Here is a 54,423-nt window from a genome sequence, read left to right on the forward strand (position 1 = left end):
CAAAGTTACCTCGACACATCCTGCCTCATCCAAGGTTGACACAGAGGGTTGCCGGACTTCGCCGCAAGCAGCGAATCATAGTCGCGGAGTTTTCCATCGCTGTCGAACATGTAGTCGTAGGTCGGTCCGTGGGTCAAGGTGCCGTTGGCCTCGAGCACCCGCGCGAACTGGTAGTTCTGCCGCCCGAACTCGATCTCCTTGGCGGGGTGGAAGTTCGCATCGGGGCTCATCTGTTCGGTCATCCACACCAGGCCGTCCTTGCCCGCGGTGTTGTAGAACGAGTGCAGGTAGGCGAACTGGGCCTCGGTGAGCCGCACATCCTTGCCGGAGTTGATGTCGGCAATATCCTCGGCGGTGAGTCCGGCTTCCCTGAGCCGGTCGGCGATGAGCCGCATCTGTTCCGGGGTGGCCTTGCCGTCGGCGATCAGCAGACCGTCTTGTACGCCTTCGTTACCCGAGTCGGCGGTAGCGAGCTGCTCGCTGGTCATCGGGACGGACAGGCCCGAAACGATTCCGGGAAAGACGGCTTTCATGCCTGGCGGGGCGGTGACCGTGCCGTCGTCGGCGACGTCGAAGCCCTGACGCAGATACTCGTCGGCGGCATTCACCGCGGCGGTGCAGTACCCGTCCATGGCCGAGCCGAACTTGCGATACGCCTCGGCGATATCATCGAGTTCGCCGATCAGGGTGTTCCCGGCCAAACGCTCGCCGAGGGCGCGCTGGTTAGCGGCCCGCGAAGCCGCTCCCTTCCAATGGTCCTGACTGGCATCGACTTTCACATACATGGCGTTCATGTGGTTGTTGAACTCGGTTACCAGCGCATCGATCGCCATTGCTATCGCGCTGGTGGTCGCCCCGGGATGGAAGCCACGCATGGCCGAAAGGCCCACCGTCATGAGTACACCCCTTCCCCGAGGCCGGCGAGCAGCTCCGCGAAGGCGTCGTCGGCTGCCTCGTAGTTCATACAGCAGCGGATCGCGGCGCCGCCCATCGCGTCGATTCGCGAGGCCACCGATGCCAACGCGGTCCGCACTTGATCACCGGCCGCCGCCGAAACCGCAGCCGTCGCCGTCCCATTTCAGGTCATCGATTCCCAGGTGGAATGGCGCGTGCGCGTCCAATGCCTTCACGGCGGCCCCGATACGGCACAACTCCGTTCCGAGACCGACCAGCAATTCCTTGTCGACATCCATATCTGTCATCGTCCTCGGGCTCTCGCGATATGGCGCCACTGTCATATGGTTGGACGCGTGCGGATGGCACACGGTTCCCACCGACTCCCGAATCGCCTTGCGCCGGCTGCTTTCGCTCCGACGGCGCCTTCGTTCCGACGATGAACCGAAGCTCAGGCGGGGCGGGTCGCGCTGACGTACTGGAGCACCCGGTGCACTCGCTGTTCGATGTCGACCAGTCCGAGGGCGGCGAAAAGTTCCGGGAAGGTGTCGTCGTCGAAGACCCGCAGGCCACTCCAGCCGCCCACGATGCGGCTGGCGTGACCGAAGGGCGAATCGGTGCCGTGACTTGTCGTGATCGCGATGCGTCCGCCCGGTGCGAGCACCCGCACCATCTCCCTGGTAGCGGTGAGCGGGTCCGGGATGAGGTAGAGCGCGCCGAAACAGCAGACGGCGTCGAAAGTTCCGTCGGCGAACGGCAGCTGCCGGGCGTCACCGCGCAGATAGCCGACCCGCGGGCCCGCGTTGTCGGCCACGGCGCGGGCCAGCATGGGTTCGGAGTAGTCGATGCCGACGACATATCCGTGCCCGGACAGCTGATCGCTCAGGTAACGGGTGAAATTGCCCGGCCCGCAGGCGATGTCGAGTACCTTCTGTGATCCGTTCAGCCGCAGCGCGCGCACCGCGTCGCGCCGGTCGCTGGACATGGTGCGACCGCTGGCCAGATAGAACAGCGTTGGTCGCCAAGCCTTTTCGTAGACCGCGGCCAGCGCCGGGGTGTTCATGGTGCGTCGCGCCAGATTCATCGACTAACCCTGCACGCGCTCGACGTCGATCGTCATCCCGGCGGTCCGCAGTCGGTCGGTGAGCGCGTCGCCCATCGCGGCGGCGGGGGTGAGCACGCCCGCCAGTTCCGGCAGATCGTCGAAGGCCAGCGCCAAGCCGCTCTCGCCGAGCATTATCGCGGTGGCCTGATAGCCCGGATCGCCCTGACCGGCGAAGGTCGCCACATAGCGCACGCCGGAGGTGGTGAGGGTGTAGGTCTTCATGGCGAACCACCCGCTCGCGCGGGTCTGCTCGCTCGGGCCGGTGCCCGGCTTCGGCAGCACCCGGTCGAGCAGTTTGCGTCCGGCCGAGGCCCGGGAGAGCACCGCGCCGACGGCCATCGTGGCCACCAGGCCGCCCGCGACGCCCGCGGCGACCAGCGGGGCCACCGCCGAGCGGCCCGCGCTCATGACCTCGCGGTAGCGGAAGTTCTTGCCGTACACCCAGCCGAGCAGGCCGTTGCTGCGCCGCACGATCTTGGTGTTGTGCGCGGCCATCACGAAGGTGCTCACCCAGCCGTCCAGTGACGGATCGATGCTGCTCGCCCGCTGCAACGCCTGATCGCTCTGGCGGCCGACATCCGGGTCCATGGACTTGTCCGGGCTCAGCGAATACGGATGCGAGAGCACCGAGGCCTTGGCGGAATCGGCGGCGATGGCCTCCATCATGGCCCGGCCGGAATCGATGGTGCCGCCGCTGACCCCGCCCTTGAAACTGGCGATCAGGGTGGTGTCGGTGAGTTCGCCGGTATTGTCCTCGACCGTGCGGCGGTAGAGCCGGTACACGCTCAGGTCGGACGGAACCGAGTCGAAGCCACAGGAATTCACGATCTTCGCGCCGGTGGTGACGGCCTGGTCGTGATAGCCGTCGATGGCGTCGCGGATGAACAGCGGCTCACCGGTGAGATCGGCGTAGTGCGTGCCCGCCTTGGCGCACGCGGCCACCAGCGGCATGCCGTAGCGCAGGTAGGGCCCGACGGTGGTCACGACGACCTTGGTACGCGCGGCCAATTCGTCTAGCGTGCCTTGATCGGTCGAATCCGCCACTACCAGTTCCCATTTCGCGGCGGGGGCGCCGAGTTCGGCGCGGACGGCGCGCAATTTGGCCTCTGAGCGCCCGGCGAGGGCGATACGCGCGTCCGGCGGCGCGGCCCGCAGCAGGTATTCCGCGGTGAGTTTGCCGACGAATCCGGTCGCGCCGAATAGGATCAGGTCGAATTCTCGCTTGTCTGCCATGATGTGCTGCTTCCGTTCGTGGTCGAATTACGCAGTCGGCGTTAGGATTCGGTACGGGCACGGCGTGTGCGGGCCGCGGGCCGCGGTTGCGGGGACGCCTTCTTCGCCGTCCCTGACCCGCGTCCGCGCGGCGGGCGGCGGGTCTCGGCGAGCCAACGGTGGTGCTGCTCGCCCAATTCGGTGACGGGCGCCTCCTCGTAGAGCCATTCGCGGGCGATGCGATGCCAATTGGCCGAGGCCCGCAGCTGGCCGAGCATGCCGAAGGTGAGGAAATCTGCGCGGCGGGAGAACAGGTGCTCCGGCGGCAGATTCTGCTGCTTCATACCGGCGAAGTCACTGGCCCGTGGGTCGACCGCGAGTAGGAACGCGCCGCTGGCGAGCTCGGGGGTGATGGTCAATTCCTCGTCGACCAGACACCATTCCGAGGCCGCGAGCACATATTCCAGGCATTCCTCCGCGCCGATCTCCTCGGGCGAATCGATCACCCCGCGCTGAACCATCAGATCGCGCAGATCCTCGGCCCGGTCCTCTGCGGCGGCGCGCAGGCAGATCAGCTCGAAGCGGACATGTTCGGGGTTCATGCGGTTGAACAGTCCGAAATCCAGGAAGCCGACCCGGCCGTCCTCGCCGAGCAGCACATTGCCCGGATGCGGGTCGCCGCAGAATTCGTTGAAGGTGAACAGCGAACCCACGTAGAACCGGTAGATGATCTCCCCGACCCGATCGCGTTCGGTCTGCGACAGGTCACGGATGTCCTCGAAGCCACGGCCGGGCAGGAATTCACTGACCAGGACCCGGGTGGTGCTCAGCTCGGGCAGCGAGCGCGGTACGGCGATGAACGGATGACCGGCGTAGAGGTCGGCGATCTGCAACTGGGTGGCGGCCTCGGCCTGATAGTCGAGTTCGCTCTCCATGTTCAGCCGCAATTCGTCGAGCACGGCGGGTGTGACCCACGGCATCGCCGAATGCAGCACCTTGCGGAACATGGTGAGGTTCTTCAGATCCGCGCGCACCGCGATATCGATTCCCGGATATTGCACCTTCACCGCGACCACGCGGCCGTCGCGCAATTTCGCCCGGTACACCTGCCCGATGGAGGCCGCCGCGATGGGCTCGGGCTCGAATTCGGCGAAGATCCGCTCCAGCGATTCGCCGAAATCCTCCTCGATCACCTGCCGCATGGATTCGAAGGACACCGTGGGCGCGGCATCGCGCAGCACGGCCAGCCGCTTCTGGAATCGCTCGCGGTGCGCCTCGGGTACCAGGTCCAGGTCGAGCACCGACATCATCTGGCCCAGCTTCATCGCGACGCCCTTCATGGTGCCCAGCACCATCACCACCTGTTCGGTGGTGCGGATCATCGACTCCTCGGCCATCTTGGCGCGCACGGCCTCGGACCTGCCCCGCATGGATAACCTCGTGCGTTGCGTCCGCAGTACCGAACTCGCCGCCACGGCACCCAGCTTGGTGCCACGAGCAAGCCGGGATGTCGGCACTTGCTTCGCCATCGAGGTACCTCCGTTGGTGCCGCGGTCGGAGCGACGCGGCATGCCCGACGACCGTCTCGCACCGCGTAGCGTCCCGCGCGAACGCCAGCGGCGCCGCGCGGGGCGGTGACATTCCCCACTGTGGCGCACCGCCCGCGTTCAGACTAGCCAACGGTCCGACAAAGTCCGAGTCGCATATCACAGTGCCACCCGGCCGACCGCTCAGCTCGGTGCGTCCGTATTGTGCGCGTCCGGCAGCACGTGCGTTTGCGAGTGGAAGAGTTCGCGGGAGCCGCCCGCGCGCATCATGCCCTCGATCGCGCTCCAGACCATCATGGTCAGATAGTCGATGACCTCCTCGCGCGACATGGACTTGTCGGTGGTCCACCAGTGCGTAGCCAATTGGATGCCGCCGACCAGCACATACGACCACAGCATGGCGCCATCGGTCTCCGCGCCGCGCTCGCGGCCGCGCGCGACGATGACGGTCGAGACCACCTCGGCGAACAGCTTCTCGAATTCGGCCAGCGAGGACTGATCCGAGCCGTTGCCCATGATGAAGCGGTAGACATCGGGATCCTCGTCGACCGTGCCGACGTAGGCGGCAAGCGCCGAGCGCACGAGTTGGTACTCGGCCGCGTCGAGGCTGATGGCCTCGTACACCCGCGGCATCAACGTCGTCTCGATGAACCGCTGCATGGTCGCCCGGACGAGATCGCTCTTATCGGAGAAATACCGGTAGAGCACGGTCTTGGAGACGCCGATCTCGGCGGCGATCTCATCCATGCCCGCATTCGAGCCGCGTGCGCGGACCGCAGCCAAGGTGCCGTCGACCAATTCCTCGCGACGGTCGATCTTGTGCTGGCGCCACCGGCGCTTGCGGCCATCCATCCCGCCGTTGCGAACCGCCGCCGGTCGCTCGGCGCGCTCACCGACGTCGACAAGGTCTTCGGTGGACAGCGTGGACTCCCTAGGTCGTATGTTCGGTACGGGGATCGGTCGTGCGTGAAGCTGGCTCAACTGTATCTCCGGCGGCGGCTCCGGTGCTGCGGGTTGGGCTCGAGGAGGTGCCGATCGGCCCCTGCCAGCAGAATGGGGGCATGGAGATAGCTTCCGGCAACACAGTGCTGCTCGACGAGCCGGCGGGGCCATCCGGCTTCTTCGTCGACGAGGCGGCCAAGCGGCGCGATCTGTTCCGGATGAAGGCGGTCGCCACGGGTCTGCTCGCCTTCGCCAGCGTGGTCTACCTGTTCTGCCGCTGGCTGGAGTCGCGTGGTGAGGGCGGCGACTGGGTCGGTTATGTGCGCGCGGCCTCGGAGGCGGGCATGGTCGGCGCGCTCGCGGACTGGTTCGCGGTGACCGCGCTGTTCCGGCATCCGCTCGGACTTCCCATCCCGCACACCGCGATCATCCGCAAGAAGAAGGATCAGCTCGGCGCGAGCCTCGGCAGTTTCGTCGGCACCAACTTCCTGTCCCCGGAGGTGGTGTCGGAGAAGGTCGCATCGGCGCGGATTTCCTTCCGGGTCGGTCGCTGGATGGCCGATCCCGGGCACGCGGCCCGGGTGGCCGAGGAGAGTTCCACGTTGCTGCGGGCGGTGGTCGGAGTGCTGCGCGACGAGGATGTCGAGCAGGTGATCGACAACACCATCGTCAAGCGCATCGCCGATCCGCTGTGGGGTCCGCCGATCGGGCGGGTGCTGACCGAGCTGCTGGCCGACAATCGTCAGCTGGCCCTGCTCGATCTGCTGGCCGAGCGGGCGCATCAGTGGGCGCTCGGCAGTCAGGAGACGATCGACCGGATCGTGCTGCGCGAAGCGCCGCAGTGGTCGCCGAAGTTCGTCAACATCATGCTGTCGGAGCGGATCTACCGCGAACTCGTCGAGTTCACCTGGAAGGTGCGGTCGAATTCCGAACACGAGGTGCGCCTGGCGGCCAATCGTTTCCTGGAGGAGTTCGCTCACGACCTGCAATTCGATGACGCCATGATCAAGAAGGCCGAGCGGATCAAGACACAGGTCATGGGCCGCGAGGAGATCACCGGTATGGCCTCGGCGACGTGGCGCGCGGCCAAGCGGCTGATCCTCGAGTCGGCCGACGATCCGAACAGTACGTTGCGGCGCAAAGTGGCCGAGAACGTGCAGCAGCTCGGTGAGCGGTTGCGCGACGACGGCGACATGCGCGCCAAGGTCGACGGCTGGATAGATCGCGGCGCGCGATACGTGGTGGGGAACTACGCCGCGGAGATCACCACGCTTGTCACCGATACGGTAGCCAAGTGGGATGCCGAGGAGGCGAGCAAGAAGATCGAGTTGCAGGTCGGGCGGGATCTGCAATTCATTCGCATCAACGGAACGGTGGTCGGATCGCTCGCCGGTCTGGTGATCTACTCGATCTCGCAGTTGCTGTTCTAATTGGCGGCGACTTCGTCGCCGCGGGATTCGCGGCCCCTTTTGTCTCGCGTCCGAGCGGTCGATACTTGCTCCTTCGTCGCATTGTCTCGACCGCTCGGACGCGAGACGGCCGCGAATCGTTGGGCTCGCTCCCGGATGGTTGGGTGTGGGGTGGGTGGCATGGCATGTGTGGCATGGCACATTGGGTTGTTGCGCTTCACAGCGCTAGCAGAACGCTTGCAAGAGTTAGCACGCTGACCTAGAATCGAACCGTACAACCGCCAGAAGGTGAGTGATGGCAGACCAGCCCGAGGTTTCCGCCGAGTACACCGAGAACTCGTCCGCACTGCCGGACGGTAACGGGGATCGAGGGGGGCGTGTCGCCACCGCGGCGCACGACATCGGTGGTTTCATCAGGTCGCAGCGAGAGGCAGCGCAGGTCTCGCTACGTCAGCTCGCCGCGCTGGCGGGGGTGAGCAATCCGTATCTCAGCCAGATCGAGCGCGGATTGCGCAATCCCTCCGCCGAAGTACTCGCGCAGATCGCCAAGGCGCTGCGGGTGTCCTCGGAGGTGTTGTACGTACGGGCCGGCTTCCTCGAACAGCGGCCGCACGGCCCGGTCAGGGACGCACTGCTTGCCGACACCTCGATCAGCGAGCGTCAGAAGCAGGTGCTCCTGGAGATCTACGAGTCGTTCCGCCGGGAGAACGGCGGCGGCGACCCGGGGACGCCGACCGACCGGTCCCCGAGCGGGCAGCAGGACCGAGCCCCGGGGGGGCAGTGGGACAGCGACGTTCCGCGCACGACAACCGACACTCCGCCACGCGAGGAGAACGAAGAATGACCGAGAAGACCGCCACTGTCACCAAGCCCTTGTTCGCCGCGGTCGGTGCGGGCGATGCCGTCTACACCGCCGCTGTCGATGTCGTCACCCAGGTGCGCGAGCGCGCGACCTCCGCCGACGTCTCCAGCCGGGTCGAGGGAGCGCGTGAGCGCTTCGCCAACGTGCCCGCCGATGTGCAGTCCCAGTTCGAGTCGCTGCGCGAGCGGCTGACGGGTCTGCCCTCCGAACTGCCCGAGGATCTGGCCGAACTGCGCGAGAAGTTCACCCCCGAGGAACTGCGGAGCCTGGCCGAGAAGTACTACCGCCAACTGCTCGACGCCTACGCCGACCTGGCCGCGCGCGGTGAGGAGACCTACGACCGGGTGCGCACCAGCCACTTGGTCGAGGAGCAGATCGGGCGCGTCGAGGGTCTGTACAAGGACGCGACCGGTCGCGCCGAGGAGGCCATCGGCCGCGTGAACGGCCTGCTCGGCCGCACCGCCAAGGAAGAGGCCGAGCCGGTCGCGGAGCCCGCGGTGGAGGCCGAGGTCGTCGCGGTGTCCACCGAGACCGCGCCGCCCGCCGAGGAAGAGCCGAAGGCTCCGGCTCCGGCCGCGAAGAAGGCGCCCGTCAAGAAGGCGCCCGCCAAGAAGGCCGCGCCGCGGCAGATCTGACTCCGGTAGCATTCACGGCCCCCGCATGCCCTCGGGCGCGGGGGCCGCGCTCGTATGATGGGTGGGGTGAACTTCGTGAATGGGTTGACCGGAATGATCATGCTCGTGCTGTGGCTGGCGGCGCTCGGCGCGACGATCTTCGCGCTGATTCACGCCATTCGCCAACGGCCCGACGCGTTCACCGCGGTCGACAAGCAGACCAAGCCGATCTGGCTCGCCATTCTCGGCGTCGCCCTGGTGCTGTTGCTGCTCTCGCCCGCTGGTCTGGGGATGCTCGCCTTCATCGCGATCATCGCCACCGGCGTCTACCTGGCCGATGTGCGGCCCAAGGTCGACGAGATCCAGCGCGGACCGCGCTGGTAACTGCCTTTTCGCCCACCGGACTTCTCGTGTGCGCGCTCGCCTTTTCGGCGTGCTCGCACTAGCTAGCGGCGCCCTTTCGGGTTACTGTGTCATTTAGTAACACAAAGGAGTGTCCGATGCGTGCACTGCCGCCCGCGTTGGCGGACCTGCCGGAAAAGATCCGGCGGCTGCTCGACCTACACCGCGCCGACCTGCGGTCTCGTATCTACGCGACCGCGGCGCTCAATCCACCCGCCGTGCCGCACGAGGTCGTCGCGGTCACCACGGTCGACGGCGCCCGACTGCGGGTGCACGCCTACGGACCCGCGCACGCGCCGGTCGTCGTGCTGGTGCACGGCTGGACCTGCGCCATCGAATATTGGAACGCCCAGATCAACGCTTTCGCCGGTGAGTACCGCGTCATCGCCTACGACCAGCGCGGACACGGCGAGAGCGACCGCGGCTCGGCCCCGCTGACCACCGACCTGCTGGCCGACGACCTCGTCGCCGTACTCGACGCGACCCTGCCCGCGGGCGAGCGCGCGGTCCTCGTCGGCCACAGCCTCGGCGGCATGACCGTGCAGGCGTGGGCGGGCCGCCATCCCGAACAGGTCGCCCGGCGCGCGCACGCGGTGCTGCTCACCAATACCGCCTCGGACGGGCTCATCGCCGCGACCACCGTCGTCCCGTTCTGCAACCGTCCGCCGCGGTTCGGACTGCGGCTCGTGCTGCCCTATCTCATCGGCCGCCACGGACTCGGCGCGCGCATCCTGTTCCCGCCGATTCGGTTGGTGAAATGGGCATTCGCCCGTCAGATCATGTCGCCGGCGGCATCACGCGACCTGGTCGACTTCAGCATGGCCGTGGTGCGCTCGTGTCCGGCGGCGGTGCGCGCCGCGTTCGGATCGCTGCTCGCGGACCTGGATCTGGGCGAGTCCGCGCGGAATCTGGTGGTGCCGACCACGATTCTGGCCGGTTCCGCCGACTTCATGACTCCGCCGGTGCATTCCCGGAAATTGGCCGACATGCTGGCCGAGACCGGGTCGCTGGTGCGTTACGAGGTGCTGGCCACCGGTCATCTCGGCAATGTCGAGATGTACGAGCGCTTCAACGAGGAACTCGCGCGCGTACTCGACGCGGTGTCCGCGACCGACGCGGTCGCGGCCGTCTGCTGATCCGCGCGGCCCGCTCAGGAGAACACGACGGTGCGCCGCCCGTGCACGAGGACGCGGCCCTCGAGATGCCAGCGCAGGCCGCGGGCCAGCACGACGCGCTCGATGTCACGGCCCTGGCGGACCATATCGGGCACGTCGTCGGCGTGGTCGATGCGGATGACGTCCTGTTCGATGATGGGGCCCGCGTCCAGTTCCGGGGTCACGTAGTGGCAGGTCGCGCCGATCAGCTTGACGCCGCGGGCGAACGCCTGGTGGTAGGGGCGCGCGCCGACGAACGACGGCAGGAAGCTGTGGTGGATATTGATGGCCCGCCCGGCCCAGTGCTCGCACAGTCGCGCGGGCAGCACCTGCATGAAGCGGGCCAGCACCACCGCGTCCGGGTCGTGCGCGTCGACCAGGGCGCGCACCTGCTCGAAGGCCGGGCCGCGTTCGGCCGGGTCCTTGGGGAACGGCACGTGATGGAATTTCACGCCGTGCGCCGCCGCCATTTCGCCCAGGTCGGGATGGTTGCCGATGACGGCTTCGATGGTGGCGGGCAGTTCCCCGCTCGCGGCCCGGCCGAGTAGGTCGTGCAGGCAGTGGCCGTCACGGCTGACCAGTAGCACCGCGCGTCGTCGCCGCGCCGAGTCGAGCACCTGCCATTCGGTATCCGAGCCGAGTTCGTCTGCCACCGCGGCGAAACGGTCGTGCAGTTCGGTCGGGCCGAACGGCACGGTCGCGGCCGCGATGGCCTGGCGGGTGAAGAACCAGCCGGTCTCGGCGTCGGAATGGTAGCCGGCCTCCACGATCGAGCCGCCGAATTCGGCGATGAACGAGCTGATCCTGGCGATGATGCCGGGTCGGTCCGGGCAGCCGAGGGTCAGCACGTAGCGGCGGTCACGGGGGTCACTCATCCGACCATTGTCCCAGGCGGGTTGCGGGGGATATGCCGGGGTCGGGGGCGGGCAGGCTAGCGGCGGTAGAAGGGTTCGGCGTAGTGGAATTCACCGGTGATCTGCGTCTCGTAGGCCGTGAGCGGTCGCACCTGGAAATGGGTGACCCATCCAGGATTGTCGGGGACGATGCCGAGCCGGGCCGCGGGCACGAAGCCGAAGCGCGGGTAGTAGTCGAGGCTGCCGAGCACGCCGACCAGCGGTTCGTCCAACGCGTCGGCGGCGCCGAGCGCGGCGTGCATGAGCGCCGAACCGAAGCCCTCGCCTTGGTGGTCGGCCATTACGCCGATCGGACCGAGCGCGAGCACCGGGAAGGGGCCGACGGTGGCGCGGGTAAGGCAGACGTGGCCGACCACGGTGTCGAATTCGATGGCGACCAGTGACAGGGTGGGTATCCAGCCCGCGTCGCCGCGCAGCCGCTCGACCAGGTCGACCTCGGCCGGATCGACCGCCGCGCCCGGCCGCCCGCCGGCGAGGCGCGGGGCGAACGCACTGCGGTGCACCTCGGCGACGGCGGGCGCGTCGTCGGCGCGTTCGCGGCGGATCAGCACGGTGTGGTCTCCTCCCGACGGCCGGACATCACGGTGTCCGGTCATCCACCGGCGTGTCCGAGTCTGGTCGAAGAGGCGGAGGCGCGCAATGGAATTCGCCGCGGGTATGCCAGACTCTCACCTCATGGCAGACTTCGCGCCACCGACCCGTTCCGACGTGGCCGCGCTCATCGACCACACCCTGCTCGCGCCCGAGGCGACCCGCGCCGATGTGGACGCGTTGGTGGCCGAGGCGCGCGATCTCGGTGTCTACGCGATCTGCGTCTCGCCGTCCATGCTGCCGGTGCGCGCGCCCGGCCTGGTGGTCGCCACGGTGGCGGGATTCCCCTCCGGTAAACATCATTCGTTGGTCAAGGGCGCCGAGGCCCGGCTGGCGGTGGATCAGGGCGCGGCCGAGGTCGATATGGTCATCGACGTCGGGGCGGCACTGGCGGGCGACTACACCGCGGTGCTCGCAGATATCGTCACCGTGCGCGAGGCGGTCGCCGATCGCGCGGTGCTGAAGGTGATCATCGAATCGGCGGCGCTGCCCGACGCCGCGATCGTCGAGGCGTGCCGCGCCGCCGAACGCGCGGGCGCGGATTTCGTCAAGACCTCCACCGGATTCCATCCCGCGGGCGGGGCGAGCGCGCACGCGGTGCGCTTGATGGCCGACACCGTTGGCGGTCGGCTCGGGGTGAAGGCCAGCGGCGGAATCCGTACCGCGGAGGCCGCCGCGCAGATGATCGCGGCGGGTGCGACCCGGCTCGGCCTGTCGAAGTCGCGCGCGGTACTGGCGGGCTTCCCGGACGCCTAGGCGACCTCAGCAGCTCAGTTGCTTGTCGGGTTCGGCCGCGGGCAGTTCGGTGTACCCGCCCGCCAATTTCACGTCGATACCCGAATCGGTCACCTTGATCTCGGTCGGCTTCAGACCCATCGGATAGCTCTGCAAACTCTGCGAGAAGATGTCGACGATGCCCTGCACCAGATCGGTCGGCAGGCCCATTCCCAGCAGTTGCGCGGACTTGGTTTCCACGGTGACCGCGCCATTGCGCACCATCGGCTGCACCTGCAACTGGGCCAGTCCGCCGAGCACGTCCAGGGTCAGCATGCCGCTGGAGGCGGTGGACTTCACCCCGGTGACCAGGCCGCCGAGCGTTTCCCGGATGCCGTCGTTGCTCCAGGTGACATCCGCCGACGAACTGCCGACCGTGCCGCCGCCGTCGTCGTTCATCATCAGGTCGTTGAACTCGGCGTGGACGACCATGCCCACCGCGGGCCCGAACTTGTCGCCTTCGCTTTGCACCGTGACCGAGGACAGTTTGCCGTCGATCCAGGTCACCAACAGCGGCTTGGCGCCGAAGCCGACGTCGATGGTCGATCCCATCTCCTGTTCGAACTGCTTGCTGATGCAGTCGGCCATCCGATTTCTCGCGTATGCCTCCCCGCCGATCAACGCTCCGGCGAGCAGGGTCGCGACCACGGCGAGCGCGATCACCAGTGTGCGTCGGCTTACCCGCGCGGTGACGGGGGGCTTCGTAGTCATGCGGCCGATTCTTCCGCATGATTCTGTGCCCGTTCTGTGGTGTCGGTGAGGGCCGCATTTGTGACATGCCGCACAGGGCACGGGTAGCCTGGGAACATGGCTGGCGACGCGGCGGGCCGCGCGTACGACACCGTTGACCACGGTTGGCGTGTGCTGCGGCGGCTGGCCGGGCGACACGCCGGATTCTTCACCACTCGCCAGGTACTGCGCACCGGATGCGAGACCCGCGTGCGCGCCGGGCTCGGCGAGGGCACGGTCACCAGGGCGGGCGTCGGATTGCTGCGCCTGGCCGAATGGCCCGCCGGACCGCTCGACGAATACGCCATGTGGGCCGCCTGGTTCGACGGCGCGGCCGCGGTCTCGCACCAGAGCGCCGCCGAACTGCACGGCATCGGACGCCTGCGCCCGCACTTCCTGCACATATCGGTCAGCAAGGGCCGACCGCCGGTCACCCCGCGACTCGTGGTCCTGCGCCGGTCGCTGGCGGGTATCGACGTGGAATCGGCCGGCCCCTTCCTGGTCACGACCCCCGTGCGGACCGTGCTCGACCTCGCCGAATCCGAGATCGGACAGAACGCGCTCGACGAGGTGGTCGCCGACGCGGTCGCCATCGACCGCTGCGCGGGCGAGGAGATCCGCAGCGCAGGCAGCCGGTCAGACGCGCGCGCCGCCGCCCGGATCGAACGCGCCCTCACCGCGCTCTGACAGCGGACCCGACGCGGGCGCGACGCACGACCACGGCACCGAAAGCACGCAATCGCGCATCCGCCTGCGGTACACACGCACCGGGAATCCCTCGCCCCGCAAGTGGTCGAGCGCCGACCGCCACCGCACCCGCGGCCCGAAGGCAGCCAACGGCGCGGCGCGCGCCCACGCGCGATCCGCGGCGACCAGCAGTTCGTGCACCGGTTCGCCCGTCACATTGCGGTGGATCAGCGCCTTCGGCAGGCGTTCGGCCACATCCGAGGGACGCTCCACGGTGAACGGGTCCCACGCAAGGGTCAGCGACCGCGGCCCCGACCGGTCGAGCAGCACCCACGCGCACCGGCGGCCCAACTCGTCGCACGTGCCGTCGACCATCAGGCCGCGTTCGGCCACGCCCGACAGCACCGTCGCCCAGGCATCCGGTACCGCCGCCTCCGGGTATTGGCGTAGGACATTGAAGGCGCGCACGAGCACCGGGCGCAGTCCCGCCAACTCGAAACCGCCGCGTGCGAAACCCACCCCGTCGCGATCCGCGACCACCCGTTCGGGATCGATCTCGAGGCCGACCACCCGCACATCGGGTCGCACCGACCGCAACCGCGACGCCAACTCGAACGTCGTCCACGGACTCGCCCCGTACCCGAGATCGACCACCAGCGGATCGGTCGCCTCCAGTAACCGTTCCCGCACCAGGTCTTCGTGCATCAGCCTGCGATCGCTGCGCCGTAACCGGTTCACACCGGTCGTGCCGCGCGTGATGACGCCGACCGGACGATTCAGGCGGTCGGATTTCGCTCTTCCAGCCACCGCACCGTCTCTTCTGCCTCGGCACGGAACAGGTCGACCAGATTCACCAACATCAACTGCTCGAGGCGAGGCCCGACCATTGGGATGTAGACCTTCGCCTCCGAGGAGAAACGCGTGGTGCAGCCGGTCTCGGTCGGGAACAGCCGGATCGAACCGCCGAGACTGCCCGGACCCGCCGGAATCGAGGCCGAGAACTTGCCGAGTGTCTCGGCCTCGTCGAATGGGCCCCAGCTCTCCTTGCGGGTGATCACCATGTCCTTGCGCATCACCGTCTGCGCGATCTCGGGCAGCATCTCCCGCGGCAGGATGTGGTGCAGCACGACCTCGATGCCCGCATCGCTCGCCTCGACGCTGACGACCTCGTTACCCGGGGTGTATTTGCCCATCTCGGCGATCCGGGCCTCCCAGTAACCGGGGGTCGACAACGCCTCGTACAGCTCCTTGGTGCTGTGGAGCGGATAGCGTGCGGAATAGTCGAGTCGGCGCATGGGGTGTCATTTTGCCGTGCCCGCGGGCACGGCAGCAGGTCGCCCCCTATGACTTGTTGTCGGTGAGCCAGGTATTGGTGAACTCTTCCTCGTTGCCGAGCAGTTCGGTGAGGCGTTCCCGAATGGCCGCCTCGATCTTGCCGCCGAAGAGTGGGACCTTGACTTCGATGGTTCCCGCGACCGTCGCGGTGGCCGAGGTGGCGTCGCCGGTGAGCTCGACCGTGCCGCGGATCTCGGCGGGGGCTCCTTCGACGCGGGCGACGAAGGTGGCGGTGGTGACGGTCCAGGACTCGGACCGGGGAATGATCAGATCACCGGGGCGGACCGCGGTGATGGCGGAGGGCAGCAGCTCGGCCGAGATGGCCTGCACCATGTCGATATGCACACGGTCGCCGTCGACGGCGACCTTCTCCAGTCGCGCACCGGGTCCGCCGACCTCGGCGATGCGGTCCTGCCAATATTGTTCGTCGGCGATCGCCGCGCGTACCGCCTCGACCGAATGGATGTAGCGGGCCGTGAACGCCAAGGGTGTTGCCATGATCGGACACGCTACCGTCTGATTGTGCGAACTTCTCGGGTGGTGTCGTCGGACATGGTGCGCGATCTGCTGGTCGAAACGGGGGCGGTGCTGCGCCCTGACGTGCCGCTCGCGGAGTTGACGACGCTGCGGGTCGGCGGGCCCGCGACGGTGGCCGAATGCGATTCGACCGCCGCGCTGGTCGCGACGGTGCGTGCCCTCGACGCGGCCGAGGTCCCCACGCTGATCCTCGCGGGCGGGTCCAATCTGCTGATCGGCGACGACGGGTTCGACGGCGTGGTGGTGCGGGTCGCCACCTCGCGGGTGCGGATCGACGCGGATGGTGTGCTCGCGGAGGCGGGCGCGGTGTGGGACACGGTGGTCGCGGAAACGGTCGCTGCGGGCTTCGGCGGGCTCGAATGTCTGTCGGGTATCCCGGGATCGGCGGGCGCGACCCCGGTGCAGAACGTCGGCGCCTACGGCGTCGAGGTGGCGGCGCTGCTGCGCCGGGTGCGGCTGCTCGATCGCGTCGAGGGGACCGTCCGCTGGGCCGAACCGGGTGAGCTCGGTTTCGGCTACCGCACGAGCGTGCTCAAACACCGCGACGACGCTCTCGTGCTCGAGGTGGAATTCGCCCTCGACCCGTCGGGGCGCAGTGCGCCGCTGCGCTACCGCGAACTCGCGGGCGGCCTTGGCGCGCGCGACGGTGACACCCGTCCCGCCGCGGATGTGCGCGCCGAAGTGCTGCGGCTGCGGGCGGGCAAGGGCATGGTGCTCGATCCCGCCGATCACGACACCTGGAGCGCGGGCTCGTTCTTCACCAATCCGGTGGTGTCGGCCGAGCGGGCCGAGGAGGTCCGCGCGGCCGTGCTCGCCCATGTGGGAGAGGTCACGATCCCGACATATCCCGACCCGAACGGGGTGAAGTTCTCGGCCGGCTGGCTCATCGAGCGCGCCGGATTCGCCAAGGGTTATCCCGGACCGCCCGCGCGGGCCACGCTGTCGACGAAACACACACTGGCACTGACGAATCGGGGTGAGGCCCGGGCGGAAGACCTCGTGTCGCTGGCCCGCACGGTGCGCGCGGGCGTGGCCGAGAGATTCGGCATCGTCCTGGAACCGGAGCCGGTGTTGGTCGGAATCACCCTCTGACCGCCGAGCCCGGCGAAAGGGACGACACGATCTCGCCTTATCCGCAAGGTCGTTCGCCGCGCGTAGATTCGTAAGATGTGAGCAACGGTGATGGGATTCGAAGACCGGCCCTGTTGACCGCCCTGGTTTTCGCGGTGGTCGCGCTGGTCGCCGGATGCACGATCGATCGCGGCGGCGCGGAATCGAAGCCGCGCGAAGCCGCGCCGGTCGCCGAGGTCGCGTTGACGCCGGGCGCGGGCGCGGTCGGCGTGAGTCCGGTGACTCCGGTCTCGGTGCGGGTGAGCAATGGGACCATCGACCAGGTCGCGCTGACCAACGCCGCGGGCAAACAGGTCGCGGGCGAGTTCGGCGCGGACCGCAGCACCTACCGGATCACCGAACCGCTCGGCTACAACGCCACGTACACCTGGTCGGGCACGGCGATCGGCACCGATCGCAAACCGGTACCCATCGAAGGCGGCTTCACCACGCTCGCGCCGAAGAGCACCGTCCCGGCGACGGTGAACATCGGCGACGGGCAGGAGGTCGGCATCGCTGCGCCGATCATCCTCCAGTTCAAGGCGTCGGTCGTGAACAAGGCCGCGGTGGAGAAGGCGCTCACCGTCACCACCGATCCGCCGACCGAGGGCGCGTGGGCCTGGTTCCCCGACGACAACGGCGGTTCTCGGCTGCATTGGCGACCCAAGGACTACTGGACACCGGGCACCACCGTGCACGTCGGCGCCAAGCTCTACGGTCTCGACCTCGGCGGCGGGAACTACGGCGACTCGGATCTGACCACCGATTTCCGTATCGGCCGCAGCCAGATCGTGAAGGCCGTCGCGACGAGTCACCGAATGCAGGTGGTCCGCGACGGGCAGACCGTCTTCGATTTCGCGGTCAGTTACGGCGAGGGCAACGAAGCGCGCAATGTGACCCGTTCCGGTGTGCACGTGGTGACCGAGAAGTACGAGGACTTCCTCATGTCGAATCCGCCCTTCTACACCAACGTTCGTGAGCGCTGGGCGGTACGCATCTCCAACAACGGCGAATTCATCCACGCCAATCCTGAATCGCTGTCGGCGCAGGGTTCGGCGAATGTCACCAACGGCTGTATCAACCTCTCGCCCTCCGACGCGCAGGCGTATTTCCCGACCGCGCTCTACGGCGATCCGGTCGAGGTCACCGGCACCTCGATCGCCCTGTCGGCGGCCGACGGCGACCTATACGACTGGACGATCGACTGGAACACCTGGCAGTCGATGTCGGCGGCCGAGAGCGGAGCCTCCGCCCCGGTCGTCTCGGCGACCCCGGTGCCGCCCCGCGCGCCGGGCGCGCGCTGATCGGCCGGTCGCCCTAGGACCGCGAACGCGCGGGCACATCGGCCCCGCGCCGCGCCGAGGTGTCCGCGATATCGGCGTCGTCGCCGCTCGCGCGTCCGGTGTCGGGGGCGGGCTCCGCGTCGCCTGTGACGAGATCGCCTCGGGCGCTTGCCCGGCTCACCTCCGAATCGCTCTGTCCCTCGACCTGTTTCGCCAGTAGATTGCGGATCTCGATGAGCAGTTCGGTCTCGGTCGGCTCGGCCGCCTTGGTGGTGCCGAAGCGGTTGGTGAGCGTGCGCATCGGCAGGATCAACACGAAATAGAGCACCGCGGCAATCATGCAGAAGTTCAGCAGCGCGGTGATGATCGGGCCGACCTCGACGAAGGTCGCGGATTTGCTCGGCACCAAATGGAACCCGAGCCCCAGTTCACCGCTGGTGCCGAGAACGGCAAGCAGCGGGTTGATGATGCCTTTGGTCACCGAGGTCACCACCGAGGTGAAGGCGGTGCCCATCACCACCGCCACCGCGAGGTCGATGACGTTGCCCCGCATGAGGAAATCTTTGAAACCTTTGAACACCGAGGAAACTCCCGTCTGGTCCGACCGCACCGTTCGTCCGGCCCACTATCAGGATCGCCGAGCGAAGCGGCCGGGGTCGGCCTGATCGCGAGGTTTGACGATGATCTGGTCGAGATTGACGTGCGCGGGCCTGCTCACCACGAACCCAACGACCTCGGCGACATCCTGCGCGAGCAGGGGATCGATGCCCTCGTAGACTTTCGCGGCCCGCTCGGCATCACCGTCGAAACGCACCAGCGAGAACTCGGTCTCCACCGCCCCTGGCGCGATCTCGGTGAGCCGCACCGGTTGTCCGAGCAGTTCGCCGCGCAGCGTGCGATGCAGTACGGCCTGCGCGTGTTTGGCGGAGGTGTAGCCGGAACCGTTGTCGTAGGCGTGGAAGGCGGCCACCGAGGTGATGGTGACGACGAGTCCGTCCCCGGAGGCGATCAGTTTCGGCAGCAGTTCCTTGGTGACCCGCAGGGTGCCGAGCACATTGGTCTCCCACATCCAGCGCCAGTCGTCGAGGTCGGCCTCGGCGACGGTGGCCAGTCCCTTGGCGCCGCCCGCGTTGTTGACCAGCACGTCGACCGATTCGATCGCGTCGGTGAAGGCGCGCACCGATTCGTCCGAGGTGACGTCGAGTTCGAGTGCGGTGCCGCCGATCTCGTCGGCGATCCGCTCGAGCCTGTCGAGTCTGCGCGCACCGAGGTAGACGTGATAACCCTGGCCGGCGAGTTGCCGGGCGGTAGCCTCACCGATGCCCGAACTGGCTCCCGTGACGACCGCTGTGCGTTTGCCCATGGCGGCGATCCTAGGGGGCGAGGTGGGCGAACGCTGTTGCCCCCGTCACCGCGGATCATGCCGGACCTGCGCTCTAATCTCGCTGACATGGCACTGCGGGAAGCTCTGAGCGCGGACGGGACCAGCATCGTCTATCGGGTCGAGGGGCGGGCGGACGGGCGTCCGCTGGTGCTCGTGCACGGCTGGTCGGCCGATCTGCGCTGTTGGGGCGAGGCCGCCGCGGAATTGGCGCGGAACTACCGGGTGATCGCGCTGGACCTGCGCGGACACGGCTATTCCGGTGCGCCCGAGTTCGGATACGACGATCCGGCGAACTGGGCCGCCGATATCGCCGCGGTGCTCGCCGCCGAGTGCGTCGCCGCCGACGCGGTATTGGTGGGCTGGTCCTACGGCGGCATCGTGATCTCGGACTATCTGACCGCGCGCGGTACCGGTGCGGTCGCGGGTGTGATCTTCACCGGGGCGATGGCCAATATCGGCCGGGACGTCCCGGGCGCGCGCACCGGCGAGGCGCTGAAGCGGGCCATGCCGGGTGTGTTCGAGACGAGCGCCGGTCGGGCGGTGCGGGCCTTCGCGTCGTTCGGCGATGTCGATACCGATCCGGGGGACAACGGCGTCGACGTCCAGCGGCTGTTCGGCGCGAGTCTGGCGACCCCGCCGCGAGTGCGAAGGGCGCTGTTCTACCGGACCGTCGACAACACCGCCGTACTGCGCGGACTCGACGTGCCGGTGCTGGTACTGCACGGCACCGCCGACCCCGTCGTACCGGTCGACAACGGCCGATACATCCTCGAATCGGTGCCCGACGGTCGCGGCTCGTTCTGGGAGGGTGCGCGGCACGACCTGTTCATCGAGGATCGCCACCGGTTCGTCACCGAGGTGTCCGAATTCGTGGACGGGCTGTAACCGCAGGTCGAACACGCATTCGAAGTGCGACGCCGATCGGCGCGGGCCCGGTCGTCGGCCGGGTGTGATGGCTGTCACTTGGTCGGTCGTGATTGTCGGGGCCGTGGATACACCGTGCACTATGGATATGTGAGTCAACGCCCGGATTTACGGCCCCATCGGATTGCCGTGCTATCGGTGCACACCTCACCACTGGCTCAACCGGGCACCGGCGACGCGGGCGGCATGAACGTGTACGTGCTGCAAACCGCCGTACAGCTGGCCCGGCGCGGCGTCGAAGTCGAGATATTCACCCGCGCGACATCCTCGAACCTGCCGCCCGTCCAGGAGGCGGCGCCCGGGGTGCTGGTGCGCAATGTGGTCGCGGGTCCATTCGAGGGCCTGGACAAACAGGATCTGCCGACCCAGCTGTGCTCCTTCGCCGCCGAGGTGCTGCGTCAGGAGGCGCGTCACCAACCCGGCCACTACGATCTCGTGCACTCGCACTACTGGCTGTCCGGCCAGGTCGGCTGGCTGGCCAGGGACCGCTGGCGGGTGCCGCTGGTGCACACCGCGCACACCCTGGCCGCGGTCAAGAACGCCGCGCTGGCCGAGGGCGATTCGCCGGAACCGGTCACCCGCGAGATCGGGGAGAAGCAGGTCATCGCCGAATCCGACCGGATGATCGCCAATACCGCCGAGGAGGCGCGCCAACTCGTCGAGTTGTACGGCGCGCAGCCCGAACGCATCGAGGTGGTGCCGCCGGGCGCCGACCTGTCGCGCTACCAGCCCGGCGACAAGGTCGTGGCGCGTTCCTTGTTCGGCCTGGACCCCGCCGAGCGCATCGTCGCCTTCGTCGGGCGCATCCAGCCGCTCAAGGCCCCTGACGTGCTGGTGCGCGCCGCCGCGGAACTGCTGCGCGACCCCGACGCCGACCGCGCGGGCCGACTGCGGGTGCTGATCGTTGGCGGCCCGTCCGGCACCGGACTCGAACGCCCCGACGCGCTCATCGAACTCGCCGCCGAACTCGGCATCGCCGAGCGCGTCACCTTCCTGCCGCCCCAGCCGCCGCAACGCCTGGTGCAGATCTACCGAGCCGCCGATCTCGTCGCGGTGCCGAGCTACAACGAATCCTTCGGTCTGGTCGCCATCGAGGCGCAGGCCAGCGGCACCCCCGTACTGGCCGCCGACGTGGGCGGACTCGGCACCGCGGTGCGTGACGGCGAATCCGGCCTGCTCGTCAGCGGTCACCGCATCGCGGACTGGGCCGCGGCGCTCGGGTCGCTGCTCGGTGACCGGGAACGGCTGCACCACATGGGCGTTCGCGCGGTGGAACACGCCGCGCACTTCTCCTGGGAGCACACCGCCGACGGTCTGCTTGCCTGCTACACCGACGCCATGACCGAATTCGCCGCGCGGGCCGCGGTGTTCGACGGACCGTATGGTGTGCCGCGTGGCCTGGGCGGCCAGGCCAGACCGCGGGCGCTGTGGCGGCGCCGGATGGGAGTGCCACGATGACATCGACCGCCGAGACCGCGCGGATCATCGACGAGACGCTGCGCGACCGCGAGATCGAGTACACCCGCCCGAGCGAGGACGTCTTCGTCGTCGTCCTGCCTGGTGAGCGCAAACTGAAGACCAACCTCATGCTCACCGTCGGCACGCACGGCGTGCGCACGGAATCGTTCGTCTGCCGCAAACCCGACGAGAACTTCGAGGGCGTCTACAAATTCCTGCTGCGCCGCAATCGCAGGCTCTACGGTGTGGCCTACACCCTCGACCGCGTCGGCGACATCTATCTGGTCGGCCGCATCGCCACCCACGCGGTCACACCCGACGAACTCGACCGCGTCTTCGGCCAGGTGCTGGAGGCAGTCGACGCCGACTTCAACACCCTGCTCGAACTGGGTTTCGCGGAATCCATTCGCAAGGAATGGAAGTGGCGGGTATCGCGCGGTGAATCCCTGAAGAACCTGCGCGCCTTCGAACATCTGGTGGACGCCGAGGACAAGCCCTGACCAGTCCGGTCACCCCCGCATCACCCGTAATCGGCTAGCGTTCTCCCCTGTCGATATCCCGGGGGAAGGCCGCGCACCGTTTTCTGTTCGCGGCCGTCTCGCGTCCGAGGGGCCGCGACAATGCGACGCGGTCGCGAGTCGCGGCCCCTCGGACGCGAGACACAAGGGGCCGCGAACCCGCCGCGCCGAAGGCGCGGCCATAGACACAGCAGGGGTGAGAATGACGGCGCTCGCGCTGGACATCGGGGCGACCAAGATGGCGGTCGGGCTGGTCGGCCCGGATGGTGTGACACACGAGGTCGGGCGTATCCAGGTGCCCGCGACGGGGGTGTGGGACGCGTGCGGCGGTCTGCTGCTCGCGGCCGCGAACGGGTCCGAGGTGCACGTGGTCGGCATCGGCGCGTGCGGTCCGGTGGACGCGCCCGCGGGCCTGATGCAGCCGATAAATATTCCCGAGTGGGCCGAGGGTTTCCCGATCGTGTCCGCGGTGCAGGAGTTGTTTCCCGGCGCTTCGGTGCGTTTCGCGATCGACGGCGTCTGTCTCGCGCTGGCCGAACGCCATTTCGGTGCGGCGCGCGAGACCCCGGACGCGCTGGCGATAACGGTGTCCTCGGGGATCGGCGGCGGCGTGATCGTGGGCGGGATGGTCGCGGTGGGGCATACCGGCAACGCGGGACATATCGGTCACGTGGTGGTGCCGGGGTCCACCGATCCGTGCGCCTGCGGCGGCGTCGGCTGTGTCGAGGCCATCGCCAGCGGACCGTCCTCGGTGCGCTGGGCGCGCGAGCGCGGCTGGACGGGGGACACCGGCAAGGAATTGGCGGAGGCGGCCCACGAGGGCGACCGGATCGCCAAGGCGGCATTGCGCCGTGCCGGAATCGCGCTCGGACAGGCGATCTCCTCGGCCGCGGCGCTGCTCGACGTGGATCTGGTGGTGGTCGGCGGCGGATTCGCCCAAGCGGGCGAGCCGCTGTGGCGGCCCATGCAGGAGGCGCTCGGAGCGCACGCGCGCATCGGCTTTCTGCGTGACCTGCGAGTGGTCCCTTCCGAACTGGGCGAGCACGCGACACTGGTCGGCGCGGGATTGCTCACCGCGCTGTCGGCTCCGGTCTGACGGCGCGGGCGGGCGGGCTCGCCGTGGCGTGCCAGAATGGCCCATATGACGTACACCCTCGTGCTGCTGCGCCACGGCGAGAGCGAATGGAACGCCCTCAATCTGTTCACCGGCTGGGTCGATGTGCATCTGACCGACAAGGGCATCGCCGAGGGCAAGCGGGCGGGCGAACTGCTCGCCGAACACGGCATCCTGCCCGATATCGTGTACACCTCGCTGTTGCGCCGCGCGATCAGCACCGCCAATATCGCGCTGGATGCCGCCGACCGGCACTGGATTCCAGTGGTCCGCGACTGGCGTCTCAACGAGCGCCACTACGGCGCGCTCCAGGGCAAGAACAAGGCCCAGATCCGCGACGAGTACGGCGACGAGCAGTTCATGTTGTGGCGGCGCAGTTACGACACCCCGCCGCCGCTCATCGATCCCGCCGATGAGTACAGCCAGGAGGGTGACGCGCGCTACGCCGATATCGAGGTGCCGCGCACGGAATGTCTGTTGGACGTGGTGAATCGGATGGTCCCGTACTGGGAGTCGACCATCTCCAAGGATCTGCGGGCGGGCAAGACGGTGCTGGTGGCCGCGCACGGTAATTCGCTGCGCGCGCTGGTCAAGCATCTGGATCGGATCTCCGACGACGATATCGCCGGACTCAACATCCCCACCGGCATTCCGCTGCGCTACGAGTTGGACGAGAATCTGCGTCCGGTCGGCCTGCGCGAATACCTCGATCCCGAGGCCGCCGCCGCGGGCGCCGCGGCGGTCGCCGGCCAGGGTGGTAATAAGTAGTCCTTCCGCGCCTTTCCGACGCGCCGCAGTCCCCATCGGACCGCGGCGCGTCGCCGTTTCGGTGCCGTGATCCGTTTGCGCCGGTGTCGCCACCCGGCAAGTATGTGAACGTCTATTCAGCCGACTCGCGGGTAACCTCCCGTTCCTACCAGGCAGTAGGTTGGATATGCTTCCGGGCGTTGGACAGTCCGAGAGGTGGATCACATCCGATGAAGTACGCGTTGCGGGCCACAGTGGCCGCGGTTGCCACCGCGCTGCTCGTCCCCTTCCTCAGCACCGGCGCCGCGGCCGCGCCCGAATCGACCGGTCCCGACGGCGGCGCGGCGGGCGCGGCCTGGACGGCGACCCAGGACGCCGATCAGCAGTACCCCAACGTCTACATCGAATGGGACGTCCCGATCACCATGAGTGACGGAACAGTGCTGAAGGGCAACGTCTATCGGCCCGCGGACGCCTACGGCCGTCCCGTCGACACCGCGACGCCGACCGTGGTTAACCTGACCCCGTACACCAAACTGGTCTCCAATCTCGCCGATCACGCGCAGTCCATTCCCGGACTGTCCGACGCGCTGATCGGCCTGCTGCGCGGGCTGGACCTCGGCGGCACACCGCTGTCCGGGGTCACCGACCTGACCAAGGCGTTCGGTGGTGGCGAACTGCGCAACTTCACCGTCGACCGGCAGTTGATCAAGAGCGGCTATACCCAGGTCGTGGTCGACGTGCGCGGCACCGGATTCTCCCAGGGCGAATGGGATATGTTGCGCGCCCGCGAGCAGCAGGACACCCTCGAGGTGATCGACTGGGCCGCGCACCAGCCGTGGTCCAACGGGCGCATCGGCATGAACGGCATCTCCTACTCGGGCATCAACCAGGTGCAGGCCGCGGCGCAACAGCCGCCCGCGCTGAAGGCGATCTTCCCCGTCGTCCCCGGCAGCGACCTGGTCAACGACGTACTCGCGCCCGGCGGCGGCTTCGGCTTCAACTTCATTCCGCTGTGGCTCACCGCGATCAACACCCTCAAGTGGGTGCCCGACGTGCAGTCCATCGTGACCGGCGACTTCGACTGGCAGTGGCTGGCCGACCGCAATGCCTCGCCGCTGACCTTCATGGACGTGTTCCTCAACGCCTACACCTCGACCCGATTCCAGGACGCCGACCCGCGCCTGCTCGAACTGCTCACCGCTTCCAGCGCCTCGCGCGAGCAATACCTCAGCGATCCGAGCGCGATCCGGGTGCCGACCTTCGTGGTCGGTGGTTGGCACGATCTGTTCACCTACTCCGAATCCAAGATCTACAACGAGATTCCGCTGCCCGGGGGCCAGAAGCAGTTGCTCATGGGCAACACCTACCACCTCAACTCCGGCAACGAGTACGGGAAGCCGGGCCTGCCGCCACGGCTGGACGTGCTGCAACGCGCCTGGTTCGACAAGTGGCTCAAGGGAATCGACAACGGGATCGACGGCTACGGCCCGGTGACCTTGCGTCAGCAGGGCGGCGGCTGGGTCACCGCGGGCGGCTTCGGACCCTCGGCGACCGGCGCGGAGACCGCCACGCACCGCCGCATGTACCTCTCGGCCGCCCCGAGCGGCACCGCGGCCAGTGTGTACGACGGATCACTCTCGGCCACGCCGGTTTCCGACGACGCCCGGCTGACCGTCGCCCCCGGACTGACGACACTGTGCTCCAACGACGCGGCGCAGGGCAGCGCGGGCGTGCTGTCCATCATCGACGGCTGCGCCAAGGACTCCCGCGTCGCCGAGACCAACGCGCTCACCTTCACCAGTGCGCCGGTGGCCGCCGAGACCGCCGTCTCCGGCCCGATCGCGGTGCGGCTCAACACCGTTCAGGACGCCGCCGACGGCTACTGGACGGTGACCGTCAACGATGTCGCCCCCGACGGACAGTCCACCGTGTTGTCCTCAGGACAACTGATGGCCTCGCTGCGCGAGGTCGACGAGGCCAACAGCAGCCGATCGGCAAATGGCGACTACACCGACCCGCGCCCGTTCACCTCGCTGGACACACGGCAGCCGACGGTGCCGGGGGAACCGACCACCCTCGACATCACCCTCACCGCCACCGAAGCCGTGCTCGCACCGGGCCACCGTCTGCGCGTCGACGTCTTCGCGGGCAACTTCCCCAAGGGCCTGCCGGTCCTGCCGATGCTGATCGACACCGGCCTGCGGCCCCAGCACCTCCAACTGGACCCGAACAACCCCAGCTTCGTGAACATCCCCGTGCGCGGCAACCCGGACTGGTGAGCCCGGCGGCGGGGGCGGGCGCGGGTATGGTCTCGGCGCGGGGATGCACCGGGGTGAAGCGGTGCGGAACTCGGCCCGCCGCGGCATGCCAAACAGTTCGTAAACGACCGGCTAACAAGCCGCGAAGGCCCTGTGACCTGCGCGAAACTTCCTGCACCCACCGTTGGGTAGTCGGTAGGCGACCGTACGATTCAGGAGTGAGTGTTCCGCAGGCCGTGATGTTGGCAGTCCTCGCGGCTGTCGTCGGCCTGGCAGTCGGCGGGCTACTGATCCCGTATGTCAATGCCCGTCAGGCCGCCCGTCGACAGGCCGAGTCCGGTCTCACCATGTCCCAGGTTCTCGACCTCATCGTGCTCGCCTCCGAGAGCGGCATCGCGGTCGTCGACGAATACCGCGATGTCCTGCTCGTCAATCCCCGCGCCGAGGAGTTGGGCCTGGTCCGCAATCGGCTGCTCGACGAGCGGGCGTGGGCCGCGGTGGAGAAGGTGCTCGCGACCGCCGAGTCGGCCGAATTCGACCTCACGGCGAAGAACCCGCTACCGGGTCGAAGTCGGATCGCGGTGCGCGGTGTGGCCCGCCCGCTGTCGCCGGAGGAGACCACTTTCACGGTGCTGTTCGCCGACGACGATTCCGAACAGGCGCGCATGGAGGCCACCCGCCGGGATTTCGTCGCCAATGTCAGCCACGAACTCAAGACGCCCGTCGGCGCCATGAGTCTGTTGGCGGAAGCGCTGCTGGAATCGGCCGAGGATCCCGACGCCGTGCGCCACTTCGGCAACCGGGTGCTCGACGAATCCCGCAGGCTCGGCAAGATGGTCACCGAGTTGATCGCGCTGTCGCGATTGCAGGGCGCGGAGAAACTGCCCGAACTCGAGGTGGTCGACGTGGACACCGTCGTGATGCAGGCCGTCGACCGGTCCCGCACCGCGGCGGAGGCGGCGGGCATCACCGTCAGCACCGACCGGCCCAGCGGACTCGAGGTGCTCGGTGACGAGACCCTGCTGGTCACCGCCCTGTCGAACCTGGTGGAGAACGCGATCGCGTACTCGCCCGCCGGATCGCACGTCTCGGTGAGCCGGTCGCTGCGTGGGGATCACGTGGCGATGGCGGTCACCGACCGTGGCATCGGTATCGCCAAGGAGGATCAGGAGCGGGTGTTCGAACGTTTCTTCCGTTCGGACAAGGCTCGTTCGCGCTCCACCGGTGGTACCGGGCTCGGGCTGGCTATCGTCAAACATGTCGCGGCCAACCACAACGGTGAGATCACCCTGTGGAGCAAGCTCGGCACCGGATCGACGTTCACCCTGCGAATACCCGCGCACCGCGAGACCGACGGAGAAGAGGAATCCGACGGCGTCGTGGTGAGCATGAGAGAAATCAGCCCGCGTCCTTCGGGCGTGGGCAGACCAAACGGTGTGGAGGCACGCAGATGACGAGTGTTCTGATCGTCGAGGATGAGGAGTCGCTGGCCGATCCGCTCGCGTTCCTGCTGCGCAAGGAAGGCTTCGAGGTCACCGTCGTCGGCGACGGCCCCTCCGCGCTGGCCGAATTCGACCGCTCCGGCGCGGATATCGTGCTGCTCGATCTCATGCTGCCCGGTATGAGCGGCACCGACGTGTGCAAGCAGCTGCGCACCCGCAGCGGCGTGCCGGTCATCATGGTGACCGCGCGCGATAGCGAGATCGACAAGGTGGTCGGCCTGGAACTGGGCGCTGACGACTATGTCACCAAGCCGTATTCGGCGCGCGAGCTCATCGCCCGCATCCGCGCCGTGCTGCGCCGCGGCGCGGGCGACGAGATCGACGGCACCAGCGAGAGCGGTGTCCTAGAGGCGGGTCCGGTGCGCATGGACGTCGACCGGCACACCGTGCTGGTCAACGGCAAGCCGGTGACCCTGCCGCTCAAGGAATTCGACCTGCTCGAATACCTGCTGCGCAATTCGGGTCGGGTGCTGACCCGCGGTCAGCTCATCGACCGGGTCTGGGGCGCGGACTACGTCGGCGACACCAAGACCCTCGACGTCCACGTCAAGCGGCTGCGCTCGAAGATCGAGGCCGATCCCGCCAAGCCGGAGCATCTGGTCACGGTGCGTGGCCTCGGGTACAAGCTGGAGGCCTGAGCGAGTGCACGAAAAGGGCCGCGTCCGTTGATCGGTACGCGGCCCTCGGTGGTCTGCGGCGGGTCGCCTTACGGCAGGTAGGTCCAGGTCGGGCCGACGCCGGGGACGTCGATGACGCGCAGGCTGATCCATCCCAGGTCGTCCTCTTGCATGCAGTCGTAGATCGGCACGTCGGCGCCGTTGCCACGGCAGGCGATGGTGCGGCCGACGCCGTAGGGGCTCATGATCACGTTCTTGCCCTCCGCCTTGGCGTTGACGGCGCCCGGGTCGGTGGCGGGTACGAAGGTCGAGGTCCAGTCCGCGAACTTGGCGGGATCGCCGTTCGGCTCGGCGTGCGCGACACCGGTCAGGGCAAAGGTGGAACCGAGAACAATAGCTGCGATCGTCAAAGCTTTCTTCATGGTGGTGCATCCAACCCGAAGTGAGTGAAGTTCGCATGGCGGGCAGGTGACCAGCCGGATTCGCTCGGAGTTGGCCGAGCCGGCCACCTGCCCGGCGACCGGCGGGTCAGCTGCCGGTGAGCACGCCGCCGAAGAGTTGTCCGAGCAGCTTGCCGAGCACCGCCGCGAGCACGGTCGCCGCGCTCCCGGTGCTCACGCTGCCGGAGTTCGCGCTGCCGCTGCCCGCGCTGCCGGAACTCGCGCTGCCGGAGCCGGTCTGACCCGGTTTCGTGACGTCGACCACGGTTGTCTTGGTGCTGCCGCCCTGTTCGACGGTGATGATGTGCTGACCTGCCGTACTCGGCTTCCAGCTGATGGACGCGTGACCGGGCGGCCAGGGCACCTGCGGTGCGCCGATGAATTCGCCGTTGTCGCTGAAGTAGACCAGCAGGCCCGCGGACGCCCCGCTGAGCTGCGCTTCGATGGTGTAGGTGGACCCGACGACGTAACCGGTGCCCGAGACGGTCACGCTGTCGACGGCGGCGGAGGCCGACGGAGCCGCGAGCACCGTGACCGCCGTCGCCGCGGCGAATACCGTGAGTCCGAGGCCGGACCCGCGCGATCTGTTCATATGTTCTCCCCGTTGCCGTTCCGCCGGAGTGGCGGGTACAGCAAAATGAAATGATACTGCTTCAGATTTTCGGCGGAGTGTTTCCGCGAGGAAACGCCCGGACCGGGCTAGCTGCTGCCGAACAGTCCGCTCGGCAGCTTTCCGGCGCTGCCGGTGCCGCCCGGGGTGCCCGGATCGGTGCCGCCACCCGGATCGGTGGGCTCGGACGGATCGACGACGTTCACGATCACCGTCTTGGTGCTGCCACCCTGCGCCGCGGTGATGATGTGCTGCCCCTTGGTGGTCGGGGTCCAGTTGATCGTGGATACGCCCACCGGCCAGGGCACCTTGGGGCCGGTGATGTTCTCGCCGTTGTCGCTCCAGTAGACGAGCAGGCCGATGCTCGCGCCGCTGAGCTGCGCGGTCAGCGTGTACTCGGTATTGATGAGGTGGGTCGTCCCCGACACTGTCACCGAATCGACGGTCGCGTGCGCGCTGGGCGCGAGCAGAACCGTGGCGGCGGCCATGGCGGCGACGCCGGTGAGTCCCGCCTCGAGCCTGCGGATGATGGTGCTCATTCGCGTCTCCTTTCGCGGCTCAGCCGCCGAAACTGCCGGTATTCGGCTTGGGGGGCGTGGTCGTGACCGGAGGCTCGGTGGTGGTGGTGGTGGTCGTCGTCGGTGGCGGCGTCGTTGTGGTGGTGGTGGGCGGCGGTGTCGTCGTAGTCGGTGGCGGCGTGGTGGTGGTCGGTGGCGGGGTGGTCGTGGTGGGTGGCGGCGTGGAAGTGCTCGCGACGTTCACGATCAGTGATTTGGTGCTGCTGCCCTGTGACGCGGTGATGACGTGCTGGCCCGAGGTCTTCGGTGTCCAGTCGACCGAGGATTCGCCCACCGGCCAGGGCACCTTGGGTCCGGTGATCGCCTCGCCGTTGTCGTTCCAGTAGACGAGCAGGCCGAACGAGGCGCCGCTGAGCTCGGCGCGCAGCGTATAGGTGTTGTTCACCGTGTGCTCGGTGCCCGAGACGGTGATCGAGTCGACGGTGGCGTGTGCCGGCGCGGCGAGGATGGCGACGGCGGTGACGGTGGTCAGGCCGGCCACGCCCGCGGCGATGCGGCGTCCGGTGAACCAGGGTGTGGTGGTCTTCATGGGTTTGCTCCTGTGCTGCCCACGGTGTGTGGGTTCTCGCACAGTAAGGGAAGGAATATGTGAAATGTGATCATTTCGCAAAACTGGACAAGCGACCGATAAGGTGAGGGTTCGCTGGTCACCGGGTGCGGGGAGGAATGCGCGAATGTTGCGGGGCGGCAGTGACCGGTGATCGGTTGTGCGCCGCCCTTGTGAAGGTGCGGTCAGGCCGGCGTCGCCTCGGATTGTGCTTGCTCCGCGTTTCGCAGCGCGTGCACCGTCGCGGGATGTACGGCGACCAGACCGAGACCCTCGCGACGCTTGCAGATGCGCGCCAACTCCGCGTACGCGGGTTCGCCGATGAGTTCGGTCAGTTCGGGGGCGTAGGACTGCCACACCGGCCGCGCGCCCACATGGGCGTCGGGGGATCCGGAGCAGTACCAATCCAGATCCAGACCGCCCGGACCCCAGCCGCGCCGGTCGTATTCGGTGATCGCGGTGCGCAGGATCTGCACCCCGTCGGGACGGTCCACCCACTCCTGGGTGCGACGGATCGGCAACTGCCAGCAGACATCCGGTTTCACGGTGTGCGGCAGCAGGCCGCGGCGCAGCGCCATCGTGTGCAGCGAGCAGCCGACTCCGCCCGCGAAACCGGGCCGGTTCAGGAAAATGCAGGCGCCCTCGAAACGTCGGGTGCGCAACGCGGGTTCGTCCTCGAGCTCGTCGAGCTCCAGATAGCCCTTGCGGGTGATCCTGCCCCTGGCGTCGGCGGCCTCGTCCATGAGCTGCCAGTCCGCGCGCGTGAGCATTTTCACAGCATCCTTCAGGCGATCCCTGTCGTCCTTGTCGGACAGGAAAGCGCCGTGCGAACAGCAGCCATCGTCGGGACGGTCGGAGAGGATGCCCTGGCAGGCGGGTGTGCCGAAGACGCAGGTCCATCGCGAAAGCAGCCAGGTGAGGTCGGCGGCTATCAGATGCTCGTCATTTGCTGGGTCGACGAACTCGATCCACTCGCGCGGGAAGTCCAGATCGACTTCAGCGCTCGGTTCGATCTTCCCCGCTGGTCCGGGTCGGGTCGGGCTCTTGGTGTCGCCGCGTTCCGTCACACTTCGAGACGCTAACAGTTCGGTCGCCTGGCCTGTAGTCGAGGCGGACCCGTACCGTATTCATGTGCGCCTTGGGGTACTCGACGTCGGAAGCAATACCGTCCACCTATTGGTGGTGGACGCTCACCGGGGTGGTCACCCCATGCCCATGAGCTCGACGAAGGCGACCTTACGGCTGTCGGAGAACATGGACGACGCGGGGCGGATCACCGTCGAGGGCGCCGAACGGCTCATCGCCACGGTCGCCGAATTCGCCAGTATCGCCGAGACGTCCCAATGCGTCGAGCTGATGGCCTTCGCCACCTCGGCCGTGCGCGAGGCGACCAACTCCGAGCAGGTGCTCGGCAGGGTGCGCGCCGAGACCGGCGTTGACCTGCGGGTGCTGTCGGGTGTCGACGAAGCCCGGCTGACCTTCCTCGCGGTGCGCCGCTGGTACGGCTGGAGCGCGGGCCGCATGCTCAACCTCGATATCGGCGGCGGCTCGCTCGAGATGACCAACGGCGGCGACGAGGAACCCGATGTCGCGCTGTCGCTGCAACTCGGCGCGGGTCGGCTCACCAGGGACTGGCTGCGCGAGGACCCGCCGGGTAAGCGCCGGGTCGCCGTGCTGCGCGACTGGCTCGACGCGGAGTTGGTGCTGCCCGCCAAACAGCTGGTCGCGGTTGGTCGACCCGACTTGGCCGTTGGCACATCCAAGACATTTCGATCGCTGGCCAGACTGACCGGAGCCGCACCCTCTGCCGCCGGACCACGGGTTCGTCGTACACTCACGAGCTCAGGCCTGCGGCAGCTCATCGCTTTCATCTCCAGGATGACCGCCGCGGACCGGGCAGAATTGGAAGGCGTGAGTTCCGACCGGTCGCAGCAACTGGTGGCCGGAGCATTGATCGCGGAGGCGAGTATGCGGGCACTGTCGCTGGATACCCTCGAGATTTGTCCGTGGGCGCTGCGCGAGGGCCTCATCCTGCGCAAACTGGATACCGATATGAACGGCGGACCGAGAGCACTGCGCCTACCCGGGGCGGCCACCGATGGTGGCGGCCCGAAGCCGGGTGGTGATCCAGGGCTATCGGGCCCGATCGAAACGGTGTCGTCATGAGTGGTGAAGATTCCAAGCAGTTGTCGGTCGCGGAGCTGCTGGCCCGCAACGGGGCACAGGCCGCGGGCCAATCCGGCGGCGGCAGGCGCCGTCGGGGCGGGCGCGGCATCTCCGTCGCCGAACTGACCGGCGACTTACCGGTCATTCGCGAGGGCGGCAGCCATTCCGCGCACGCGGCGCCGGAAGCCGAGCCGCCCGCACCGCCCGCCTACGAACCCCCGGCTCCCGAGCCGCCGAGCTACCAGCCGTCGTGGACGCCGTCCGCCCACGAGTCGCCCGGCCCGGATCTGTCGCGGTTCGGCGCACAGGAGCCGGACCCGGCGCCCTACTCGGCCCCGATCGCCGAACCCGAACAGCCGACCTACTCGCCGATGTCGGGCCCGATCACCCGTTACGACCCCCTCTCGGGCTACTCGCCGTCGGTGCAGGCCCCGCGCTCAGATCCGCTCGGCCATTCGGGTCGCGTGATGCCCGGTCGCGAAATGCCGGGTCCGAGTTCGCGCCACAGCGCGCCCGAGGATCCGCTCGCCGCGCCCGATCCATACGGCGCGCCCGCCACCGCCTTCACCCCGGACCCCGCGCCGGTCGCCGATCCGCCGTCACGGCGCAGCGGCCGCAGGCGCAAGCACGAAGCCGACGAGTCCGCGACCGAGATCTACAAACTCGACGAGATCGGCCCGGCTGAACCGCCGCGTCCCGGCCGTGCACCGCGCAACGGTGTGGCGGGCGGGGGTCCGTCGCGTACGGGTCGGGCCGCACGCCGTCGGGCGGCCGAACAGGACGAGGCGGGGCAAGCCACCGCCGCTTGGGGGCCGCCACCGAACGGTTTCGCGCCTGATGCGGGTTTCGCGCCGGATGCCGATTTCGGGCCGGAGGCACCGCCCGTCCCGCCACGGCGTCCGATGCCCGAACCGCCGGACGCGGGTCCGCGCCGTGGTCCGCGTCGCGACGGTCCCGTGCGCGACAACGGCGCACTGCCCGCGTGGTCGGCCCGAAGGCATAAGCCGGCCCCCGCGCCGATGCCCGAGACCCCGGAGGAATCCGGGGGCATCTCGACCGCGGCGTGGTCGCTGGCAGGCCAGGATCAGCAACTCGTGTCCGGCTCGACGGTCGCGGGCGATCTGCTGCGTGACGGCGTCGCGCGGGCCGAGCGCGGTAGGCGCGGCCGGTCCGCGCCCGAGTCGGTGGATCAGCCCGCCGCTGACGAGAGCTTCACCGACTATTACGAACCGTTCCCGCCCGACGGTGACATGCTCGACGGTGACATGCTCGACGACGAGCGCGATCTCGACGACGAGTACGAGCACGCGGGGCCGGGGAAGCCTTCGCGCGGTGCGAAACTCGGTCGGGCCGCGGCGCGCCGCGCGCGGACCGCGCGCGGCGACGACCACGACGCCAACCGGCGGCAATGGCTGATTCTCGGCGGTCAGAGCGCGGGCGCGGCCATCGCGGGCATGCTGCTGTTCAAAGGTTTCGAGAGCATGTGGGAGATGCTGCCGTGGGTGGCGCTGGCCCTTGCGATGATCGTGATCCTGGGGTTGGTCGCACTGGTGCGCATCCTGCGACGCACCGATGACATCCTGAGCACCGTGATCGCCGTTGTCGTCGGTATCTTCGTGACCTTGGGGCCGTTGGCCTTCCTGCTCAGTACGAACTGAACGGCGGGATGCCGGGAACAGCGTGATGTCGGCTGACGACGGGAAGGCGAGGCAGATTCGGACCGAGAGTACGGGCCGTGGTTCCGGCGCGGGCGAGCGCGGAATCCTCATCGGGCTGTCCACGGCGTCGGTGTATCCGCAGAACACCGAGGCGGCGTTCCGGTACGCGGCCGACCTCGGTTACGACGGCGTGGAATTGATGGTGTGGGCCGAGCCCGCCAGTCAGAGCCTCGAGACCGTGCAGGGCTATGCCCGTAGTTACGACGTGCCGGTGCTCGCGGTGCACGCGCCGTGTCTGTTGATCTCCCAACGGGTCTGGGGCGCGGATCCGATCGTCAAGCTCGAGCGGAGCGTGCGCACCGCCGAGGCGCTCGGCGCGAGCTGTGTCGTGGTGCATCCGCCGTTCCGCTGGCAGCGGCGCTACGCGCAGGGTTTCGCCGAGCAGGTGGCCGAACTCGAGGAACGCGGTTCGGTGATCGTGGCGGTGGAGAACATGTTCCCGATGCGGGCGGATTCGCTGTTCGGCCGCAAGGCGGGTTCGGTCCGACGGCTGGAACGTCGCGGCGGTCCCGGTCCGGGTGTGACCGCCTTCAGCCCTTCCTACGATCCGACCGACACCGGATTCCGCCACTACACATTGGATCTGTCGCATACCGCGACCGCGGGCGCCGATCCGTTGGTGCTTGCCGCGCGTATGGGCGGCGGGCTGGCGCATCTGCATCTGGCCGACGGCCGCGGCGCGGCGCACGACGAGCATCTGGTGCCCGGCACGGGCACCCAGCCGTGCGTCGAGGTCTGCGAGTTGTTGGTGCGCAGTGGTTTCTCCGGTCACGCGGTGGCCGAGATCAATACCCAGAACGCGCGCACCACCGCCGATCGCGCGGCCATGCTCTACCGCACATTGAGCTTCGCGCGTGAACATCTCAACGGCCTGGCTCCCGCGGCCGCGCGGGCCGACGTCACCCACCTGTGACCGGTGCACCGCGGTCTCCGGTGGGTCGGAACCTTCGTTGTACGCTGTACGAACCCCGCGTGCCTGCGACCGCCCTCGGCGCCGAGCGACAGCGCGGGCCGCTGGAGCACAGGAGTGACGATGACGACACAGCCGATCGCCGAGGTGGCGACCGCGACAGATGCCCCGTTCAGCCGGGTGTGCGCGCTGACCGAACTCACCGCGACCGCATCCGACACCGGCCGCTACGCCGGCGTCATCGATGACATCTGGACCATCGGCAAGAAGGTGCACGGCGGCACCATGGTGGCCGCAAGCGCCGCGGCGGCCACGACCTGGCTGCGCACCCACGATTCGATCCCCGCGGATATGGCCCCCATCGCCGCCAGTTCGGACTTCCTCGGCGCACCCGAATCCGGCGAGGTCGAATACGAGGTGCGGGTGCGCAAGATCGGACGCCAGATCTGCCTCGCGGACGCGACCCTGATCCAGGGCGGTCGCGATCTGGTGCGCACCGCCTTCACCTTCAGCAGGCTCGACGACGCCGATCCGGTCTACACCCATCCCGCGGTCGACATGCCGGTGGAACCGCCCGCCGACGCGATCGGTTACGGGGACGGTTCGGTCATGGCCAGGATCGTGCACGTCGGCCGGGGCGCGGATCTGTTCCTCGATCGCGAGTGGTCGCCGTTCCTCGACGGTCGCCGCGGCGAGCCGCGGCTGCGGTTGTGGATGCGCCCGCGCACCGGCGATCAGGCCGATGCCGAGGTCGCCACGTACTTCGCCATGATGTCGGCCGATATGAGCCCGCCGGTCCCGATGAACCTCGGCCACTTCGGCTGGGCGCCCACCGTGCAGATGACGACCTATCTGCGCCGCAGGCCCGCACCCGGCTGGCTGCGCATCGTCGCGACCACCCGTGAGGTCGGCAATCGCATGTTCGACGAGGACCAGCTCGTCATCGACGCCACCGGCGCGGTGGTGGCGCAGAGTCGTCAACTGGCACTGGTCCCGGTGCGTCACCCCGATTCCTGAGGGGCCGTCTAGCCTGTTCCCATGACGAGAATTGCGGTGATCGGTGGCGGTCGCATCGGGGAGGCGTTGATCGCCGGGTTGCTCGAGTCGGGCCGAGCGAGCAAGGCTCTGGTCGTCGTGGAGACGCACACCGATCGCGCCGAACTGATCGCGAGCCGATTCGGCGTGCGGGTGACCGATTCGGTGGAGGACGCGGCGGTCGGGGCGGATCTGCTGGTGATCGCCGTCAAACCCGTCGACGTGGATACCGTGTTGACCCAGCTCGGCAAGGCCGAACTCAACGGCGGCGATCGCGATCAGGTGCTGGTGTCGCTGGCGGCGGGGGTGCCGACGGCCCGGCTCGAGGCCAAGCTACCCGCGGGCTTCCCCGTGGTGCGGGTGATGCCGAATACTCCGATGTTGGTCGGCCAGGGCATGAGCGTGCTCGCCCCGGGTCGCTACGCGCGCCCCGAACAGCTGGCCCTGGTGACCGAGGTGCTCGAGGCGGTCGGCAAGGTCACCACCGTGGCCGAATCCCAGATGGATGCCGTGACGGCGCTGTCGGGATCGGGCCCGGCGTACTTCTTCCTGGTGGTGGAGGCGATGGTCGACGCGGGCGTCGGACTCGGACTCTCGCGCGAGGTTGCCAACCAGCTGGTGGTGCAGACCATGATCGGCTCGGCCGCGCTGCTCGACGATTCGGGTCAGACCGCGGTCGAACTGCGTGCCGCGGTCACCTCTCCGGCTGGCACGACCGCGGCAGCGTTGCGCGAACTCGAGCGCGGCGGTGTCCGTTCGGCCTTCCTGGAGGCCCTGCACGCCGCCAAACAGCGATCGGCGGACCAGGGCGCCGACGGGGGCGCGTTGGGCTGAACCCATCCGAGACCCGGTCGTGATCGACAGCGGCGTGGTGGCAGCGCATCATGGAGAACAACGCAAATCGAACACAGCGCGTCCGCACGGTGACTCGCCGATGCCAAGCAAGCGACGCTGATTTCTCACACCCGTCGCAATAATCCCACTGGCAACGCTAAGCTTCAAGGAGCACGTGCGTGTCTGTTCCGCCGGTGGGGAAGCCGGCGGCGCGGACGTGCCGGAGGTCAATGGTGCAATGATGTCTTCTAACAAGATGTCTGCGAGCAGTTCGGGGTCGTCCCCCGGTTCGTCGGGTCCTTCGGGCGGTCGGACGAGTTCCGGGCAGCAGCCCGTACTCGGCGGCGGTACCCAGTTCCTGACGGTCGCCGAAGTGGCGAATCTGATGCGAGTCTCGAAAATGACGGTCTATCGGCTGGTGCACTCGGGTGAATTGCCCGCGGTGCGGGTCGGACGCTCGTTCCGGGTGCATGCCAAAGCGGTGCACGAGTACCTGGAGACGTCCTACTTCGACGCCGGATAGATCGGGGTCGGGCCTCGACGAGGGTCGCGAAAGTGCCGTCGTCGGACACGGTAGGATGGCCCCTTGGTTCGTGTCCGTCTGTCGGCGGCACCGCATTGTGGTGTCCGGTGCCAGTTGGCGGCGCGGACACCGAGAACAGCGTGCGTCCCAGAGCGTGCGCGCCCGACCAGCCGAGTAGAGAGAACGCGAGGAAACCCTATGGGTTCTGTGATCAAGAAGCGTCGCAAGCGCATGTCGAAGAAGAAGCACCGTAAACTGCTTCGCCGTACACGTGTGCAGCGGCGCAAACTCGGCAAGTAAGCCGCGCGCTCGCAAGATCTCGAAGATGAGGCCCGTCACCGCTCGGTGACGGGCCTCACCTTTTGAAACAACAGGATTTGAAATATTGCCATGTATCAGGTGACTGAAGTCATCGTTAGAACCTGGTTAATACCATCGGCGTCGCGGTTGGCAGCGGTTACTCTGGGTACCGCCAGGAATGGAAAGAGGGCCTCGTAGGTGGGATCCGGTGCGGTGGGATCTGAGGTAAGAGACGGGAACACACCCAGGGTGGTGATGGTGACCGGTGCCAGCCGATTCTTCGGCGGCAATACGGTGTCTCGGCTTGCGCAGGATCAGGGCATCGAGCGGATCATCGCCGTCGACACCATCACCCCGAGTCGTGAGTTGCAGCGTCGCATGGGGCGCGCGGAATTCGTGCGCGCCGATATTCGTAATCCGTTGATCCGTAAAGTGATCAGTGGAAACGAGGTGGATACGGTGGTGCACGCCGCCATATTGTCGCGCCCGCCCGCGGGTGGCGGCCGGGCGGTGATGAAGGACCTCAACGTATTGGGCGCGATGCAATTGTTCGCGGTCTGTCAGAAGTCGCCGTCGGTGCGCCGGGTGGTTGTTCGTTCCACCTCGGCTGTTTACGGATGCAGTCCAAAGGACCCCGCCAAATTCACCGAGGAAATGAGCGCGCGAACCCCACCGCACGGTTGGTTCGCTCGCGACATGATCGAAATCGAAGGTTTCGTTCGCGGTCTGGCGCGCCGTCGTCCCGATATCGCCGCCTCGATTCTGCGTTTCGCGCCGATTGTCGGCCCGCGTCTGGCGGGCCACGGCGTGCAGTACCTGCGGTCTCCGGTGACGCCGACCGTATGCGGGCGAAATGCCCGGATGCAGCTGTTGCACGAGGAGGATGCCGTGGCCGCCATGGCGCATGCCGCGCGCATGGCCCCCGGCGGCACCTACAATGTTGCCGGAGACGGTGTGATGACATTGTCACAAGCGGTACGGAGGGCAGGCCGCCTCGAGTTGCCGGTTCCGTTCGTCCTGTTCCGCAGTGCGGGACGGGCGCTCATGGGCCCGGTGATGCGCGAGTTCACCGACGAACAGCTCGACTATTTCCATTTCGGTTGTGGCCTGGACACCACACGGATGCGAACCGAACTCCGGTTCGCGCCACGCTGGACCACGGTACAGGCGTTCGATGACTTCATCGGGGGCGCAGCGTTGCGGCCCGTCTTCGATCCGGCGTGGATCGATGCCGCAGAGAAAAAACTGCTCGGCCTGCTGAAGGCCGGTACGGGAGCACATTCATGAACCACGTAGCGAAAGTGATTCATCTGTACGACCAGAGTGTGGAGTCGCGCCAGCGCGGCGCTGTCCGCCGCAGGCCCGAGCCCGTCGGTCAGAGCCATAGCGCCCCCGGCGGCGTGACCTCACTGACCGACCGGCTCGCCGCGGCCGAACCCCCGGCCCCGCGTTCGGTCTCGGATCTGGTGCGCGGTGCGCTCGGCAAGCAGATAACCAAGACCGCGGAATTCGCGCGGCGCCGGCTGACCGGCGATTATCAGGTCGATGAATTCGGTTTGGACGAGCATCTGCTCGAATCGGTCATCCTCCCCGCCCTGCGACCGATGTCGGATATGTGGTTCCGCGTGCAGGTCAGCGGAATGGAGAACATTCCCGAGGTGGGTGGCGCGCTGATCGTCGCCAATCACGCGGGTACCGTCCCCCTCGACGGGCTCATGCTCCAGCTGGCCGTCCACGACCATCACGCCAAACAGCGCGCCCTGCGCCTTTTGGCGGCGGACCTGATCTTCGAGATGCCCGTCCTCGGCGCCTTGGCCCGCAAAGCCGGGCACACCCTGGCCTGCCGCGAGGACGCCGAACGCCTGCTGCGCGCGGGCGAGCTGACCGGCGTCTTCCCCGAGGGCTTCAAGGGCGTCGGAAAGAACTACTCCGACCGCTACAAGCTCCAGCGCTTCGGTCGCGGCGGTTTCGTGGCGGCGGCGGTCCGCACCGGTGTGCCCATCATCCCGTGCTCGATCGTCGGTTCGGAAGAGATCTACCCGAAACTGGCTGACATCAAGCCGCTGGCCCGCCTGCTCGGGCTGCCGTATTTCCCGGTGACCCCCACATTCCCGCATCTCGGCCCGCTCGGCGCCATCCCGTTGCCCTCCAAGTGGTACATCGAATTCGGCGCACCCATATCCACCACGGCCTACGAGCCCGAAGCCGCCGACGACCCGATGACCATGTTCGAGGTCACCGATCAGGTCCGCGAGACCATCCAACAGACCCTTTACAAACTCCTCACCAAACGCCGCAACGTCTTCACCGGCTGAGGCCCATCCGAACGGGGCATCCGGGGTGAATCGCCCCGGGTACCGGGTCTACCGCTCCCGCCGTCGCGTGACGGCCGCGGCCACGGCCCCACCGGCCGCCCCCAACGCCAACGCCGTCGGCACCCCGATCTTCGCCGCCTTGCGTCCGGTACGGAAATCCCGGATCTCCCACCCGCGATTCTTGGCGACCTCCCGCAGATCCGAATCCGGGTTGATGGCCACCGCCGTGCCGACCAACGACAGCATCGGCACGTCGTTGTGGCTGTCGGAGTAGGCGGTGCACCGCTTGAGGTTCAACCCTTCCCGGATGGCCAGCGTCCGCACCGCGTGCGCCTTGCCGAGCCCGTGCAGAATGTCGCCGACCAGCAGACCGGTGAATTTCCCGTCCACACTCTCGGCGACCGTGCCAAGCGCACCCGTGAGCCCGAGTCGTTTCGCGATGACCTGTGCGAGTTCGACGGGTGTCGCGGTGACCAGCCACACCTGCTGTCCGGCGTCCAGGTGCATCTGCGCCAACGCCCGCGTCCCGGGCCAGATCTTGTCGGCGATGATCTCGTCGTAGATCTCCTCGCCGAGCGCGGCCAGTTCGGCGGTGGAGCGCCCGGCGATGAAGGCGAGCGCCTTCTCCCGCCCGGCCTGCATATCGGTGCTGCTCTCCTTGCCGGTGACCCGGAATTTGACCTGTTTCCATGCCACGTCGACCAGATCGGAGGTCTTGAAGTATTTCCGTGCGGCCAAGCCGCGGGCGAAGTGCACGATGGACGCGCCCTGCACCATGGTGTTGTCGACGTCGAAGAAGGCGGCGGCGGTGAGGTCGCGCAGGACTTCGGGGCCGAAGTTGTCGGGTTCGCCCGCGGCGAGTTCGGCGTCGTGCAGTGACAGCGCGGCGTCCGCGCTTGCCTCGCCCGCGAGGTTGGCGCGCACTTCCTCTTCGCTCGGGCCGAAGGGGCTGCGGGAGATTCGGGCGAGCTGGTCTTGCAGGCTCTGGCCGAGTCTGCCTTGATTCCATCGGACCGGAAACTCGCCGAAGCGTCCCGCGATGAATCCCGCCCTCTCGACCTTCGATCGTTCCGGCACCAGTACCTCCGCCCGTCGCGCGAACTAGTCCACACTAGCTGGCCGCGATGACAGTTTCGCCTAGGACCGGGGGTACCGGATCGGCGGCGGCGAGGGATTTAATTACCGGTCATGACCAATCCCACACATTCTGTGACGTTGCTGACGAGATCGGGCTGCGGGCTGTGTGCGATCGCGCTGGAACAGCTGCGCGCGATCTGCGGCGATTTCGGTATCGAGCCGGATACCGTCGATGTCGACGAGGTGGCCGGGACCGACCCTGGCCTGCGCGCGGAGTTCGGTGACAGGTTGCCTGTGGTGCTGCTCGACGGCCGCGAACACAGCTATTTCGATGTCGACGAACCCCGTTTGCGTGCCGATTTGCGTCGGTGAGCAAAAGCTGCTCGCGCCCGATTCGTCGCACCGCTGGTCGCGGCGGAAAATGAGGCCGATTTCACCGACTTTGTGAAGGGGTGCACAAGCGGTTACGGTGGTGGCACGCGACCCGCATGCCGAGGCTGCGGGAGCGCACTTGAAATCCGAACCTTCGACCATGGCACCGGACCGCGCGGCACATCGCGTCCCCCCGGGTCACAGGTCCAGCGACGAACCGGATGACGAGCAAATCCGGGACGAGGAGCCGACGACGTGACAGAGCAGCATGAGACGCCCGATGGCGTCTCCGGCAGGGCTCTGCAAAAGGCGGTGTCCGGTAAGGATATTCCGCAGGCCACCGTCGCGAGACTGGCCACCTACCTCCGGGTGCTGACCATGCTGGCCGACGAAGGTGTGCTCATCGTATCGAGTGAGGAACTGGCTGTCGCGGCGGGTGTCAATTCGGCGAAGCTGCGCAAGGATCTGTCCTTCCTCGGCCCCAACGGCGTCCGGGGCGTCGGCTATGACGTGGTCAAGTTGCGCACCAGGATCGAGGACGTGCTCGGACTGTCCGGGGGACATCGCGTGGTGCTCGTTGGGGCGGGCAATCTGGGCCGCGCCCTGGTCGGCTACGGCGGATTCAAGCGCCGTGGCTTCACCGTCGTCGGCATCTTCGACAACGACGAATCGGTGATCGGGCGCACCGTCGCCGGACTCTCGGTTCGCGATGTCCGGGTGCTGCACGAGGCGGTGCTCGCGCTGAAGCCGACCATCGCGGTCGTCACAGTGCCCGACGAGGCCGCCCAGGAGGTCTGCGATCGACTGGTCGCGGCCGGTGTGCAGTCGATACTGAGCTTCGCGCCGAGCGTGCTCATCGCGCCGCCGACGGTCGAGATCCGCCGGGTCGATCTCGCCGTGGAGATGCAGATGCTCTCCTTCGAACGCACCCGCAACGCGGAATCGGAGCCGCTGGCCGAGGTCGCCTCGGCCGTTTCGGGTCGGATCGCCCGCCGCGTTCCGAATCCGCCCCCTTCGCTCAAGCATTCGGCGGCGCATCAGACGACCGCGCATCAGGCAACGGAGCCAAGCAGCAAAGGTTCGGTGGTAACACCATGAGCGTTCTTCTCGTCGGGATCTCGCATCGAAGCGCGCCCGTCTCGATTCTGGAGAAGGTGGCGATCACCGACGCCGACCGGCCGAAGTTGATCGATCGGATGCTGGCCTCCAGTCACGTGTCGGAGGCCATGATCGTCTCGACCTGCAACCGGGTCGAGGTGTACGCGGTGGTCGACGCATTCCACGGCGGCCTCGCCGAGGTCGGTGAACTGCTCACCAGGCATTCCGGGCTGCCGCTGCCCGATCTGACCAAACACGCCTACGTCCGCTACAGCGAGGCGGCGGCCGAGCATCTGTTCGCGGTGGCCTCCGGGCTGGATTCGATGGTGGTCGGCGAGCAGCAGGTGCTCAGCCAGATTCGCGCCGCCTACGCCTCCGCCGACGCTCAGCAGGCGGTCGGGCGGACCTTGCACGAGTTGGCCCAGCACGCGCTGCGGGTCGGCAAGCGGGTGCACGCGGAGACCGGCATCGATCGGGCGGGCGCGTCGGTGGTGTCGGTGGCGCTGGACAAGGCCAAGTCGGTGCTCGGCGGGATCGCCGCGGAGCCGGAGGAGTCCGCGCTGGTCGGACGGACCGCGGTGGTCGTCGGCGCGGGCGCGATGGGCGGGCTGGCGGTCGCGCATCTCGGTCGCGCGGGCATCGGTCGCGTCATCGTCGTCAACCGCACCATCGAGCGGGCCCGACGGCTCGCCGAGACCGCGGGCAACTACGGGGCGGAGTCCTCGGCGCTGGACCTGAGCGGGCTGACCGAGGCGATGGTCGCCGCGGATGTCGTGATCACCTGCACCGGCGCGGTCGGCGCGGTGGTGACCCTGGCCGATACCCACCGAGCGCTCGCCGATCGCGAGCGCGTCGACTTCGGCTCGCACGAGCGGCCGCTGGTCTTCTGCGACCTCGGTCTGCCGCGCGATGTCGAACACGCGGTGGCCGGACTACCCGGTGTCACGGTGATCGATATCGAGACCCTGCAACATGATCCGGCCGCGGGCGCGGCGGCCGCGGATACCGCCGCGGCGCGCACCATCGTGGCCGACGAACTCGCCAGATACCTGGCGGGGCAGCGCATGGCGGAGGTCACCCCGACGGTGGCGGCGCTGCGTCAGCGCGCGGCCGAGGTCGTCGAAGCCGAACTGCTGCGGCTGGATTCGCGGCTGCCGAGTCTGGCCGACCCGGAGCGCGACGAGGTGGCGCGCACGGTGCGCCGGGTGGTCGACAAACTTCTGCACGCGCCGACGGTGCGGGTCAAGCAGTTGGCCTCGACGCCGGGCGGCGATTCCTACGCCGAGGCGCTGCGCGAACTGTTCGAGCTCAAACCCGGTGCGGCGCAAGCGGTTGCCGCCCCGATGGAGATCAGCGCGATCGCCGGTGACCCGGCCGCCGCGCTGGCCGACGACTTCACCACCGGCCACACCACCCCGGAACAGGGGAATCCCCGATGACGATCGCGCAGGAAGAGGGCAACGTGACAGGCGCACCGACTCGCCGCACCTGGCGAATCGGCACCCGCGGCAGTCTGCTGGCACGCACCCAGTCGGGCACCGTCCGCGACGCGCTGATCGCCGCTGGGCATGCGGCCGAACTGGTCATCGTGCAGACACCGGGCGATCAGTCGTCCGAGCCGGTCCAGCAGATCGGCGTCGGCGTGTTCACCTCGGCCCTGCGCGCGGAACTCGCGGCCGGAACGATCGATATCGCGGTGCACTCCTACAAGGATCTGCCGACCGCGCCCGACGACCGCTTCACCGTCGCGGCCGTGCCGCCGCGCGAGGATCCGCGCGACGCCCTGGTGGCGCGCGAGGGCATGGTCCTGGGCGAGTTGCCGGCCGGATCCCGGGTCGGCACCTCCGCGCCGCGCCGGGTCGCGCAGTTGCTCGCTCTCGGTCTGGGTCTGGAGATCGTGCCGTTACGCGGCAATCTCGACACCAGACTCGCCGCCGTGCGCGACGGTGACCTGGACGCCGTGCTGGTCGCGCGGGCGGGCCTGGCCCGGATCGGCAGACTGGACGCGGTCACCGAGGCCATGGAACCGGTGCAGATGCTGCCCGCGCCCGCGCAGGGCGCGCTGGCCGTGGAGACCCGCGCCGGTGATGCGGAGCTGATCGATATTCTCGCTTCGCTCGACGATGCCGCGACGAGGGCATCGGTCACCGCCGAGCGTGTTCTGCTCGCCGAACTGGAGGCCGGATGTACGGCTCCGGTCGGTGCGCTGGCCGAGGTCGTCGAATCGCTCGACGACGACGGCAGGATCGTCGATGAGCTCTCGCTGCGCGGCTGCGCGGCCGCCGTCGACGGATCCGAGGTGCTGCGCGCCTCGGTGGTCGGTTCGCCGCGGGACGCGGCCGAACTCGGCCGGGCACTGGCCCGCGAACTGGTGGAACTCGGCGCCCGCGAGCTTCTCACCGAGGCGACCGCGCCCGCCACAGACTTCACCCATCCCAGCCCAATGGAGAACAGCCGATGAGCAGCCGAGCTACGAAGAAGCACCCAGGTCGGATCCTTTTCGTCGGGTCGGGTCCCGGTGACCCGGCGTTGCTCACCGTGCGGGCGCGCGAGGTGCTCGGACGTGCCACCCTGGCCTTCACCGACCCGGATGTGGACAAGGGTGTGCTCGCCTTGATCGGCACCGCGGTCGAGGAGAACGAGAACGGCACCCGGCCGGTCGACGTGCGTCCCGCGCTCGGTGAACCGGCCGAGGTGGCCAAGACGCTGATCGCCGAGGCGCGCGCGGGGCACGACGTGGTCCGCGTTGTCGCCGGTGATCCGCTCACCACCGACGCGGTCATCAACGAGGTCAATACCGTGACCCGTTCGCACATGGTCTTCGAGGTGCTGCCCGGTCTGCCCGGCGGCTCCGCGGTGCCGAGTTACGCCGGGATCGCGCTCGGGTCCGGTCACACCGAGGCGGACGTCCGCGGCGAGGTGGACTGGGCCGCGCTCGCCGCCGCTCCCGGTCCGTTGGTGCTGCACGCCACCTCGGGACATCTGGCGGAGACCGCCAGCGCGCTCGTCGAACACGGTATGGCGCCGCAGACCCCGGTCGCGGTGACCGTGCGCGGCACCACCCGCCAGCAGCGCACCATCGAGGCCACCCTGGCCACGCTCAACAGCGCCGCGTCGGAGCTGGTCGGCCCGTTGGTGGTGACCATCGGCAAGGTGGTCGCGGCGCGGTCGAAGATGTCGTGGTGGGAGTCGCGCGCGCTGTACGGCTGGACCGTGCTGGTGCCGCGCACCAAGGATCAGGCCGCGGAGATGAGCGAACGGCTCGTCACCCACGGCGCCATCCCCATGGAGGTGCCGACCATCGCCGTGGAGCCGCCGCGCAGTCCGGCGCAGATGGAGCGCGCGGTCAAGGGTCTGGTGGACGGCCGCTACCAATGGGTGGTGTTCACCTCGACCAACGCGGTCCGCGCGGTGTGGGAGAAGTTCGCCGAATTCGGTTTGGACGCACGCGCTTTCTCCGGTGTGAAGATCGCCTGCGTGGGCGAGGCCACGGCGGAGAGGGTGCGTTCCTTCGGCATAAATCCCGAGCTGGTGCCGAGTGGGGAGCAGTCCTCGGAGGGGCTGCTCGCCGACTTCCCGCCCTACGACGATGTTTTCGATCCGGTGAACCGGGTGCTGCTGCCGCGCGCCGATATCGCCACCGAGACGCTCGCCGAGGGGCTGCGCGATCGCGGCTGGGAAATCGATGACGTCACGGCCTACCGCACGGTGCGCGCCTCGCCGCCGCCCGCGGAGACCCGCGAGATGATCAAGACCGGCGGATTCGACGCGGTCCTGTTCACCTCGTCCTCCACGGTCCGCAATCTGGTCGGCATCGCGGGCAAGCCGCACGCGCGCACGATCGTGGCCTGCATCGGTCCGAAGACGGCGGAGACGGCCATCGAATTCGGTCTGCGCGTTGACGTGCAGCCGGAGGTGGCCCAGGTGGGCCCTCTGGTGGAGGCCCTGGCCGAACATGCCGCCCGCCTGCGCGCCGAGGGTCTGCTGCCGCCGCCGCGCAAGAAGAGCCGCCGCAGCCGCTGATCGGGTCAGCGGCTGTAGCGCAGCAGGGTGCGCACGAGTCGGCAGGTGGCGTCCGATGGCGGGCGGATACCGACGAGATCGGCTGTCCTGCGGATCTTCTCGTTACTCGCCTGCTGCGGTAGGTAGGTGCCCGAGTCGAGCAGTGCGATGGTCAGTCGCATCGCCTTGAGCCTGCGGTTGTGGGTGATGTACCACTTGCGCGGCCGCCCGGCGGGCAGCGGCCGCTTCTCCAGCGGTATGTAGGGCTCGATGAGCTGGGATTTCCGGGTTGCGGTCGTGGGCACGAACATCCTCCCCTCGCGGTCGGGAACCGACCGCCCGCGGCCGGAAGCAGGCCGGGGACGTTGCCGATTCCCTTCGAACACTTCTTCGATTGTAGCGGGTGGCACCGACAGGAAACCGCTGGCCCGAATGGTTTTCGCGGTGCGGAGGATGGTCGGCGCGGGCGGGCGCGAGTCCGACACCTGGCAGGCGTATCGTGCGAGCCATGACCGGAACAGACCGCCCACGGCGGTTGCGCCGTACTCCCGCACTACGCCGTCTCGTGGCCGAAACCACCGTGGAACCACGGCATTTGGTGCTGCCGATGTTCCTCGCCGACGGGCTGGACGGACCGCGTGAGATCGGGTCGATGCCCGGCGTCTTCCAGCATTCGATGGATTCACTGCGCAAGGCCGCGGTCGACGCGGTGGCCGCGGGGGTCGGCGGGTTGATGCTCTTCGGTGTGCCGAGCCCGGAGGACAAGGACGCGACCGGCAGTCAGGCCGGCGACCCCGAGGGCATTCTCAATCGCGGCCTGCGCGCGCTGGCCGAGGAGGTCGGCGACGCCACCGTGGTCATGGCCGACACCTGCTTGGACGAGTTCACCGATCACGGACACTGCGGCGTGCTCGCCGCCGACGGTTCGGTCGACAACGACGCGACGCTGCACCGCTATGTCGACATGGCGCTCGCCCAGGCCGAGGCGGGCGCGGATCTGCTCGGCACCAGCGGCATGATGGACGGTCAGGTCGGCGCGATCCGGCGCGGTCTGGACGCGGTGGGCCGCACCGACACCGGAATCCTCGCCTACGCCGCGAAATACGCCTCGGCCTTCTACGGACCCTTCCGCGAGGCCGTCGCGTCCACGCTGGAGGGCGATCGCCGCACGTATCAGCAGGACCCGGCCAATCGCCGGGAATCCATGCGTGAACTCCAACTCGATCTCGCCGAAGGCGCCGATATCGTCATGGTGAAGCCGGCCATGTCGTATCTGGACATTCTGCGCGAGGTCGCCGATCGCGCCACGGTGCCGGTGGCCGCTTATCAGATCTCCGGTGAGTACGCCATGATCACCGCCGCCGCCGAACGCGGCTGGATCGATCGTCGCGCGGCGGTGCTGGAATCACTTACCGGAATCCGGCGGGCGGGCGCCGATATCGTGCTCACCTACTGGGCGACAGAGGCAGCGCACTGGCTATCGTGACGAATATGCAGTATTCGGTGCGTCTCGAGCCCGCGCCGCGCCCGCCCATGCCCGAAGATGTACGGACCGCGCGTCAACTGTGGTGGGCCGTCGTCGCTTTCGGCATCGTGCAGTTGGCGGCGTCGATGGTGGTGGCGATGGGACGGCGCCGAGAATTCGCCGAGCAGATGCTCGACCAGATGCGCACGGCCGATCCGAACACCACCGCGACCCTGGCGAGCGTGGACCTGCTCGTGTTGGTGGCGTTCGGCTTCGTCGTGATATTCGGAGTCGTGACCACCGCGCTCGGATTGTTGTTCATCCATTTCTTCGGGCGCGGCAAACTATGGGCACGCACGCTGCTGACCATTGTGGGGGTGTGGCTGGTGCTGATGGCGGCGGGTACCCTTTTCGCACTGGACGCTGTCACCGGAATCTCATCGCTGGTCGCGGGCGGTGCGGCGATTGTGCAGGGGGTCCTCGCGGGTGGCGCGGTATATCTGGGCCACCGCCCCGATTCGACCGCTTACTTCCTGATGAACCGTCGGTGAATGTCTGGCATACCAACCGCGGGGTTTGTGCTTCGGGCGGCGGCATGTATGGTGAGGGTTGTCACAGCGGACATGGGAACCGGAGGTCCTCGGTCACACGTTGCGTCGCCTCGGGCGACCGCGTGCGCCGTCGGACGCCGGGGGATCGGAGGCAACGATGCGAGTGGTGATCCAACAGCCGCAGAGCATTCGGCGAGACGTATTCGTGCTGAGCCTCCTCGTTCTGTTCGGTCTGGTCACCGTCGCGGTGTTGCTGCTGCCCGGCGTGGTCGGCTGATCGGCCCGCTCGACTCCCCTGGTGTCATCGTCGTGATCGGCACCGCGGCATGACCGACGTGCGCGATGACGCGGTTCTGTTCGCCGAACCGGGAGCCCGGTGGCGCACGGTCGCCTACGGGCCGGTGCTCTGCCTGGCCGTTCTCGTCGCCGAACTCGTCAGCGGCGGTCCAGTGCACTGGTTCGCGCTGATCTTCTGCGGCGCGTTGATCGCCGGATTCGTGTGGTTACAGGTGCTCGCCGGACGGCGGCACGTCAGCGTCGAACTCACCGGCACGGGTCTGCGCGAGGGCACCGAGACACTGCCGCTGAGCGGCATCGCCGAGATCATGCCCGAACGCGACGACGATTCCTGGGACGATGATGACTGGGAGTCCGCGCGGGCGCTCGGCGAGTTGACCGGCGTGCCGCGCAGACGGACCGGAATCGGACTGCGACTGCGCGACGGCGGATACGTGCAGGCGTGGGCGCGCGACCATCGAGGATTGCGCGCGGCGCTCGGCCACGCCCTCGCCGCGCCCTCCGAACCAGCGGACCGACACGACGAGGACGGAGCGGAACGGTGAGACAGCCAATCGCGGTCGCGCTCGGCGAAACGGTGATCGCGGCACTGTGTCTGGTCGGCGCGGCGACGAGTTGGGACAACGGCACGGTACCGACCGCGTTCGCTGCCAACGGTGAGCTGCCCGCGTTCGAGGCGACCCGCTATGTCGCGCCGTGGCTGGTGCTCTCGGTCTTTCTGGTCACCGTGGCCGGACTGCTGCTCGTCGACGCGCTCGCGCGAGCCGCGCGGACCCGATCGCGCGTCTGATCGCGCGAGACCTGTTTCGGAGCCCGGCGACCGGGAACGTCTTTCCCATGACGGCGACGATCCGCGCGAAGACGATGGTTCTCGGGATTGTGGCAGGCGGACTCATGGGTGCGCCGTCCGCCGCCACGGCCCTTGCGGACCCGGCGGAGCCGGCCTCGGGTCGGCCCGCCGCGGTCGCGAATCCGCTGCCGGGACTGCTCGGCGTCGTGCCCTGTCTGATCACCACGGGGTCGGCGCTGTTCTGCACGGGGATCACCTAGCCGCGCAACGGGTTCGCGGTGCGATCGCCCGCCGGTAGCTCGTTCGGCGCGACAGCGGCGGCGGGGCGCGAGGCGTAACGGTCGCGTCGCATCCCGCGACGTTTCCGGTAGCGGTCGGTGTTCGACTGTGTCCCAATATGTTTCGAACAAGAGGTGTATCCGTGCGAGTTATGGTGACAAGATTCGGAATTGGTCTGCTCGCGGTGGCCGCGATGGGTGTCGCGGCCGGACCGGCCGCGGCCGAACCGACCGCCCCGCCGTCGCGATCCGTTCCGGTCGCCGATCCGGGCCTGGTGCCCGAAACCGGTTCGGCGGGCGCTTACAACAACCTCATGTGCTGGCTGCACACCATCTCCGCGGACGTGCCCTGCCGGTACACCTAGTCCGCGCCGGTCGGTCGGGCGGGGTCAGCGTGTCCAGTTCTGGTAGACGTCCAGAACGCGGCCGTCGCGGGTGCCCGGCGCATTGAGATAGACGGTGATCGACCCGTCGGGATGTGCCGCCGCCTCCGAGATGACCTGCCGCAGTGAGGCGTGCACCCCGCCCTGCTGGTCGCGATATATCTGGGTGTCGCTGTGCAGGCCCGCGCCGATGCGACTCAGCGGCACGACCATCGTGACCAGCGCCGGGATCGGCCCGTCCGCCACGCGCGCGGTCTCGTCGTGGCTCAGCGCGATGCCCGCGCGACCCTCCTGCGGATCGAGAACCGGCTGTGCCGCCGCCGCGGTGCCCGCACCGACGGCGACGGCAGTGAGGGCGCCCGCGGCGAGGGCGCCCGCGGCGAGAGTTACGGTTCTGACGGCGATCCCCATGAGTACCTCCTGGCCGGACGGATGCGATGACGCACCGACATTACGCACCGGCAACCTTCCAGCGATCGATATCGCACGCGCCGAGGGGGCGTGTTGCCGATCTTGGTCCCTGCGGCGTGCGTCACTCCACTACACCCTGTCGTCGACTCGTCCCGCCGGGACTGAGAGACTGGAGGCCGTGAGTTCCTCTCGGCGCGTGACCAGGGCAGCTGTACCGATTTCCGCTCAGCTCTTCGACCGGGCGAGTTCGGTGATCCCCGGCGGCGTCAATTCGCCGGTGCGGGCGTTCGCCTCGGTCGGCGGCACCCCGAGATTCATCGCCTCGGCCAACGGCGCCACGCTGACCGACGTCGACGGCAACGAATACGTCGACCTCGTCTGTTCCTGGGGGCCGATGATCCTCGGCCATGCCCACCCGGCCGTGGTCGAGGCGGTGCGCGCGGCCGCGACCGGCGGCCTGTCCTTCGGCGCGCCCACCGAGGCGGAGATCGAACTGGCCGAGGCCATCGTCGAGCGGGTCGACCCGGTCGAGCGGGTCCGCCTGGTCAATTCCGGCACCGAGGCCACCATGAGCGCGGTCCGGTTGGCGCGCGGCTACACCGGCCGCTCCAAGATCATCAAATTCTCCGGCTGCTACCACGGTCACGTGGACGCGCTGCTGGCCGACGCGGGCTCCGGCGTCGCGACCCTCGGTCTGCCCACCTCGCCCGGCGTCACCGGCGCGCAGGCCGCGGACACACTGGTACTGCCGTACAACGATCTCGACGCCGTGGCCGCGGCCTTCGCCGCCGATCCCGGTGCGATCGCCTGCGTGATCACCGAGGCGGCGGCCGGGAACATGGGCGCGGTCGCGCCTGCGCCCGGATTCAACGCGGGTCTGCGCGCGCTCACCGAACAGCACGGTGCGCTGCTGATCATGGACGAGGTCATGACCGGATTCCGGGTCTCGCGCGCGGGCTGGTTCGGGCGCGAGGGCGTCGCCGGTGATCTCTACACCTTCGGCAAGGTCATGAGCGGCGGACTGCCGGCGGCGGCGTTCGGCGGCCGCGCCGAGATCATGAATCAGCTCGCCCCGCTCGGCCCGGTGTATCAGGCGGGCACGCTCTCGGGTAATCCGGTGGCCGTCGCGGCCGGTCTGGCGACGCTGCGGGCCGCCGACGACGCGGTGTACGCCGCGCTGGACCGCAATGCCGAACGGCTCGGCGGGCTGTTCACCGAGGCGCTCACCGCGGCCGGGGTCGAGCATCGAGTGCAGTTCGCGGGCAATATGGTGAGCGTGTTCTTCGCCGATCGCCCGGTGACCGATTACGCGGCCGCCAAGGCCAGCCAGACCTGGCGTTTTCCCGCCTTCTTCCACGCACTGCTCGAGGCGGGCGTGTACGCGCCGCCCAGTGCGTTCGAGGCGTGGTTCGTCTCCGCGGCGCTCGACGAGAACGCGTTCGACCGTATCGCCGCCGCCCTGCCCGCCGCCGCGTCCGCGGCCGCGGCCGCAACCCCCGAAGGATCCCGCGCGTGAGTTCCGACCACGATCAGCCCGACGTCCGGCGAGGACTGGACAGCACATCCGCCGAACCGAACGAGTCCGCCGCCGCGTCCGCGGGACCGGCGGACGACGCCGCGGGCGTCGAGTCGCAATCCGCCGTGCCCGCGGTCGCTGCCGCGGAGGCCGCCGCGGCGCTCGCGCTCGCCGAGGGCGCCGATGTCGCCGACGCCGCCGCGCGCGCGGGAGGGGCCGCGAGCGCGGCTCGTTCCGAAGCCGAGTCGGCCATCGAGGACGCGGTGGCGGTCGCGGAGATCGTCGCCGTGGGTGAGCCCACGGAAGCCGCCGTTGGCGTGGTTTCCGAATCGGCCGACGGCGCGGGTGTGACCACCGACGCGGCCGACCGCGCGGAGGAGTTCGCGGCGGCGACGGAGTCGGTGGCCGAGAGCACCGCCCCGGCGGACGAAGATCCCGAGGACGATGTCGAGGCGTCCGAAGCGGCTCCGGTCGCCGAGCCGGGTTCGCGGACATCCGCGACGACCGCGCGTCCGCGTGAGGACGGCGAGGACGAACCCATCGATGCGGCTATCGAGACCATCGTGCACGTGCTGCGGCACGGTGAGGTGCACAACCCCAAGGGCATTCTGTACGGTCGTCTGCCCGGATTCAGCCTGTCGGTGACCGGTCGCGCGCAGGCCACCGCGGTCGCGCACTCGCTGTCGGATCACGATGTGGCCCTGGTGATCGCGTCCCCGCTGCAACGCGCGCAGGAGACCGCGGGGCCGATCGCGACGCGCCACGGGCTGATCGTGCGCACCGACGAGAATCTCATCGAAGCGGGCAATACCTTCGAAGGTCTGCGGGTTTCCGTCGGTGACGGCGCGCTGCGCAAGCCCCGGCACTGGTGGAAACTGCGCGACCCGTTCACCCCGTCCTGGGGCGAGCCCTATCTCCAGATCGCGCATCGCATGCTGGCCGCGGTGAACAAGGCCAGGGTCGAGGCGGCCGGACACGAGGCGGTGCTGGTGTCACATCAGCTGCCGGTGTGGACCCTGCGCCGATTCCTCCAGGGCCAGCGGCTCTGGCACGACCCGCGACGGCGCCAGTGCTCGCTGGCCTCGCTGACCTCGCTGGTCTATCAGGGCGACATCCTCGTCGACATCGTGTACTCCGAACCCGCGGGCGGCTCCGACCCGTCGGTGCACGGCGCATGAGTCGGTGCACCGCAACCGTCCGTCCGCGCTCGACCTCGGTTCGGCGCGTCGGACCGGTCCTGCTCGCGTGCCTCGCGCTGGTCGCGGCGCTGTCGGGCTGTTCGACCGGGGCGGATGCGGTGGCCTCCGGCGGCACCTTCCAATTCGTCTCGCCGGGGGGCCGAACCGAAATCTCCTACGATCCGCCGAGCGCGCGCGGCACCGTCGGTGAGCTGTCCGGCCCGGATCTCATGCACGAGGGCAAGACCGTGTCGCTGAACGATTTCCGGGACAAGGTCGTGGTCGTCAACCTGTGGGGGCAGTGGTGCGGTCCGTGCCGCGCCGAGGCGCCCGCGTTGGAGCAGGTATACGAGGCCACCAAGGATCTCGGCGTCGCCTTCCTCGGCATCAATGTCCGTGACCC

63 protein-coding genes (1 of these 63 only partly in view) are annotated in these 54,423 nt (G+C 68.3%); 40 read left to right on the plus strand and 23 right to left on the minus strand.

Translation table 11 applies throughout. The features are described 5' to 3' along the window. Positions 1 to 5 precede the first annotated feature (5 nt). The 7 genes from APZ21_RS26075 to APZ21_RS26095 form a co-directional block, all read right to left on the minus strand. Entirely contained in the window at positions 6 to 896 is an 891-nt protein-coding gene (locus APZ21_RS26075) for a TPR repeat domain-containing protein (RefSeq protein ID WP_156371338.1), read from the minus strand. Next, positions 893 to 1,033 (minus strand): hypothetical protein, encoded by a 141-nt coding sequence (locus tag APZ21_RS34425; protein ID WP_156371339.1) that lies wholly within the window; start codon positions 1,031 to 1,033, stop codon positions 893 to 895. The genes APZ21_RS26075 and APZ21_RS34425 overlap by 4 nt, the downstream gene beginning before the upstream one ends. Before the next feature lie 4 nt (positions 1,034 to 1,037). After that, on the minus strand, positions 1,038 to 1,202 hold the full coding sequence (locus tag APZ21_RS34430; RefSeq protein ID WP_156516447.1) for a hypothetical protein: 165 nt from the start codon (positions 1,200 to 1,202) through the stop codon (positions 1,038 to 1,040). A gap of 143 nt (positions 1,203 to 1,345) precedes the next feature. Continuing rightward, entirely contained in the window at positions 1,346 to 1,978 is a 633-nt protein-coding gene (locus tag APZ21_RS26080; protein ID WP_054815921.1) for a class I SAM-dependent methyltransferase, read from the minus strand. 3 nt (positions 1,979 to 1,981) lie between these two features. After that, a complete protein-coding gene (locus APZ21_RS26085; RefSeq protein ID WP_054815922.1) occupies positions 1,982 to 3,235 on the minus strand; it encodes a saccharopine dehydrogenase family protein in 1,254 nt (417 codons plus the stop codon). Between the two features lie 38 nt (positions 3,236 to 3,273). Beyond that, positions 3,274 to 4,740 carry an ABC1 kinase family protein gene (locus APZ21_RS26090; protein ID WP_054816010.1) on the minus strand — a complete coding sequence of 489 codons (1,467 nt, stop codon included), beginning with the start codon at positions 4,738 to 4,740 and terminating at the stop codon, positions 3,274 to 3,276. Between the two features lie 201 nt (positions 4,741 to 4,941). Beyond that, on the minus strand, positions 4,942 to 5,610 hold the full coding sequence (locus APZ21_RS26095; protein WP_054815923.1) for a TetR/AcrR family transcriptional regulator: 669 nt from the start codon (positions 5,608 to 5,610) through the stop codon (positions 4,942 to 4,944). Between the two features lie 209 nt (positions 5,611 to 5,819). On the opposite strand from APZ21_RS26095, the gene APZ21_RS26100 reads away from it, so the two are divergent. The 5 genes from APZ21_RS26100 (at position 5,820) to APZ21_RS26120 (ending at position 10,123) form a co-directional block, all read left to right on the plus strand. Continuing rightward, on the plus strand, positions 5,820 to 7,130 hold the full coding sequence (locus APZ21_RS26100) for a DUF445 domain-containing protein (RefSeq protein WP_054815924.1): 1,311 nt from the start codon (positions 5,820 to 5,822) through the stop codon (positions 7,128 to 7,130). A 274-nt stretch (positions 7,131 to 7,404) separates the two neighbouring features. Further along, a complete protein-coding gene (locus APZ21_RS26105) occupies positions 7,405 to 7,953 on the plus strand; it encodes a helix-turn-helix domain-containing protein (RefSeq protein WP_054815925.1) in 549 nt (182 codons plus the stop codon). Further along, complete coding sequence (locus APZ21_RS26110; protein WP_054815926.1) at positions 7,950 to 8,606, plus strand: hypothetical protein; 657 nt, start codon at positions 7,950 to 7,952, stop codon at positions 8,604 to 8,606. The genes APZ21_RS26105 and APZ21_RS26110 overlap by 4 nt, the downstream gene beginning before the upstream one ends. Before the next feature lie 57 nt (positions 8,607 to 8,663). Beyond that, entirely contained in the window at positions 8,664 to 8,969 is a 306-nt protein-coding gene (locus APZ21_RS26115; RefSeq protein WP_063125203.1) for a DUF2516 family protein, read from the plus strand. 116 nt (positions 8,970 to 9,085) lie between these two features. Next, positions 9,086 to 10,123: an alpha/beta fold hydrolase gene (locus tag APZ21_RS26120; RefSeq protein ID WP_054815928.1), complete on the plus strand. Its 1,038-nt coding sequence runs from the start codon at positions 9,086 to 9,088 to the stop codon at positions 10,121 to 10,123. Positions 10,124 to 10,137: 14 nt separating this feature from the next. On the opposite strand, the gene purU is transcribed toward APZ21_RS26120, so the two are convergent. Both purU and APZ21_RS26130 read right to left on the minus strand, forming a co-directional pair. After that, complete coding sequence (purU, locus tag APZ21_RS26125) at positions 10,138 to 11,016, minus strand: formyltetrahydrofolate deformylase (RefSeq protein WP_054815929.1); 879 nt, start codon at positions 11,014 to 11,016, stop codon at positions 10,138 to 10,140. A gap of 56 nt (positions 11,017 to 11,072) precedes the next feature. After that, positions 11,073 to 11,606, minus strand: coding sequence for a GNAT family N-acetyltransferase (locus APZ21_RS26130; RefSeq protein WP_054816011.1), 534 nt, complete (start codon positions 11,604 to 11,606; stop codon positions 11,073 to 11,075). A 124-nt stretch (positions 11,607 to 11,730) separates the two neighbouring features. On the opposite strand from APZ21_RS26130, the gene deoC reads away from it, so the two are divergent. After that, positions 11,731 to 12,402 carry a deoxyribose-phosphate aldolase gene (gene deoC, locus APZ21_RS26135; RefSeq protein ID WP_054816012.1) on the plus strand — a complete coding sequence of 224 codons (672 nt, stop codon included), beginning with the start codon at positions 11,731 to 11,733 and terminating at the stop codon, positions 12,400 to 12,402. Between the two features lie 6 nt (positions 12,403 to 12,408). Here deoC and APZ21_RS26140 read toward each other — a convergent pair whose 3' ends face one another. Next, complete coding sequence (locus APZ21_RS26140) at positions 12,409 to 13,131, minus strand: LmeA family phospholipid-binding protein (RefSeq protein ID WP_054815930.1); 723 nt, start codon at positions 13,129 to 13,131, stop codon at positions 12,409 to 12,411. 96 nt (positions 13,132 to 13,227) lie between these two features. Here APZ21_RS26140 and APZ21_RS26145 point away from each other — a divergent pair, with 96 nt between their 5' ends. Further along, entirely contained in the window at positions 13,228 to 13,836 is a 609-nt protein-coding gene (locus tag APZ21_RS26145; RefSeq protein ID WP_054815931.1) for a type IV toxin-antitoxin system AbiEi family antitoxin, read from the plus strand. Here APZ21_RS26145 and APZ21_RS26150 read toward each other — a convergent pair. The 3 genes from APZ21_RS26150 to APZ21_RS26160 form a co-directional block, all read right to left on the minus strand. Further along, positions 13,786 to 14,541 (minus strand): class I SAM-dependent methyltransferase, encoded by a 756-nt coding sequence (locus APZ21_RS26150; RefSeq protein WP_239476813.1) that lies wholly within the window; start codon positions 14,539 to 14,541, stop codon positions 13,786 to 13,788. The genes APZ21_RS26145 and APZ21_RS26150 overlap by 51 nt on opposite strands. Before the next feature lie 71 nt (positions 14,542 to 14,612). Further along, positions 14,613 to 15,131 (minus strand): DUF2505 domain-containing protein, encoded by a 519-nt coding sequence (locus APZ21_RS26155; RefSeq protein ID WP_054815933.1) that lies wholly within the window; start codon positions 15,129 to 15,131, stop codon positions 14,613 to 14,615. Between the two features lie 46 nt (positions 15,132 to 15,177). Further along, positions 15,178 to 15,669, minus strand: coding sequence for a DUF2505 domain-containing protein (locus APZ21_RS26160; RefSeq protein WP_054815934.1), 492 nt, complete (start codon positions 15,667 to 15,669; stop codon positions 15,178 to 15,180). A 54-nt stretch (positions 15,670 to 15,723) separates the two neighbouring features. Between APZ21_RS26160 and APZ21_RS26165 the strand changes: the two genes are divergently transcribed. Together APZ21_RS26165 and APZ21_RS26170 are read left to right on the plus strand one after the other, a co-directional pair. Then, complete coding sequence (locus tag APZ21_RS26165; protein ID WP_054816013.1) at positions 15,724 to 16,800, plus strand: UDP-N-acetylmuramate dehydrogenase; 1,077 nt, start codon at positions 15,724 to 15,726, stop codon at positions 16,798 to 16,800. 77 nt (positions 16,801 to 16,877) lie between these two features. Then, positions 16,878 to 18,122 carry a L,D-transpeptidase gene (locus APZ21_RS26170; RefSeq protein WP_054815935.1) on the plus strand — a complete coding sequence of 415 codons (1,245 nt, stop codon included), beginning with the start codon at positions 16,878 to 16,880 and terminating at the stop codon, positions 18,120 to 18,122. Positions 18,123 to 18,135: 13 nt separating this feature from the next. Here the strand turns inward: APZ21_RS26170 and mscL are convergent, their stop codons facing one another. Together mscL and APZ21_RS26180 are read right to left on the minus strand one after the other, a co-directional pair. Then, on the minus strand, positions 18,136 to 18,681 hold the full coding sequence (gene mscL / locus APZ21_RS26175; RefSeq protein ID WP_082393460.1) for a large conductance mechanosensitive channel protein MscL: 546 nt from the start codon (positions 18,679 to 18,681) through the stop codon (positions 18,136 to 18,138). Positions 18,682 to 18,729: 48 nt separating this feature from the next. Beyond that, complete coding sequence (locus APZ21_RS26180; protein ID WP_054815936.1) at positions 18,730 to 19,464, minus strand: SDR family NAD(P)-dependent oxidoreductase; 735 nt, start codon at positions 19,462 to 19,464, stop codon at positions 18,730 to 18,732. Between the two features lie 87 nt (positions 19,465 to 19,551). Between APZ21_RS26180 and APZ21_RS26185 the strand changes: the two genes are divergently transcribed. The 8 genes from APZ21_RS26185 to APZ21_RS26220 all read left to right on the plus strand — a co-directional run bounded on the left by APZ21_RS26185 (position 19,552) and on the right by APZ21_RS26220 (position 28,647). Continuing rightward, positions 19,552 to 20,370 carry an alpha/beta fold hydrolase gene (locus tag APZ21_RS26185; protein WP_054815937.1) on the plus strand — a complete coding sequence of 273 codons (819 nt, stop codon included), beginning with the start codon at positions 19,552 to 19,554 and terminating at the stop codon, positions 20,368 to 20,370. Between the two features lie 114 nt (positions 20,371 to 20,484). Beyond that, positions 20,485 to 21,867, plus strand: coding sequence for a D-inositol-3-phosphate glycosyltransferase (mshA, locus tag APZ21_RS26190; protein WP_371852381.1), 1,383 nt, complete (start codon positions 20,485 to 20,487; stop codon positions 21,865 to 21,867). Continuing rightward, positions 21,864 to 22,367, plus strand: a complete 504-nt coding sequence (locus APZ21_RS26195; RefSeq protein WP_054815939.1) for a type III secretion system chaperone family protein — start codon at positions 21,864 to 21,866, stop codon at positions 22,365 to 22,367. The genes mshA and APZ21_RS26195 overlap by 4 nt, the downstream gene beginning before the upstream one ends. A 220-nt stretch (positions 22,368 to 22,587) precedes the next feature. Then, positions 22,588 to 23,481 (plus strand): ROK family protein, encoded by an 894-nt coding sequence (locus APZ21_RS26200; protein WP_054815940.1) that lies wholly within the window; start codon positions 22,588 to 22,590, stop codon positions 23,479 to 23,481. A 45-nt stretch (positions 23,482 to 23,526) separates the two neighbouring features. Continuing rightward, complete coding sequence (locus tag APZ21_RS26205; RefSeq protein WP_054815941.1) at positions 23,527 to 24,267, plus strand: phosphoglyceromutase; 741 nt, start codon at positions 23,527 to 23,529, stop codon at positions 24,265 to 24,267. Between the two features lie 209 nt (positions 24,268 to 24,476). Beyond that, on the plus strand, positions 24,477 to 26,528 hold the full coding sequence (locus APZ21_RS26210; protein ID WP_054815942.1) for a CocE/NonD family hydrolase: 2,052 nt from the start codon (positions 24,477 to 24,479) through the stop codon (positions 26,526 to 26,528). Positions 26,529 to 26,725: 197 nt separating this feature from the next. After that, entirely contained in the window at positions 26,726 to 27,961 is a 1,236-nt protein-coding gene (locus APZ21_RS26215) for a sensor histidine kinase (RefSeq protein ID WP_054815943.1), read from the plus strand. Then, positions 27,958 to 28,647, plus strand: coding sequence for a response regulator transcription factor (locus APZ21_RS26220; protein WP_054815944.1), 690 nt, complete (start codon positions 27,958 to 27,960; stop codon positions 28,645 to 28,647). Before APZ21_RS26215 ends, APZ21_RS26220 begins: the two co-directional genes overlap by 4 nt. 68 nt (positions 28,648 to 28,715) lie before the next feature. Here APZ21_RS26220 and APZ21_RS26225 read toward each other — a convergent pair whose 3' ends face one another. From APZ21_RS26225 to APZ21_RS26245, 5 genes are all read right to left on the minus strand, one after another. After that, entirely contained in the window at positions 28,716 to 29,048 is a 333-nt protein-coding gene (locus APZ21_RS26225; protein WP_239476814.1) for a hypothetical protein, read from the minus strand. Positions 29,049 to 29,154: 106 nt separating this feature from the next. Continuing rightward, entirely contained in the window at positions 29,155 to 29,658 is a 504-nt protein-coding gene (locus tag APZ21_RS26230; protein WP_054815945.1) for a hypothetical protein, read from the minus strand. A 107-nt stretch (positions 29,659 to 29,765) separates the two neighbouring features. Continuing rightward, the gene (locus APZ21_RS26235) at positions 29,766 to 30,215 is read right to left on the minus strand and encodes a hypothetical protein (protein ID WP_054815946.1); all 450 of its coding nucleotides are present in this window, start codon (positions 30,213 to 30,215) and stop codon (positions 29,766 to 29,768) included. Positions 30,216 to 30,234: 19 nt separating this feature from the next. Beyond that, positions 30,235 to 30,783 (minus strand): hypothetical protein, encoded by a 549-nt coding sequence (locus APZ21_RS35245; protein ID WP_054815947.1) that lies wholly within the window; start codon positions 30,781 to 30,783, stop codon positions 30,235 to 30,237. Positions 30,784 to 30,986: 203 nt separating this feature from the next. Further along, on the minus strand, positions 30,987 to 31,814 hold the full coding sequence (locus tag APZ21_RS26245) for a DUF3109 family protein (RefSeq protein WP_082393469.1): 828 nt from the start codon (positions 31,812 to 31,814) through the stop codon (positions 30,987 to 30,989). Between the two features lie 118 nt (positions 31,815 to 31,932). Here APZ21_RS26245 and APZ21_RS26250 point away from each other — a divergent pair, with 118 nt between their 5' ends. The 9 genes from APZ21_RS26250 to APZ21_RS26285 all read left to right on the plus strand — a co-directional run bounded on the left by APZ21_RS26250 (position 31,933) and on the right by APZ21_RS26285 (position 40,602). Continuing rightward, a complete protein-coding gene (locus APZ21_RS26250; RefSeq protein WP_054815949.1) occupies positions 31,933 to 32,967 on the plus strand; it encodes a Ppx/GppA family phosphatase in 1,035 nt (344 codons plus the stop codon). Next, positions 32,964 to 34,625: a hypothetical protein gene (locus tag APZ21_RS35805; protein WP_054815950.1), complete on the plus strand. Its 1,662-nt coding sequence runs from the start codon at positions 32,964 to 32,966 to the stop codon at positions 34,623 to 34,625. Before APZ21_RS26250 ends, APZ21_RS35805 begins: the two co-directional genes overlap by 4 nt. Before the next feature lie 25 nt (positions 34,626 to 34,650). Beyond that, positions 34,651 to 35,598: a sugar phosphate isomerase/epimerase family protein gene (locus APZ21_RS26260; protein WP_082393461.1), complete on the plus strand. Its 948-nt coding sequence runs from the start codon at positions 34,651 to 34,653 to the stop codon at positions 35,596 to 35,598. 120 nt (positions 35,599 to 35,718) lie between these two features. After that, the gene (locus APZ21_RS26265; RefSeq protein WP_082393470.1) at positions 35,719 to 36,612 is read left to right on the plus strand and encodes a thioesterase family protein; all 894 of its coding nucleotides are present in this window, start codon (positions 35,719 to 35,721) and stop codon (positions 36,610 to 36,612) included. 21 nt (positions 36,613 to 36,633) lie between these two features. Beyond that, positions 36,634 to 37,464, plus strand: a complete 831-nt coding sequence (gene proC / locus APZ21_RS26270) for a pyrroline-5-carboxylate reductase (protein ID WP_054815951.1) — start codon at positions 36,634 to 36,636, stop codon at positions 37,462 to 37,464. A 238-nt stretch (positions 37,465 to 37,702) separates the two neighbouring features. Next, positions 37,703 to 37,987, plus strand: a complete 285-nt coding sequence (locus APZ21_RS33345; RefSeq protein WP_082393462.1) for a helix-turn-helix domain-containing protein — start codon at positions 37,703 to 37,705, stop codon at positions 37,985 to 37,987. Between the two features lie 198 nt (positions 37,988 to 38,185). Further along, on the plus strand, positions 38,186 to 38,287 hold the full coding sequence (locus APZ21_RS33350; RefSeq protein ID WP_003402602.1) for a 30S ribosomal protein bS22: 102 nt from the start codon (positions 38,186 to 38,188) through the stop codon (positions 38,285 to 38,287). Positions 38,288 to 38,542: 255 nt separating this feature from the next. Beyond that, entirely contained in the window at positions 38,543 to 39,574 is a 1,032-nt protein-coding gene (locus tag APZ21_RS26280) for an NAD-dependent epimerase/dehydratase family protein (RefSeq protein WP_054815952.1), read from the plus strand. Next, positions 39,571 to 40,602: a lysophospholipid acyltransferase family protein gene (locus tag APZ21_RS26285; protein WP_054815953.1), complete on the plus strand. Its 1,032-nt coding sequence runs from the start codon at positions 39,571 to 39,573 to the stop codon at positions 40,600 to 40,602. The genes APZ21_RS26280 and APZ21_RS26285 overlap by 4 nt, the downstream gene beginning before the upstream one ends. A 48-nt stretch (positions 40,603 to 40,650) precedes the next feature. Here APZ21_RS26285 and APZ21_RS26290 read toward each other — a convergent pair whose 3' ends face one another. Then, positions 40,651 to 41,583 (minus strand): HAD family hydrolase, encoded by a 933-nt coding sequence (locus APZ21_RS26290; RefSeq protein ID WP_054816018.1) that lies wholly within the window; start codon positions 41,581 to 41,583, stop codon positions 40,651 to 40,653. A gap of 207 nt (positions 41,584 to 41,790) precedes the next feature. Between APZ21_RS26290 and APZ21_RS26295 the strand changes: the two genes are divergently transcribed. The 5 genes from APZ21_RS26295 to APZ21_RS26315 all read left to right on the plus strand — a co-directional run bounded on the left by APZ21_RS26295 (position 41,791) and on the right by APZ21_RS26315 (position 47,172). Continuing rightward, the gene (locus APZ21_RS26295) at positions 41,791 to 42,051 is read left to right on the plus strand and encodes a glutaredoxin family protein (RefSeq protein ID WP_054815954.1); all 261 of its coding nucleotides are present in this window, start codon (positions 41,791 to 41,793) and stop codon (positions 42,049 to 42,051) included. Between the two features lie 255 nt (positions 42,052 to 42,306). After that, positions 42,307 to 43,149, plus strand: a complete 843-nt coding sequence (locus tag APZ21_RS26300) for a redox-sensing transcriptional repressor Rex (RefSeq protein ID WP_054815955.1) — start codon at positions 42,307 to 42,309, stop codon at positions 43,147 to 43,149. Then, entirely contained in the window at positions 43,146 to 44,588 is a 1,443-nt protein-coding gene (locus APZ21_RS26305; protein WP_054815956.1) for a glutamyl-tRNA reductase, read from the plus strand. Before APZ21_RS26300 ends, APZ21_RS26305 begins: the two co-directional genes overlap by 4 nt. Then, positions 44,585 to 45,610 (plus strand): hydroxymethylbilane synthase, encoded by a 1,026-nt coding sequence (hemC, locus tag APZ21_RS26310; RefSeq protein ID WP_054815957.1) that lies wholly within the window; start codon positions 44,585 to 44,587, stop codon positions 45,608 to 45,610. Before APZ21_RS26305 ends, hemC begins: the two co-directional genes overlap by 4 nt. Beyond that, positions 45,607 to 47,172: a bifunctional uroporphyrinogen-III C-methyltransferase/uroporphyrinogen-III synthase gene (locus APZ21_RS26315; protein WP_054815958.1), complete on the plus strand. Its 1,566-nt coding sequence runs from the start codon at positions 45,607 to 45,609 to the stop codon at positions 47,170 to 47,172. Before hemC ends, APZ21_RS26315 begins: the two co-directional genes overlap by 4 nt. 5 nt (positions 47,173 to 47,177) lie before the next feature. Here APZ21_RS26315 and APZ21_RS26320 read toward each other — a convergent pair whose 3' ends face one another. Beyond that, on the minus strand, positions 47,178 to 47,462 hold the full coding sequence (locus APZ21_RS26320; RefSeq protein ID WP_054815959.1) for a hypothetical protein: 285 nt from the start codon (positions 47,460 to 47,462) through the stop codon (positions 47,178 to 47,180). Between the two features lie 197 nt (positions 47,463 to 47,659). On the opposite strand from APZ21_RS26320, the gene hemB reads away from it, so the two are divergent. The 6 genes from hemB (at position 47,660) to APZ21_RS26350 (ending at position 50,897) form a co-directional block, all read left to right on the plus strand. Then, positions 47,660 to 48,637 carry a porphobilinogen synthase gene (gene hemB / locus APZ21_RS26325; protein ID WP_054815960.1) on the plus strand — a complete coding sequence of 326 codons (978 nt, stop codon included), beginning with the start codon at positions 47,660 to 47,662 and terminating at the stop codon, positions 48,635 to 48,637. A gap of 5 nt (positions 48,638 to 48,642) precedes the next feature. After that, positions 48,643 to 49,167 (plus strand): hypothetical protein, encoded by a 525-nt coding sequence (locus tag APZ21_RS26330; protein ID WP_054815961.1) that lies wholly within the window; start codon positions 48,643 to 48,645, stop codon positions 49,165 to 49,167. Positions 49,168 to 49,493: 326 nt separating this feature from the next. Beyond that, a complete protein-coding gene (locus APZ21_RS26335) occupies positions 49,494 to 50,009 on the plus strand; it encodes a hypothetical protein (protein ID WP_054815962.1) in 516 nt (171 codons plus the stop codon). Continuing rightward, complete coding sequence (locus APZ21_RS26340; protein ID WP_054815963.1) at positions 50,006 to 50,254, plus strand: hypothetical protein; 249 nt, start codon at positions 50,006 to 50,008, stop codon at positions 50,252 to 50,254. Before APZ21_RS26335 ends, APZ21_RS26340 begins: the two co-directional genes overlap by 4 nt. A 47-nt stretch (positions 50,255 to 50,301) precedes the next feature. Continuing rightward, a complete protein-coding gene (locus tag APZ21_RS26345; RefSeq protein WP_054815964.1) occupies positions 50,302 to 50,514 on the plus strand; it encodes a hypothetical protein in 213 nt (70 codons plus the stop codon). Positions 50,515 to 50,675: 161 nt separating this feature from the next. Then, a complete protein-coding gene (locus APZ21_RS26350; RefSeq protein WP_156371342.1) occupies positions 50,676 to 50,897 on the plus strand; it encodes a hypothetical protein in 222 nt (73 codons plus the stop codon). Between the two features lie 24 nt (positions 50,898 to 50,921). Here APZ21_RS26350 and APZ21_RS26355 read toward each other — a convergent pair whose 3' ends face one another. Next, on the minus strand, positions 50,922 to 51,326 hold the full coding sequence (locus tag APZ21_RS26355; RefSeq protein ID WP_054816019.1) for a hypothetical protein: 405 nt from the start codon (positions 51,324 to 51,326) through the stop codon (positions 50,922 to 50,924). 178 nt (positions 51,327 to 51,504) lie between these two features. Here APZ21_RS26355 and hemL point away from each other — a divergent pair, with 178 nt between their 5' ends. The 3 genes from hemL to APZ21_RS26370 form a co-directional block, all read left to right on the plus strand. Further along, positions 51,505 to 52,842, plus strand: a complete 1,338-nt coding sequence (gene hemL / locus APZ21_RS26360) for a glutamate-1-semialdehyde 2,1-aminomutase (protein WP_054815966.1) — start codon at positions 51,505 to 51,507, stop codon at positions 52,840 to 52,842. A 539-nt stretch (positions 52,843 to 53,381) separates the two neighbouring features. Further along, complete coding sequence (locus tag APZ21_RS26365; protein ID WP_054816020.1) at positions 53,382 to 54,020, plus strand: histidine phosphatase family protein; 639 nt, start codon at positions 53,382 to 53,384, stop codon at positions 54,018 to 54,020. Further along, positions 54,017 to 54,423, plus strand: the 5' portion of a protein-coding gene (locus APZ21_RS26370; protein WP_054815967.1) for a TlpA disulfide reductase family protein. 235 nt of this gene lie beyond the right edge of the window; only the first 407 of its 642 coding nucleotides appear in the window; its start codon is at positions 54,017 to 54,019; the stop codon falls past the right edge of the window. The genes APZ21_RS26365 and APZ21_RS26370 overlap by 4 nt, the downstream gene beginning before the upstream one ends.

The sequence above is a fragment of the Nocardia arizonensis genome (assembly GCF_001310275.1).
Classification (GTDB): Bacteria; Actinomycetota; Actinomycetes; order Mycobacteriales; family Mycobacteriaceae; genus Nocardia; species Nocardia arizonensis.

Coding starts and splice junctions, on each gene's coding strand:
- APZ21_RS26075 (WP_156371338.1), bottom strand. CDS start 896: ATGACGGTGGGCCTTTCGGCCATGCGTGGCTTCCATCCCGGGGCGACC.
- APZ21_RS34430 (WP_156516447.1), bottom strand. CDS start 1,202: ATGACAGATATGGATGTCGACAAGGAATTGCTGGTCGGTCTCGGAACG.
- APZ21_RS26080 (WP_054815921.1), bottom strand. CDS start 1,978: ATGAATCTGGCGCGACGCACCATGAACACCCCGGCGCTGGCCGCGGTC.
- APZ21_RS26090 (WP_054816010.1), bottom strand. CDS start 4,740: ATGGCGAAGCAAGTGCCGACATCCCGGCTTGCTCGTGGCACCAAGCTG.
- APZ21_RS26095 (WP_054815923.1), bottom strand. CDS start 5,610: ATGGATGGCCGCAAGCGCCGGTGGCGCCAGCACAAGATCGACCGTCGC.
- APZ21_RS26100 (WP_054815924.1), top strand. CDS start 5,820: ATGGAGATAGCTTCCGGCAACACAGTGCTGCTCGACGAGCCGGCGGGG.
- APZ21_RS26105 (WP_054815925.1), top strand. CDS start 7,405: ATGGCAGACCAGCCCGAGGTTTCCGCCGAGTACACCGAGAACTCGTCC.
- APZ21_RS26110 (WP_054815926.1), top strand. CDS start 7,950: ATGACCGAGAAGACCGCCACTGTCACCAAGCCCTTGTTCGCCGCGGTC.
- APZ21_RS26115 (WP_063125203.1), top strand. CDS start 8,664: ATGGGTGGGGTGAACTTCGTGAATGGGTTGACCGGAATGATCATGCTC.
- APZ21_RS26120 (WP_054815928.1), top strand. CDS start 9,086: ATGCGTGCACTGCCGCCCGCGTTGGCGGACCTGCCGGAAAAGATCCGG.
- purU (WP_054815929.1), bottom strand. CDS start 11,016: ATGAGTGACCCCCGTGACCGCCGCTACGTGCTGACCCTCGGCTGCCCG.
- deoC (WP_054816012.1), top strand. CDS start 11,731: ATGGCAGACTTCGCGCCACCGACCCGTTCCGACGTGGCCGCGCTCATC.
- APZ21_RS26140 (WP_054815930.1), bottom strand. CDS start 13,131: ATGACTACGAAGCCCCCCGTCACCGCGCGGGTAAGCCGACGCACACTG.
- APZ21_RS26145 (WP_054815931.1), top strand. CDS start 13,228: ATGGCTGGCGACGCGGCGGGCCGCGCGTACGACACCGTTGACCACGGT.
- APZ21_RS26150 (WP_239476813.1), bottom strand. CDS start 14,541: ATGCACGAAGACCTGGTGCGGGAACGGTTACTGGAGGCGACCGATCCG.
- APZ21_RS26155 (WP_054815933.1), bottom strand. CDS start 15,131: ATGCGCCGACTCGACTATTCCGCACGCTATCCGCTCCACAGCACCAAG.
- APZ21_RS26160 (WP_054815934.1), bottom strand. CDS start 15,669: ATGGCAACACCCTTGGCGTTCACGGCCCGCTACATCCATTCGGTCGAG.
- APZ21_RS26165 (WP_054816013.1), top strand. CDS start 15,724: ATGGTGCGCGATCTGCTGGTCGAAACGGGGGCGGTGCTGCGCCCTGAC.
- APZ21_RS26180 (WP_054815936.1), bottom strand. CDS start 19,464: ATGGGCAAACGCACAGCGGTCGTCACGGGAGCCAGTTCGGGCATCGGT.
- APZ21_RS26185 (WP_054815937.1), top strand. CDS start 19,552: ATGGCACTGCGGGAAGCTCTGAGCGCGGACGGGACCAGCATCGTCTAT.
- APZ21_RS26195 (WP_054815939.1), top strand. CDS start 21,864: ATGACATCGACCGCCGAGACCGCGCGGATCATCGACGAGACGCTGCGC.
- APZ21_RS26200 (WP_054815940.1), top strand. CDS start 22,588: ATGACGGCGCTCGCGCTGGACATCGGGGCGACCAAGATGGCGGTCGGG.
- APZ21_RS26205 (WP_054815941.1), top strand. CDS start 23,527: ATGACGTACACCCTCGTGCTGCTGCGCCACGGCGAGAGCGAATGGAAC.
- APZ21_RS26210 (WP_054815942.1), top strand. CDS start 24,477: ATGAAGTACGCGTTGCGGGCCACAGTGGCCGCGGTTGCCACCGCGCTG.
- APZ21_RS26220 (WP_054815944.1), top strand. CDS start 27,958: ATGACGAGTGTTCTGATCGTCGAGGATGAGGAGTCGCTGGCCGATCCG.
- APZ21_RS26225 (WP_239476814.1), bottom strand. CDS start 29,048: ATGAAGAAAGCTTTGACGATCGCAGCTATTGTTCTCGGTTCCACCTTT.
- APZ21_RS26230 (WP_054815945.1), bottom strand. CDS start 29,658: ATGAACAGATCGCGCGGGTCCGGCCTCGGACTCACGGTATTCGCCGCG.
- APZ21_RS26235 (WP_054815946.1), bottom strand. CDS start 30,215: ATGAGCACCATCATCCGCAGGCTCGAGGCGGGACTCACCGGCGTCGCC.
- APZ21_RS35245 (WP_054815947.1), bottom strand. CDS start 30,783: ATGAAGACCACCACACCCTGGTTCACCGGACGCCGCATCGCCGCGGGC.
- APZ21_RS35805 (WP_054815950.1), top strand. CDS start 32,964: ATGAGTGGTGAAGATTCCAAGCAGTTGTCGGTCGCGGAGCTGCTGGCC.
- APZ21_RS26260 (WP_082393461.1), top strand. CDS start 34,651: ATGTCGGCTGACGACGGGAAGGCGAGGCAGATTCGGACCGAGAGTACG.
- APZ21_RS26265 (WP_082393470.1), top strand. CDS start 35,719: ATGACGACACAGCCGATCGCCGAGGTGGCGACCGCGACAGATGCCCCG.
- proC (WP_054815951.1), top strand. CDS start 36,634: ATGACGAGAATTGCGGTGATCGGTGGCGGTCGCATCGGGGAGGCGTTG.
- APZ21_RS33345 (WP_082393462.1), top strand. CDS start 37,703: ATGATGTCTTCTAACAAGATGTCTGCGAGCAGTTCGGGGTCGTCCCCC.
- APZ21_RS33350 (WP_003402602.1), top strand. CDS start 38,186: ATGGGTTCTGTGATCAAGAAGCGTCGCAAGCGCATGTCGAAGAAGAAG.
- APZ21_RS26280 (WP_054815952.1), top strand. CDS start 38,543: ATGGTGACCGGTGCCAGCCGATTCTTCGGCGGCAATACGGTGTCTCGG.
- APZ21_RS26285 (WP_054815953.1), top strand. CDS start 39,571: ATGAACCACGTAGCGAAAGTGATTCATCTGTACGACCAGAGTGTGGAG.
- APZ21_RS26295 (WP_054815954.1), top strand. CDS start 41,791: ATGACCAATCCCACACATTCTGTGACGTTGCTGACGAGATCGGGCTGC.
- APZ21_RS26305 (WP_054815956.1), top strand. CDS start 43,146: ATGAGCGTTCTTCTCGTCGGGATCTCGCATCGAAGCGCGCCCGTCTCG.
- hemC (WP_054815957.1), top strand. CDS start 44,585: ATGACGATCGCGCAGGAAGAGGGCAACGTGACAGGCGCACCGACTCGC.
- APZ21_RS26315 (WP_054815958.1), top strand. CDS start 45,607: ATGAGCAGCCGAGCTACGAAGAAGCACCCAGGTCGGATCCTTTTCGTC.
- APZ21_RS26320 (WP_054815959.1), bottom strand. CDS start 47,462: ATGTTCGTGCCCACGACCGCAACCCGGAAATCCCAGCTCATCGAGCCC.
- hemB (WP_054815960.1), top strand. CDS start 47,660: ATGACCGGAACAGACCGCCCACGGCGGTTGCGCCGTACTCCCGCACTA.
- APZ21_RS26330 (WP_054815961.1), top strand. CDS start 48,643: ATGCAGTATTCGGTGCGTCTCGAGCCCGCGCCGCGCCCGCCCATGCCC.
- APZ21_RS26335 (WP_054815962.1), top strand. CDS start 49,494: ATGACCGACGTGCGCGATGACGCGGTTCTGTTCGCCGAACCGGGAGCC.
- APZ21_RS26345 (WP_054815964.1), top strand. CDS start 50,302: ATGACGGCGACGATCCGCGCGAAGACGATGGTTCTCGGGATTGTGGCA.
- APZ21_RS26355 (WP_054816019.1), bottom strand. CDS start 51,326: ATGGGGATCGCCGTCAGAACCGTAACTCTCGCCGCGGGCGCCCTCGCC.